General features: G+C 71.1%; 50 protein-coding genes, 1 tRNA gene, 1 other RNA gene and 1 pseudogene (1 of these 53 only partly in view). 25 read left to right on the forward strand and 28 right to left on the reverse strand.

What is annotated here, in order from left to right; genetic code table 11:
• Window positions 1-1,488 precede the first annotated feature (1,488 nt).
• From LPA41_RS18690 to LPA41_RS18705, 4 genes and pseudogenes are all read right to left on the reverse strand, one after another.
• Window positions 1,489-2,685 (reverse strand): annotated as a pseudogene (locus LPA41_RS18690) (MFS transporter); the annotation flags it as partial.
• Between the two features lie 131 nt (window positions 2,686-2,816).
• Window positions 2,817-4,562: a cytochrome c oxidase subunit I gene (gene ctaD, locus LPA41_RS18695; protein WP_229071924.1), complete on the reverse strand. Its 1,746-nt coding sequence runs from the start codon at window positions 4,560-4,562 to the stop codon at window positions 2,817-2,819.
• A gap of 172 nt (window positions 4,563-4,734) precedes the next feature.
• Entirely contained in the window at window positions 4,735-5,841 is a 1,107-nt protein-coding gene (locus LPA41_RS18700) for an FAD-dependent monooxygenase (protein WP_229071925.1), read from the reverse strand.
• Window positions 5,842-5,976: 135 nt separating this feature from the next.
• On the reverse strand, window positions 5,977-6,162 hold the full coding sequence (locus LPA41_RS18705) for a hypothetical protein (RefSeq protein ID WP_229071926.1): 186 nt from the start codon (window positions 6,160-6,162) through the stop codon (window positions 5,977-5,979).
• An 88-nt stretch (window positions 6,163-6,250) separates the two neighbouring features.
• On the opposite strand from LPA41_RS18705, the gene LPA41_RS18710 reads away from it, so the two are divergent.
• Both LPA41_RS18710 and LPA41_RS18715 read left to right on the forward strand, forming a co-directional pair.
• Window positions 6,251-7,324, forward strand: a complete 1,074-nt coding sequence (locus tag LPA41_RS18710) for a DNA polymerase ligase N-terminal domain-containing protein (protein ID WP_229071927.1) — start codon at window positions 6,251-6,253, stop codon at window positions 7,322-7,324.
• A gap of 150 nt (window positions 7,325-7,474) precedes the next feature.
• The gene (locus LPA41_RS18715) at window positions 7,475-8,455 is read left to right on the forward strand and encodes a hypothetical protein (RefSeq protein WP_229071928.1); all 981 of its coding nucleotides are present in this window, start codon (window positions 7,475-7,477) and stop codon (window positions 8,453-8,455) included.
• A gap of 16 nt (window positions 8,456-8,471) precedes the next feature.
• On the opposite strand, the gene LPA41_RS18720 is transcribed toward LPA41_RS18715, so the two are convergent.
• The 4 genes from LPA41_RS18720 to LPA41_RS42465 form a co-directional block, all read right to left on the reverse strand.
• The gene (locus tag LPA41_RS18720) at window positions 8,472-8,957 is read right to left on the reverse strand and encodes a MarR family winged helix-turn-helix transcriptional regulator (protein WP_229071929.1); all 486 of its coding nucleotides are present in this window, start codon (window positions 8,955-8,957) and stop codon (window positions 8,472-8,474) included.
• 213 nt (window positions 8,958-9,170) lie between these two features.
• Window positions 9,171-9,560, reverse strand: a complete 390-nt coding sequence (locus LPA41_RS18725; RefSeq protein WP_229071930.1) for a cupin domain-containing protein — start codon at window positions 9,558-9,560, stop codon at window positions 9,171-9,173.
• Window positions 9,561-9,578: 18 nt separating this feature from the next.
• Window positions 9,579-11,282, reverse strand: coding sequence for an EAL domain-containing protein (locus tag LPA41_RS18730; protein WP_229071931.1), 1,704 nt, complete (start codon window positions 11,280-11,282; stop codon window positions 9,579-9,581).
• A 337-nt stretch (window positions 11,283-11,619) separates the two neighbouring features.
• Complete coding sequence (locus LPA41_RS42465; RefSeq protein WP_304523780.1) at window positions 11,620-16,023, reverse strand: AAA domain-containing protein; 4,404 nt, start codon at window positions 16,021-16,023, stop codon at window positions 11,620-11,622.
• Between the two features lie 109 nt (window positions 16,024-16,132).
• Between LPA41_RS42465 and LPA41_RS18745 the strand changes: the two genes are divergently transcribed.
• On the forward strand, window positions 16,133-17,017 hold the full coding sequence (locus LPA41_RS18745; RefSeq protein ID WP_229071932.1) for a hypothetical protein: 885 nt from the start codon (window positions 16,133-16,135) through the stop codon (window positions 17,015-17,017).
• Between the two features lie 619 nt (window positions 17,018-17,636).
• Here the strand turns inward: LPA41_RS18745 and LPA41_RS18750 are convergent.
• The 3 genes from LPA41_RS18750 to LPA41_RS18760 form a co-directional block, all read right to left on the reverse strand.
• Window positions 17,637-18,404 carry an SDR family NAD(P)-dependent oxidoreductase gene (locus LPA41_RS18750; RefSeq protein ID WP_229071933.1) on the reverse strand — a complete coding sequence of 256 codons (768 nt, stop codon included), beginning with the start codon at window positions 18,402-18,404 and terminating at the stop codon, window positions 17,637-17,639.
• A gap of 264 nt (window positions 18,405-18,668) precedes the next feature.
• Window positions 18,669-19,337, reverse strand: a complete 669-nt coding sequence (locus tag LPA41_RS18755) for a hypothetical protein (protein ID WP_229071934.1) — start codon at window positions 19,335-19,337, stop codon at window positions 18,669-18,671.
• A gap of 861 nt (window positions 19,338-20,198) precedes the next feature.
• Complete coding sequence (locus LPA41_RS18760; RefSeq protein ID WP_229071935.1) at window positions 20,199-20,588, reverse strand: hypothetical protein; 390 nt, start codon at window positions 20,586-20,588, stop codon at window positions 20,199-20,201.
• 72 nt (window positions 20,589-20,660) lie between these two features.
• Here LPA41_RS18760 and LPA41_RS18765 point away from each other — a divergent pair, with 72 nt between their 5' ends.
• The 3 genes from LPA41_RS18765 to LPA41_RS18775 all read left to right on the forward strand — a co-directional run bounded on the left by LPA41_RS18765 (window position 20,661) and on the right by LPA41_RS18775 (window position 24,888).
• Window positions 20,661-21,962, forward strand: coding sequence for an AAA family ATPase (locus LPA41_RS18765; protein ID WP_229071936.1), 1,302 nt, complete (start codon window positions 20,661-20,663; stop codon window positions 21,960-21,962).
• A 30-nt stretch (window positions 21,963-21,992) separates the two neighbouring features.
• The gene (locus LPA41_RS18770) at window positions 21,993-22,844 is read left to right on the forward strand and encodes a bifunctional DNA primase/polymerase (RefSeq protein WP_229071937.1); all 852 of its coding nucleotides are present in this window, start codon (window positions 21,993-21,995) and stop codon (window positions 22,842-22,844) included.
• A 238-nt stretch (window positions 22,845-23,082) separates the two neighbouring features.
• Complete coding sequence (locus LPA41_RS18775; RefSeq protein ID WP_229071938.1) at window positions 23,083-24,888, forward strand: GAF domain-containing SpoIIE family protein phosphatase; 1,806 nt, start codon at window positions 23,083-23,085, stop codon at window positions 24,886-24,888.
• 70 nt (window positions 24,889-24,958) lie between these two features.
• Here LPA41_RS18775 and LPA41_RS18780 read toward each other — a convergent pair whose 3' ends face one another.
• Both LPA41_RS18780 and LPA41_RS18785 read right to left on the reverse strand, forming a co-directional pair.
• Window positions 24,959-26,401, reverse strand: a complete 1,443-nt coding sequence (locus LPA41_RS18780; RefSeq protein ID WP_229071939.1) for a hypothetical protein — start codon at window positions 26,399-26,401, stop codon at window positions 24,959-24,961.
• The gene (locus LPA41_RS18785) at window positions 26,398-27,450 is read right to left on the reverse strand and encodes a hypothetical protein (RefSeq protein WP_229071940.1); all 1,053 of its coding nucleotides are present in this window, start codon (window positions 27,448-27,450) and stop codon (window positions 26,398-26,400) included. Before LPA41_RS18785 ends, LPA41_RS18780 begins: the two co-directional genes overlap by 4 nt.
• Window positions 27,451-27,628: 178 nt before the next feature.
• On the opposite strand from LPA41_RS18785, the gene LPA41_RS18790 reads away from it, so the two are divergent.
• The gene (locus tag LPA41_RS18790; RefSeq protein WP_229071941.1) at window positions 27,629-27,913 is read left to right on the forward strand and encodes a DUF427 domain-containing protein; all 285 of its coding nucleotides are present in this window, start codon (window positions 27,629-27,631) and stop codon (window positions 27,911-27,913) included.
• A 22-nt stretch (window positions 27,914-27,935) separates the two neighbouring features.
• Here LPA41_RS18790 and LPA41_RS18795 read toward each other — a convergent pair whose 3' ends face one another.
• The gene (locus LPA41_RS18795; protein ID WP_229071942.1) at window positions 27,936-28,337 is read right to left on the reverse strand and encodes a hypothetical protein; all 402 of its coding nucleotides are present in this window, start codon (window positions 28,335-28,337) and stop codon (window positions 27,936-27,938) included.
• Window positions 28,318-28,782 carry a YbaB/EbfC family nucleoid-associated protein gene (locus LPA41_RS18800; RefSeq protein WP_229071943.1) on the reverse strand — a complete coding sequence of 155 codons (465 nt, stop codon included), beginning with the start codon at window positions 28,780-28,782 and terminating at the stop codon, window positions 28,318-28,320. Before LPA41_RS18800 ends, LPA41_RS18795 begins: the two co-directional genes overlap by 20 nt.
• 171 nt (window positions 28,783-28,953) lie before the next feature.
• Between LPA41_RS18800 and fxsA the strand changes: the two genes are divergently transcribed.
• The 3 genes from fxsA to LPA41_RS18815 are packed head-to-tail and all read left to right on the forward strand — an operon-like array spanning window position 28,954 to window position 32,306.
• Window positions 28,954-29,157: an FxSxx-COOH cyclophane-containing RiPP peptide gene (fxsA, locus tag LPA41_RS18805; protein ID WP_229071944.1), complete on the forward strand. Its 204-nt coding sequence runs from the start codon at window positions 28,954-28,956 to the stop codon at window positions 29,155-29,157.
• On the forward strand, window positions 29,158-30,585 hold the full coding sequence (locus LPA41_RS18810) for an HEXXH motif-containing putative peptide modification protein (protein ID WP_229071945.1): 1,428 nt from the start codon (window positions 29,158-29,160) through the stop codon (window positions 30,583-30,585).
• Between the two features lie 47 nt (window positions 30,586-30,632).
• Complete coding sequence (locus LPA41_RS18815) at window positions 30,633-32,306, forward strand: bifunctional diguanylate cyclase/phosphodiesterase (protein ID WP_229071946.1); 1,674 nt, start codon at window positions 30,633-30,635, stop codon at window positions 32,304-32,306.
• A 60-nt stretch (window positions 32,307-32,366) separates the two neighbouring features.
• Here the strand turns inward: LPA41_RS18815 and fxsT are convergent, their stop codons facing one another.
• Complete coding sequence (fxsT, locus tag LPA41_RS18820; RefSeq protein ID WP_229071947.1) at window positions 32,367-34,790, reverse strand: FxSxx-COOH system tetratricopeptide repeat protein; 2,424 nt, start codon at window positions 34,788-34,790, stop codon at window positions 32,367-32,369.
• Window positions 34,791-34,882: 92 nt separating this feature from the next.
• Between fxsT and LPA41_RS18825 the strand changes: the two genes are divergently transcribed.
• A complete protein-coding gene (locus LPA41_RS18825; RefSeq protein ID WP_229071948.1) occupies window positions 34,883-35,200 on the forward strand; it encodes an STAS domain-containing protein in 318 nt (105 codons plus the stop codon).
• A 4-nt stretch (window positions 35,201-35,204) separates the two neighbouring features.
• On the opposite strand, the gene LPA41_RS18830 is transcribed toward LPA41_RS18825, so the two are convergent.
• Window positions 35,205-36,518 (reverse strand): MFS transporter, encoded by a 1,314-nt coding sequence (locus LPA41_RS18830; protein ID WP_229071949.1) that lies wholly within the window; start codon window positions 36,516-36,518, stop codon window positions 35,205-35,207.
• 54 nt (window positions 36,519-36,572) lie between these two features.
• On the opposite strand from LPA41_RS18830, the gene LPA41_RS18835 reads away from it, so the two are divergent.
• The 10 genes from LPA41_RS18835 to LPA41_RS18880 all read left to right on the forward strand — a co-directional run bounded on the left by LPA41_RS18835 (window position 36,573) and on the right by LPA41_RS18880 (window position 45,927).
• Window positions 36,573-37,562, forward strand: a complete 990-nt coding sequence (locus LPA41_RS18835) for a GlxA family transcriptional regulator (protein ID WP_229071950.1) — start codon at window positions 36,573-36,575, stop codon at window positions 37,560-37,562.
• Window positions 37,563-37,640: 78 nt separating this feature from the next.
• Window positions 37,641-39,308, forward strand: a complete 1,668-nt coding sequence (locus LPA41_RS18840) for a GspE/PulE family protein (RefSeq protein WP_229071951.1) — start codon at window positions 37,641-37,643, stop codon at window positions 39,306-39,308.
• 79 nt (window positions 39,309-39,387) lie between these two features.
• A complete protein-coding gene (locus LPA41_RS18845; protein ID WP_229071952.1) occupies window positions 39,388-40,506 on the forward strand; it encodes a type IV pilus twitching motility protein PilT in 1,119 nt (372 codons plus the stop codon).
• Window positions 40,507-40,510: 4 nt separating this feature from the next.
• Window positions 40,511-41,743, forward strand: a complete 1,233-nt coding sequence (locus LPA41_RS18850; RefSeq protein WP_229071953.1) for a type II secretion system F family protein — start codon at window positions 40,511-40,513, stop codon at window positions 41,741-41,743.
• Between the two features lie 101 nt (window positions 41,744-41,844).
• Complete coding sequence (locus LPA41_RS18855) at window positions 41,845-42,342, forward strand: prepilin-type N-terminal cleavage/methylation domain-containing protein (RefSeq protein ID WP_229071954.1); 498 nt, start codon at window positions 41,845-41,847, stop codon at window positions 42,340-42,342.
• A 75-nt stretch (window positions 42,343-42,417) separates the two neighbouring features.
• Window positions 42,418-43,209 carry an A24 family peptidase gene (locus tag LPA41_RS18860; RefSeq protein WP_229071955.1) on the forward strand — a complete coding sequence of 264 codons (792 nt, stop codon included), beginning with the start codon at window positions 42,418-42,420 and terminating at the stop codon, window positions 43,207-43,209.
• Between the two features lie 25 nt (window positions 43,210-43,234).
• A complete protein-coding gene (gene pilM, locus LPA41_RS18865) occupies window positions 43,235-44,260 on the forward strand; it encodes a type IV pilus assembly protein PilM (protein ID WP_229071956.1) in 1,026 nt (341 codons plus the stop codon).
• Window positions 44,257-44,949, forward strand: a complete 693-nt coding sequence (locus LPA41_RS18870) for a PilN domain-containing protein (protein ID WP_229071957.1) — start codon at window positions 44,257-44,259, stop codon at window positions 44,947-44,949. Before pilM ends, LPA41_RS18870 begins: the two co-directional genes overlap by 4 nt.
• Window positions 44,949-45,557, forward strand: a complete 609-nt coding sequence (locus tag LPA41_RS18875; RefSeq protein ID WP_229071958.1) for a type 4a pilus biogenesis protein PilO — start codon at window positions 44,949-44,951, stop codon at window positions 45,555-45,557. The genes LPA41_RS18870 and LPA41_RS18875 overlap by 1 nt, the downstream gene beginning before the upstream one ends.
• Window positions 45,558-45,618: 61 nt before the next feature.
• Complete coding sequence (locus LPA41_RS18880) at window positions 45,619-45,927, forward strand: hypothetical protein (RefSeq protein ID WP_229071959.1); 309 nt, start codon at window positions 45,619-45,621, stop codon at window positions 45,925-45,927.
• Between the two features lie 53 nt (window positions 45,928-45,980).
• Here the strand turns inward: LPA41_RS18880 and LPA41_RS18885 are convergent, their stop codons facing one another.
• From LPA41_RS18885 to LPA41_RS18895, 3 genes are all read right to left on the reverse strand, one after another.
• The gene (locus tag LPA41_RS18885) at window positions 45,981-46,343 is read right to left on the reverse strand and encodes a hypothetical protein (protein ID WP_229071960.1); all 363 of its coding nucleotides are present in this window, start codon (window positions 46,341-46,343) and stop codon (window positions 45,981-45,983) included.
• Window positions 46,344-46,589: 246 nt separating this feature from the next.
• A tRNA-Ala gene (locus tag LPA41_RS18890) sits at window positions 46,590-46,662 on the reverse strand.
• Between the two features lie 255 nt (window positions 46,663-46,917).
• Entirely contained in the window at window positions 46,918-47,466 is a 549-nt protein-coding gene (locus LPA41_RS18895) for a YqgE/AlgH family protein (protein WP_229071961.1), read from the reverse strand.
• 122 nt (window positions 47,467-47,588) lie between these two features.
• Here LPA41_RS18895 and LPA41_RS18900 point away from each other — a divergent pair, with 122 nt between their 5' ends.
• Together LPA41_RS18900 and LPA41_RS18905 are read left to right on the forward strand one after the other, a co-directional pair.
• Window positions 47,589-48,395, forward strand: a complete 807-nt coding sequence (locus tag LPA41_RS18900; RefSeq protein WP_229071962.1) for an S-methyl-5'-thioadenosine phosphorylase — start codon at window positions 47,589-47,591, stop codon at window positions 48,393-48,395.
• Window positions 48,396-48,515: 120 nt separating this feature from the next.
• Complete coding sequence (locus LPA41_RS18905; protein ID WP_229071963.1) at window positions 48,516-49,007, forward strand: CAP domain-containing protein; 492 nt, start codon at window positions 48,516-48,518, stop codon at window positions 49,005-49,007.
• Between the two features lie 479 nt (window positions 49,008-49,486).
• Here LPA41_RS18905 and ssrA read toward each other — a convergent pair.
• Window positions 49,487-49,864: a transfer-messenger RNA gene (gene ssrA, locus LPA41_RS18910) on the reverse strand.
• A gap of 27 nt (window positions 49,865-49,891) precedes the next feature.
• Window positions 49,892-50,143 carry a hypothetical protein gene (locus tag LPA41_RS43010; RefSeq protein ID WP_229071964.1) on the reverse strand — a complete coding sequence of 84 codons (252 nt, stop codon included), beginning with the start codon at window positions 50,141-50,143 and terminating at the stop codon, window positions 49,892-49,894.
• A gap of 43 nt (window positions 50,144-50,186) precedes the next feature.
• Between LPA41_RS43010 and LPA41_RS43015 the strand changes: the two genes are divergently transcribed.
• Window positions 50,187-50,684: an MSCRAMM family adhesin SdrC gene (locus LPA41_RS43015; RefSeq protein ID WP_229071965.1), complete on the forward strand. Its 498-nt coding sequence runs from the start codon at window positions 50,187-50,189 to the stop codon at window positions 50,682-50,684.
• 31 nt (window positions 50,685-50,715) lie between these two features.
• On the opposite strand, the gene smpB is transcribed toward LPA41_RS43015, so the two are convergent.
• The 6 genes from smpB to LPA41_RS18950 all read right to left on the reverse strand — a co-directional run bounded on the left by smpB (window position 50,716) and on the right by LPA41_RS18950 (window position 56,085).
• A complete protein-coding gene (gene smpB, locus LPA41_RS18925; RefSeq protein WP_229071966.1) occupies window positions 50,716-51,192 on the reverse strand; it encodes an SsrA-binding protein SmpB in 477 nt (158 codons plus the stop codon).
• 55 nt (window positions 51,193-51,247) lie between these two features.
• Window positions 51,248-52,522 carry a M23 family metallopeptidase gene (locus tag LPA41_RS18930; protein WP_229071967.1) on the reverse strand — a complete coding sequence of 425 codons (1,275 nt, stop codon included), beginning with the start codon at window positions 52,520-52,522 and terminating at the stop codon, window positions 51,248-51,250.
• A 118-nt stretch (window positions 52,523-52,640) separates the two neighbouring features.
• Window positions 52,641-53,516, reverse strand: coding sequence for a permease-like cell division protein FtsX (ftsX, locus tag LPA41_RS18935; RefSeq protein WP_229071968.1), 876 nt, complete (start codon window positions 53,514-53,516; stop codon window positions 52,641-52,643).
• Between the two features lie 66 nt (window positions 53,517-53,582).
• Complete coding sequence (ftsE, locus tag LPA41_RS18940) at window positions 53,583-54,263, reverse strand: cell division ATP-binding protein FtsE (protein ID WP_111648294.1); 681 nt, start codon at window positions 54,261-54,263, stop codon at window positions 53,583-53,585.
• Between the two features lie 141 nt (window positions 54,264-54,404).
• Window positions 54,405-55,517: a peptide chain release factor 2 gene (prfB, locus tag LPA41_RS18945; protein ID WP_229071969.1), complete on the reverse strand. Its 1,113-nt coding sequence runs from the start codon at window positions 55,515-55,517 to the stop codon at window positions 54,405-54,407.
• 52 nt (window positions 55,518-55,569) lie between these two features.
• Window positions 55,570-56,085 carry a PadR family transcriptional regulator gene (locus LPA41_RS18950; protein ID WP_229071970.1) on the reverse strand — a complete coding sequence of 172 codons (516 nt, stop codon included), beginning with the start codon at window positions 56,083-56,085 and terminating at the stop codon, window positions 55,570-55,572.
• Window positions 56,086-56,482: 397 nt separating this feature from the next.
• On the opposite strand from LPA41_RS18950, the gene LPA41_RS18955 reads away from it, so the two are divergent.
• Window positions 56,483-57,054 carry the 5' portion of a hypothetical protein gene (locus LPA41_RS18955; RefSeq protein ID WP_229071971.1) on the forward strand. 421 nt of this gene lie beyond the right edge of the window, so only the first 572 of its 993 coding nucleotides appear in the window; the start codon lies at window positions 56,483-56,485; the stop codon falls past the right edge of the window.

The raw sequence follows: 57,054 nt of genomic DNA on the forward strand, positions 1-57,054 counted from the left end.
CGCCGCGGCCAGGCCCGCAGCCCCGCTTCTCCCCCAACCAGGCACCACGCCAAGTTCGTCACGGAATGACCGATGTCCGCCCCCGACCGCCGCAGCCCGGACGCCGACCAGCCGATACCACCCGCGCATCATCCGTGCCCTCACTGCCCCCCGGTGACGCCGGCCGCGCCGCCCAGGCGAGATGTTGATCTGCTAGCGCTACGAAATCGCTGTGATCATGGGCCTGAAACCGCGATTTCGCATCGCTAGCAGATCAACAACGCCAGTCGGGGCAAACGCAGCGGACAGCGGCTACTCCATTCGGTGATCGCGAGGCAACCGAGGGCAGGAAACACCACGCCGCGTCGGATCTGCTGGGCCCGCCGCTGCCGCGCCGACATCCTCCACCAGCTCCGCATCCGAACCGCTACCAGCGCAAACGGGCGAATGAAGCTGCGCGCGCCGCGCGACGAAACCGTAGGTCGAGGCGACGCCGGCTCAGAACCGGTCATGGCACTGCCGACGCCGGGTGCAATGACACGGCCTCGCCGAAAAGGACCGCTCGAAGGGACGACCAGAGCCACGACGACGCGCCGCTCGTGCGACTTTTCAGCCGCTCGGAAAAGGAGCGCGTAAAGGTGATCGAAACGGGACGGATAGCCGCTCGTATCAAGGCAGGAAGAGAGATGGATCGGAGCGAAGGCACTGCCGGCGTGAGTTGACTCTGCGGCCAGACGGCCAGACGGCCAGACGGCCAGACGGCCAGACGGCCAGACGGCCAGACGGCCAGACGGCCAGACGGCCAGACGGCCAGACGGCCAGACGGCCAGACGGCCAGACGTGAGCCGGCCAGACGTGAGCCGGCCAGACGTGAGCCGGCCAGACGTGAGCCGGCCAGACGTGAAGGCGGCCAGACGTGAAGGCGGCCAGGCGTGAAGGCGCCGCCGCAACGCCAGTGACGGCGAGCGGCCCCCGGGTCGAGCAGCTGAAGTCGGCTGCGGCCGGCTGCCAAGGCTGCGAAGCGCACGAGAATACGACTCGGACCGTCCGGTCTTCGGCCGCGGCGCCGGACACGCACGCCGCCAGGAGGGCGACCGATGGGGTTCAGCTGGGACGGCTGGGATCGTGGGCAGCGCCGGGTTCGGTGATGTCGGGGGCTCGGTCGCCGGTGGGCACGGAGTAAGGGGCGGGTACGGCGCCGGGCGCGGACTCCGCCGACCCGGACGCGCCGGTTTTGCGGGCAGGCTCGCCCGCATCAGGCCCCGCGCCTCTGAGGGCCGCAAGCTCGAGGTCCGCCCTGGTCGCGGCGTTGGTGACGGGTTCGACATCGACGGCGAGGCCAGGGGCGGCCCCGGAACCGGAGGTGGCAAAGGAGCCGGAGGTGGCAGCGGAGCCCGAGGCGGCCCCGGAACCGGAGGTGGCGGCGAGGCTAGGGGCGGCCCCGGAACCGGAGGTGGCAGAGGGGCCGGAGGTGGCAGCGGAGCCCGAGGTGGCTGTGAGGCCCGAGTTGGGGGCGGCAAGGCCCGAGGCCGGGGTGAGCCGGCGGTGGCGGAACTCGGCGGGGAGGACGGCGAGGGCTACGAGGACGCCGACGGCGCCGACGGCTGCGAAGCCCCAGGGGGCGCCCTTCGAGTCGATGGCCAGGCCGGCGAGGGGGCCGCCGAGGGCGACGCCGACGGTGAGGGCCGAGTTGTGCAGGCCCATGGCCTCGCCGCGGGCGGCGGCCGGGATCATGCGGCTGATGGCGTCGGAGCTGGCGGTGATGGTGGGGGCGCAGAGGGCGCCTGCGGGGGTGAGGAGGAGGGCCAGCAGCCACCAGTGGTCGCCGCCGAGGCCGACGGGGATGGTGAGCAGGGCCATCGGGGCGAAGAGGGCGAGGGCGGGGACGCCGCGGCGGATGGTGCCGTAGACGAAGCCTCCGACGAGGGAGCCCAGGGCCCAGAGGGAGAGGACGAGGCCGGTCCACTGGAGTTCGCCGGACTCGCGCAGCACCGCGACGACGGCGACGTCGGTGCCGGAGAGCACCAGCGTGGCGGCCATCGTGACGGCCAGGATCGCGACGAAGCGCGGCTTGAGCCAGCTGCGCCGGGGGACCCGCTCGCCGCTGGCGACCGGCGCCTCGTGCGCGGCCCGGATCGGTGGGTTGAGCAGCCAGAGACCGAGGCCGGAGAGGAGGATGCCGCCGGCCAGGGCGAGCATCGCGGCGCGCGGGCCGGCGGTGGTGGCGATCAGGACGCCGAGCGCGGGGCCGGCCATGAACGACATCTCGGTGGTGATCGAGTCGAGGGCGAAGGCGGGCAGCCGATGCGACTCGGGTGTCAGGGCGGCGATCGACTGCCGCGCCACCGAGAACGCCGGCAGGGCCAGGAAGCCACCGACGACGGCGACCGGGAGCAGCGCCCAGTAGGGCAGGGACTGCGCGATCAGCCAGTAGATCACCTCGGCCACGGTGGTCAGCACCAGGACGGGCCGCAGCCCACGCCTGTCGATCAGCCGGCCCATCACCGGCGCGCCGACCGAGCCGCCGATCGTGGCGGCCGCGCCGATCAGGCCCGCCGCGCCGTAACCCCGGCCGAGGTCGGTGACGACGTGCAGGGTGAGCACCACGGTCGCGGCCGCGATCGGGATGCGGGCGAGCGTGGCGACCACCAGCAACGACCGGATCTTCGGCAGTGCGAGGGTTTCCCGGTAAGGCGTGAGCAACATGACGATCCTGACCTCCGCCGCCGATCCTCTCGCAGGGGTACGACAGAAACCATCGGGTTTGAGCAGCGTCACGTAACGCGACGGAAACGGGCCGGCCCGAATGGGCCGGCCCGTTTCTCACGAGAGGTGTGTCAGCGGTCGCTGCGGTCTTCCGGGTAGGTCGCGCCACCGTCGGACTCCGCGGAGAGCGGCCGGGCGCCACCCTCCGGCGGGCCGGCCAGCGAGTGGCCGGCGGCCAGCTCCGGGAACTTCTCGTCGAACGCGGGGCGCTCGGAGCGGATCCGCGGCATCCGGTCGAAGTTGCGCAGCGGCGGCGGGGTGGTGGTGGCCCACTCGAGCGAGTTGCCGTGACCCCACGGGTCGTTCGCGGTGACCACCGTGCCGACCTTGTACGACTTCCAGACGTTGTAGATGAACGGCAGGGTCGACAGGCCGAGGACGAACGAGCCGACCGTCGAGAACGTGTTCAGGAAGGTGAAGTCGTCGCCCGGCAGGTAGTCGGCGTACCGCCGCGGCATGCCCTTGGTGCCCAGCCAGTGCTGCACCAGGAAGGTCGCGTGGAAGCCGAGGAACGTCAGCCAGAAGTGAATCTTGGCGAGCCGCTCGTCGAGCATCCGGCCGAACATCTTCGGGAACCAGAAGTAGATGCCGGCGAAGACCGCGAACACGATCGTGCCGAACAGCACGTAGTGGAAGTGCGCGATCACGAAGTACGAGTCGGAGACGTGGAAGTCGATCGGCGGGGCGGCGAGCAGTACGCCGGAGAGACCACCGAAGAGGAACGTCACCATGAAGCCGACCGCGAAGAGCATCGGCGACTCGAAACTGATCTGGCCGCGCCACATGGTGCCGATCCAGACGAAGAACTTCATGCCGGTCGGCACCGCGATCAGGAAGCTCAGGAAGCTGAAGAACGGCAGCAGCACCTGGCCGGTGGCGAACATGTGGTGCGCCCACACGCTCATCGACAGGGCGGCGATCAGCAGCGTCGCCGCGACCAGGCCCTTGTAGCCGAAGACCGGCTTGCGGCTGAACACCGGGATGACTTCGGTGATGATGCCGAAGAACGGCAGCGCGATGATGTACACCTCGGGGTGGCCGAAGAACCAGAAGAGGTGCTGCCAGAGCATCGGCCCGCCGGTCTCCACGTCGAAGACGTGGGCGCCGAGCACCCGGTCCGCGGCGAGCGCGAAGAGCGCGGCCGCCAGGAACGGGAAGACGAGGATCGCGAGCAGGGCCGTGACCAGCATGTTCCAGGTCATGATCGGCATCCGGAACATGGTCATGCCCGGTGCCCGCAGGGTGATGATCGTGGTGATCAGGTTGACCGAGCCGAGGATCGTGCCCAGACCCGACAGAGCCAGGCCGACGACCCACATGTTGCCGCCGACGCCCGGCGAGTGCAGCGAGTCACTCAGCGGGGTGTACGCGAACCAGCCGAAGTCAGCCGCGCCACCGGGGGTCAGGAAGCCACCGATGGTGATCAGGCCGCCGAACAGGTAGAGCCAGTAGGCGAACGCGTTCAGCCGGGGGAACGACACGTCGGGCGCGCCGATCTGGATCGGCACCACGTAGTTGCCGAACGCGAACACGATCGGTGTCGCGAAGAACAGCAGCATGATCGTGCCGTGCATGGTGAACAGCTGGTTGTACTGCTCGGGCGACAGCAGCTGCATGCCGGGCCGGGCCAGCTCGGCGCGCATCAGCAGCGCCATCAAACCACCCAGCATGAAGAACACGAAGGCCGTGATCATGTACATGATCCCGATCTGCTTCGCGTCCGTCGTGCGCAGGATCCGAGCAAGCGCCGAACCCTTGACCTGCCGTCGCACCGGATATGGTCGGGTCGCGATCGGCGACGGCGCAACGGTCGTCACGAAATGCCTCCGTTGTCTCGTTCGTGCCTCTCAGGATTCCCTGAAGATCGGGCGTATCCCGCTGGCAGAATAGTCCCCCTCCTGCCATCGGCTGGCGCGGGGTGACCCCACCGGCCCCGATGGACAGCGTCCACCCAGGTCCGCGAGCATCGATCGCGGTGGCGGCGCGGTTCTAAACGGGAGACACCAGGTCGCGGTAGTGGTCGGTGAAGATGCGGAGGCCGCGGCGGCGCAGCATCGGGTCGCGCAGCGTGGGCGGCACGTCCCTGGTGCGGTCCCGTTCCCGGGTCCGCTCGCGCACCTCGGCACAGCGGGGCCGGCGGCGCTCCTCGTAGGCCCGCAGAGCCGTGCGGATGTCACCGGCAGCGCCGCGCAACTCCTGGCCGAGCACCCAACCGTCCTCGAACGACATCGCGGCACCCTGTGCCAGGGTCGGCGCGGTGGCGTGCGCCGCGTCGCCGACCAGCACGACCGGCCCGGTGGACCAGCTCGGCAGCACGACCTCGTCGGTGCGCGCGACCTGCACCTTCTCCACCTTGTCGAGGATCGCCGGCACCGGGCCGCCGAACGAGCCGAAGAGCTCGATCAGCCGTTTCCGCGGATCCTCCGGGTTCGGGCTGTCGGGTGCGGTCTCGTCGGCGTAGCAGTAGATCCGGCGGCCACCCATCGGCATCGCGACGAACGACGCGCGCCGGCCGAGCAGCGCGGTCCAGTCGGTGAGCGGCGGCCCGCCGCTGACCACGGACCGGTAGACGATCTGACCCGTCGGCACGGCCGGCCCACCCAGGCCCGCCTTCTCCCGGATCGTGGAGCGGCGCCCGTCGGCGCCGACGACCAGGTCGTATTCCGCGACGGTGCCGGTGGAGAACTCCACCTTGGCGGCACCGTCCACGATCTCCAGGCCGGTGACCTCGGTCTCGTAGCGGACGTCGCCGCCCACCGCGGTGAGCAGCACCTGCTGGAGGTCACCCCGGCCCAGCGCCCGGGACTCGCCGACGCCGGCCCAGAGGGCGGCCACGTCCATCTCGAAGAGCTCGCGGCCCCGCGTGTCCAGGAAGACCTGCCGGAAGATCAGATCGCCGAGCGGGCGCAACGGGACGTCGAGACCCAGGAGCCGCAGCGCCCGGGAGGCGTTGCCCGGAAGGTAGATGCCCGCGCCGGGGACGACCGTGGCGGGCAGGGCCTCGACCACATCCGGACGGAAGCCGGCGACGCGCAACCCTCGCGCCGCAGCCAGGCCGGCAATGCCGGCACCCACCACGAGGATGCGCAAGGTCATCGCACCAACGCTTTCTTGTCGATGGATACGCGTCGGAGCCAAGACACTACCCCCAGCCACCATCGCGGGGGAACACCCGCGATCAACATCTAGTCCGATTTGTTCGCGGACCACCCCCTTGGCGGTGACTCGGTCTCATGTGGTGGAACTGCCCTGAACGTCGATTTCGCCGAAGGCGCGGCCGGCCCGGGCGAGCGCGACGGCCCGGCGCATCCGCAGGATCCGGCGGGCCGCACGCGGCGATCCCTCCGCCAGCGGCCGGGCAACCCAGGAACCCGCTGTCGCACTGCTCCGGGCGGCGAACGCCGTCGAGGAAGTCATGTGGACACTCAACCACCGGGGTACGACAGTTTTCCCCGTCGAGTTACACCGGTGTATTTCTGCCGGAACGCGGGCAGACAATCGTCCCATGACGGATCGCCTCGACGAGTACCGCAGCAAACGGGACGCCCGTCGCACCCCCGAACCGATTCCCGCCGCGCCGCCCGATCCGGCGGCGCCGAAGTGCCGGTTCGTCATCCAGCAGCACCACGCCCGCAGCCTGCACTGGGACGTCCGCCTGGAGCGCGACGGCGTGCTGGTCTCGTTCGCGGTGCCCCGCGGCCTCCCCCGCGACCAGGCCCGCAACCACCTGGCCAAACACACCGAGGATCACCCGCTGGAATACCTCGGCTTCACCGGCGAGATCCCGGCCGGCGAGTACGGGGGCGGCCGGATGACCATTCACGACCGGGGCACCTACGAGACCGACAAGTGGCGGGACGACGAGATCGGCGTGACGTTCCACGGCGAGCGCACGAACGGGCGTTACGTCTTCTTCCAGACCGGCGGCCGGGACTGGATGGTGCGCCGGATGGACCCGGCCGAGCCGGGCTGGGAGCCGATGCCCGAGACCGTCCCGCCGATGCTGGCGACCCGGGTGGCGGGACTGCCGCCGGACGACGCCGACTGGGGTTACGAGATGGCGTGGGGCGGGCGCCGCGTCACGGCGTACATCTCCGGTGGAAGAACTCGCCTCGCCGATGCCGACGGCGCCGATGTGACCTCGTGGTACCCGGAGATCCGCCTGATCGGTCCGGCGCTCGCGCCGATCGAGGCGGTGCTCGACGGTGAGATCCTCGCGTTCGACGGCGCCCGGCCCGCGCCTGAGCTGCTGACCCGGCGCAAGGCGCCGAAGGACTCCGCCGCGGCACGGCGGGCTGCGGAACGCACGCCGGTGCATCTGATGGTGTACGACCTGCTCTGGCTCGAAGGCCACTCCACGACGGAACTGGTCCGCTACGCCGAGCGCCGTGAGCTCCTGGACGGGCTGGGTCTGACCGGCGAGCACTGGCAGACACCGCCGTTCTTCGCCGGTGGCGGCGAGTTCGCCCTGGAGGCCGCCCGCGCGCAGGGTCTGCCCGGCGTGGTGGCGAAGCGACTGGACTCGCCCTACCTGCCCGGCCGGCGCAGCCGCCTCTGGCTGAGCATCGCCGCGGACTGACGGCGCGCGGCCCGATGCCGGGCCGGGATCCCGGCCCGGCGGTTCACTCCCGACGGACACCGTTGACCGTCCCGTTTTCCGCAGGTGCCGCCCCTGGCCGCCGATCAGGAGGTTTTCCACCGGACGCCACCGGGAAGGGTCGTCATCACGATGCACGCCGACGTCTCCGCCGAACTCTGGAAGTCCGCGACCTGGGTGCTCGACACCGGCCGCGCGGACCAGCACACCCGGACCAGCTGGGATGCGGCGATCACGTCGATCGGGTTCGCCTACACCGACCCGGCGCGCGCCTGGCACGCGCTGCGGGCACTCTTCGAGGCGCAGCGACCGGACGGCCAGGTGCCGCACCAGAGCTTCGCACCGGGGTATGCGCGAAGCCCGTACCGCCGAGTTGTGCCCGCCCCGCACGCGGTGGCGGCCTGGGAGGTGTACCGGCACTCGGCCGGGCACGGTGCCGCCCGGATCCGGCAGGCCCAGGACGAGCTGGCCTGGCTCTATCCCCGCCTCTCCGCGCTGCAGGAGTTCCTGACCGACGAGGTGACGCATCCGGGACTGGACGCGCTGCTCGGCGCCGCCGACCTGGCCCTGTCCCAGATCGCCGGCGCGCTCGGCCGACCCGCCGACGCGGACCGTCACCGGGACCGGGCGCAGGCCGTCGCGGCCACGATGACGCGCCGGTTGTGGGATCCGTCGACCGGCACGTTCCGGGCCCGCGACCCGCGCACCGGCGAGGCCGGTCCGGCACACACCGCCGGTGGCCTGCTCCCGTTGCTGCTGCCGGACCTGCCGGCCGAGCACGCCGAGGCGATCCTGGCGGAGGTGGCGTCGGAGCGGTTCGGCATGCCGTTCCGAACCGGCCTGCCGGTGCCGATCGCCGGCGCCTCGGCCCGCGGTCCGATCCGCCCCGACCTGAACTGGCTGCTCCGCCGCGGCATGCTGGTGCACGGCCGGCGCCGGGAGGCGGAGGAACTGCGGGTCGCGGTGACCGGGTTGGTGCATGCGAACGGCCACTACGCGGAGTACGACCCGCACACCGGCGAGGGCCTCGGCGCGAGCTGCGACGAGCGGACCGCCGCACTCTGCCTGGACCTGCTGGCCGACCGATCGGTCCGCGCCTACGCCCGCGCGTGACCCGCGATCCTGACGCTCACGCCTGCGCCTGACCTCCCGGCCGGCGCACCTCGACCGGCTCCTTCAGCAGCGCCTCGGAGAGCCGGCCCAGCTGGCGCCCCTGCGCCGCGGTGAGCCGGTCGAAGACCAGCTGATGCACCGCCTCGGCGTGCCCCGGAGCCGTCTCGATCACCTTGGCCAGCCCGTCGTCGGTGAGCACCGCGATCTGGACCCGGCCGTCGGCGGCGTCACGCTCCCGGCGGACCCAGCCCTTCTCCTCGAGTCGCGCCACCACGTGGGAGAGCCGGGAGAGGGAGGCGGAGGCCTGTTTCGCGAGCCGGCTCATGCCGAGCCGGCGATCCGGACGCTCGGAGAGGGTGACCAGGACCAGATAGCCCATGTGGGTCAGCCCGGCGTCCCGCTGGAGTTGAGCCTCCAGCGCTGCCGGCATCTTGACGAGCACCTCGACGAGCAGCCGCCAGGTGCGCTGCTGCTCCTGGGTCAACCAGCGAGCCTCGTCCATGGTGGAAGGTTAGTGCCGGACGGACGCCCGGCCGGCGGCCGGGCGTCAGAGATCCGTCAAGATCCATATATCGGTGCTGGATTCGATCGACTTACGTGAACTTCGGCGGGTAGTCTGTGCGGGGACTTTCACCCCGACACGACGCCGGAACCGGCTGGCTGGGGGGCCTCGGCCGGTTCCGGCGTCGTTCACCTCCGCGCCGCAGACCGGCCGTCACGCCGACGGCGGCTCATCCTTGCCGGCCTCCTCGAGCGCGTCCGCCTCTTCCTTGGTCTTGTGCACCGCGCCGTCCGCGTGCTCCGGCGGGCCGTAGACGGTGTAGAGGACCAGCGGGTTCGGCCCGTCGTTGAGGAAGTTGTGCTTGCGCCCGGCCGGCACGACGACCAGGTCACCCTGAGCGACCTTGCGGGTCTGCCCGGAGATGATCGCCTTGCCGACACCGCTGACGAAGGTCAGGATCTGGTCCACCTCGTGGACCTCCTCGCCGATCTCGCCGTCCGGCGGGATCGTCATGACCACGAGCTGGGTGTGCTTGCCGGTCCACAGGACGCGGCGGAAGTCGGGACTCTGCTCTGCGACGGTGGCAATCGTGAAGTGCTCCATGCACGCACGTTACCCGCGTCAGGCGTTGCGCAATCGGCCCGGCGGAACCGGCGACGGCCGGCCGATCAAATAGCCCTGGACGTAGTCGACGCCCAGCTCACGCAGCATCCGCAGGGTCGGCTCGTCCTGCACGAACTCGGCGACGGTGTGAATGCCGTACGCCTGGCAGACCTGCACCAGCGCCCGCACCAGGACCTGGTCCTGCGGGTTGTCGACGAGATCCACCACGTACTCCCCGTCGATCTTGACGAGGTCGATCGGGAAGAGTCGCAGGTAGCGGAACGACGCGTAGCCGGAGCCGAAGTCGTCGAGCGCCAGACCACAGCCGAGGTCGCGGACCCGGTCGGCGAAGCGGCGCGCCTCGCTCAGGTTGCCGATCAGAGCGGTCTCGGTGATCTCGAAGGTCAGCTGCGCCGGGTCGACCTGGTAGCGGCCCAGCAGCTTCTCCACCTCGGCGGTGAGCCGCGGGTCGCCGACCGAGCGGCCGGAGAGGTTGACCTGGAGGCAGAGGCCGGGCTCCTCGGCGGCCAGGCGCATCGCCCGCTCCACCACCCAGAGGTCGATGTCGAAGATCGCGTCGAGTCGCTCGGCGGTGTCCAGCACCTGGATCGGCGACTGCGGGCCGTCCGCCTCGTCAAGCACCCGCAGCAGCAGCTCGTGGCGGGTCACCCGGTTGCTCTGCAACTCCAGGATCGGCTGCGAGTAAAGGGTGAACCGGTCGGTGCCGAGCGCGTCGGCGACCCGGCTGCGGTAGGAGCCCTGCCGGTCGCGCACCGGCACCGGATGGGCGACAAGGGTGAGGGGCCGGCCCACCTCGCGGGACTGGCGCCAGGCCTGTTCGGCGTCGATGAGCAGGCCGTGACTGCCCGCCTCGGCGTCCCGCTCGAACCGGACCAGGCCACCCCAGGCGCGCACCCGCAGACACTCCTCGGGTGTGAAAACCTGCTCGCACAGCGTGTCGACGAGCCGCCGGGCGTGCTCGTGCGCCGCGTTCCACCCGGACGTGGTGAGCAGCACGCCGATCTCGTTCGGCCCGACCCGGCCCAGCAGGTGCTCCGGGCGGACCCGCTCCTCGAGCAGTTTGGCGGCGCGGCGCAGCAGCTCGGCGTTGTGCTCCGGCCGGACACCGTCGTCGCCGTCGGCGTCCAGCTGGACCCGTACCACCAGCACCGCGCCCGCCGCGCCGCGCAGCGCCCGGTCGATCTCGTCGGCGAAACGGGCCCGGGTGAGCAGGCCGGTCGCCGGGTCCGGCTCGATCAGGGAGGCCTGCACGGTCTCGCCCCGGCGGGTGAGCCGGGCGTTCTCCCGGCGGGCCCGCTCGCGGACCGAGACGTCCTGCACCGTGCCACGCAGGCCGCGAACCGTGCCGTCCGGGCTCATCATCGGCTCGAGCCGGCAGTCCACGTCGAACCAGCCGCCGTCGGCGCGCATCAGCCGCAGGGTGATGTGCACCGTGGTCCGGCTGGTCCAGGCCTCGGTGATCGACCCGAGGGCTTTCGCCAGGTCGTCGCGGTGCACGTAGCGGGCGAGGATCTGGCGGGTCTGCTCGCGCTCCGCCGGTGGGCGGCCCAGCATCGCGGAGAGCGCGGCGGACCAGACGATCTGGTCACCGGCCGCGGAGTAGGTGAACCAGGCGACCCGGTCCTCGGCGGGCTGCCGCGGCTCGGGCAGGGAGGCGGCAGGCGCCGGCGACCAGCGTTCCCGTTCTTCGGGCACGGTCATCCGACGTCACCTCCCCCCTTGTGCAACTGCTCCCCAGGCAACCCCAGAACCCCTCACCTATTACGACCCGTCACCGGGCCGCAGTAACAGTGGGCGCACGCGTCAAAGTTTCTGACGTTCCCGCAGGCAAGGCCAGGAGCAGGGAATTATCGCCCATCCAGAGCAACGAAACAACCGAACGGACGACCTCGCCGCCGCACAATTACGTCGAAATGCCACTGCGTCTCCATGACGGAAAGTCACTGCGAGTATCGGCTATGGAACCTTACGCAGTTTCCTACCCACAGGTAGCCGTCCACATGCACCCATTGGAGTCGGTAGTGCGCACCGCGTGACGTCAGTCCCCGTCAACGGTCGGGATCTCCAGCTCGGCGATCCGCTGCCAGAGCGGACGCATCGCCGCCTCCGGCTCCCGGGCGAAGACACTGCCACGAATGCGTACGAACACGCAGTTGCCCACCCGCTCCAGCACCGACTGCCGGCGCATGTCGCTCTCCCAGCGCTCCGGCCCGTGGTACGCGTCCCCGTCGCACTCGATCGCGAGCCGCCGCCCGTCCGGGGCGTTGAGCACGAAGTCGATCCGGTAGCCGCCGATCCGGAACTGCGGGATCGGCCGGTAGCCCCGGGCCACCAGCAGCTTGAGCACGTCCCGCTCGAAGTCGCTCTCGCAGCGGTTCGCCAGGTCGGCGGCGGCGGCCTCGGTCGGCAGGTTCAGCGCGTACGACAGGAGCAGCCCGCGCGCGTCGTCGGCGGGCAGGGCGGCCGGCCGCACCGAATGGAAGATCCAGAGCTGGTCACGCGCCCGGGAGGCAGCCACGTTGATCCGCCGGTGGTAGTCGCGCTTGGTGAACGCCGCCACCCGCGAATCGTTTTCGGACACCACCATCGAGATCAGCATGACGTCGCGCTCGTCGCCCTGGAACGTGTACGCATCGCCGACCCGCAACCGCCGAGCCTCGATCTCGTCCTCGCCGATCGCCTCCCGCAGCTGCGTCAGCAGGTATCCGGCCTGGCCACTACTGCTCAGCAGGCTAATCACGCCGAGCGTCTTCCGGTCGTACCGCGGATCCGCCACGATCTTGGTGACCCGCTCGACCAGAGCCGCCGCCTCCTCCAGGTTGACATCGCCGAAACCGGCCAGCGACTGACGCACCCCGGTCTCGCAGAAGACCGTCTGGATCGACGGCAGCGCCGGCCGGTCCGCCCGCAACGGCATGATCTTGTGGTCGTAGTAGTGCCGCGACGAGAACTCGATGATCTGCGGCACGCACCGGAAGTGCTCGGTCAGCAGGATCCGCTCCGGCGAGCGGCGCACCGCGTGGTCGTAGAGCGATGACTCCGGGTCGAAGTGCTCGGCCGACGGCACATCACCCAGATGCCGCTGGATCAGGCCGGAGACCGCCCCGACGAACCCGAGCTGCGGGCCGATCTGCTGGTCGTCGCCGACCACCACGGCCCGCTCGGCGAGCGAGAGCACCGGCAGTGCGAACAGGTCGGCCTGCGACGCCTCGTCGACGATCACCACGTCGAACTTCGCGCCACCGGCGAACTGCTCGATCGCCCGGTCCACCGACATCACCCAGACCGGCACCGCGCTCACCGCCGACTCCATGGCCCGCTGCGCGTGCGCCTGCCAGGCCGCCGCGCCGCGTCCGGTGCCCTTACCGATCTTGCGGAGTGCGGTGGTCCAGTCCGCGAGGGCGGCCCGGCGGCGGTCGTCGAGCGCCCGCGCCACCTCCAGCCACGCCGACGCCACCACCAGCTCACCGGTCAGCCGCCGGATCCGGGCCCGGGCCCGCTCCACCCGGCGGGCCAGCACCGCCGGATCCACCTCACCGACCACCTCGTCGAACCACGTCTGCGCCCGCCGCCACTCCCAGGCCTCCAGGCAGGCCTGGCCGGACACCACCTGATGCTCGCCGCTCGCGATCCGGGCCGCCCACTCCGGCGCCGCCGACGTGAGCCGGTCATGTGCCGCGTGGAACCGCAACACGTCCGGCTGCAACAGCACCAGCCGGCGCACCCCGGCGATCGCGTCGTCCCAGCCCTCCAAGGTCTTCCACGCCTCGGCCAGCTCCGGCCACGGCGCCACCCGCTCGGCCACCGCACGCGTCTGCGCCCGCACCCGCTCCAGGGCGAACAAATCGGCTGCGCCCTCCGCCAGGACGGCCACCTCGGCCAGGCACGCGGCGTCGATCTCCAGGTCCTTCTGCGGTACGAGCTGAGCCAGCCGCCGTGCCAGCGGCGGCCACCTGTTCAGATCGAAGTCGAGCGACTGTTTCGCCTCGGCCAGCAGCGCGCCGGCCCAGACCTCCGGATCACCCCAGCCGGTCGGCGGCTCCGGCACGGACAGCCGTTCCACCCACTCCTGCCAGGAGTCACCGAGCCGCCGGCGGGCCTGCGACCGGCGCACCCCGGCGACCACCAGATCCACGTCGGCCGCCGTGCGCAGCGGTTCGCCGTCCACCCGGATCTCGTCGGCCAGCCGGTACAGCCCCGGTTGCAGCAACCGGCTCAGGCCGCGGCCGGCCGCGAACCGCTGCCGCATCTCCGCCAGCCTGGTGAGCAGCAGTTTCGGCTCGGCGAGGGTCGGCTCCGGCACCGCGATCCGGTGGCCGGTCACCTCGCGGGCCAGCGTGGCCAGCTCGGCGAACAGTTTCTCGGTGGCGACCACCTGGTCGTTCCAGAGGGTGCGCCAATGCTGGTCGTCGAGCAGCCGGCCCAACCGGTCCGTCCAGGTGCCCTCCCGCCGGCGCAGCCAGGCCACCGCCTCCCGCAGCTCCGCCAGCAGCTCGGTCAGGCCGGTGCGGCCCTCCGCCCGTACACCTGCCAGGTCGAGGCCCCGCTCCGCCAAGCCGGACAGCGCCGCCTCGATCTCCGCGCACCTGGCCCGCGCCGCCGCGGCCGCCGCGGCGTCCGGCAGATCCTGGATCTCCGGCAGCGGCCGCATCGCCGCCGCACGATCCTCCGGGGTGAGGCGGGCGGCGAGCTTGAGCAGCGTCGCGAAGTCCTCGATGGTCAGCGGTGGCGGCCCGCTCACCGGGTCCGGAATGCCGCCGTGCGCGGCCGCGCGCTCCCGCAACCAGGCGCCCACCTCGGCGGGCAGAAGATCAACGCCCCCGATCGGGTACGTGGCCGCCTCGCTCTCGGCGATCAGTCGCAGTCCCGCCGTCGCCGCGGCCAGCTCCCGTTCCGCCTCCTCCAGCGACCCGGTGAGCCGTTCCACCCGGCGCGTCTCGGCCTCCGCATCCAGCGTCGCCGCCCGGTCCGAGAGCTCCCGCGCCGCGATCTGCAACTGCACCAGCTGATCGGTGGTCCGCCCCAGGACGGCGAGGCAGAGCGCCTGCACCTCCGCCGGCAGGCCGTCGCGGAGCACCCGCAGCGGCTCCTCCTTCTGCGCCACCACGAGGACCCGCTTGCCGTTCGCCATCAGATGACAGATCAGGTTGCGGATGGTGTGCGTCTTGCCGGTCCCGGGCGGACCCTGCACGGCAACGTTGCGGTGATGGGCGAGCCGGCGGGCGATCGACTCCTGCGCCTCGTTCGTGGGCAGCGGCATCAGCAGCCGCTCGCCCACCCGGTTCCAGCTCTCCGGCTGGTCACCGGGCATCCGCAGGCGGCTCGGCTCGTGCGCCACCACCGCCGCCAGCGAACCCACCGCGTCGAAGTCGCCACCGGTCAGGCGGTCGCGCATGCCCTCAAGGAAGGCGCGCAGGTGGCGCTGCCGGGGCCGGGCGAAGAGGACCGCGACATCCCGGACGGCGGCGCCGCTACCGTCCGCCTCGTCGGCCCGCTTCCCGGCCTGCTTCTCCCCGGCCTGCTTCTCCCCGGCCTGCTTCTCCCCGGCCTGCTTCTCCCCGGCTTGCAGGATCACCCGGTCGTAGCCGAGCCGGGTCAGCGCCCGCTCGAAGAACTCCCGCCTCTCGACGTCGTTCCACAGGTCCACCTCGACCGCGCCACCCGGGCCGGCCAGGTCGCTGAGCTGGTTGAGGTACCGCTCGTCGAGCCCCGCCAGGGCCTCCACCTGAAGCCGGGACGGACCCGCCGGGGAGACGCTGACCAGGGCGCGGTCCGCGTCGTACTCGATCAGGACGGGCGTGGCGATCAACGGGTACCGCACCCGGCTGCCGTCGATCGTGGTCTCCAGGACGCCATGGCCCCAGACCAGCTCGGTGGTGGCGGTCGCCATGTCCAACTGGTGCATCCGGTCGAAGAGCCTGCGGTGCAGCTCCCGGGTCTGCTCGGCGGCCGAGGTGGCGAACGACCAGGGGCGCCAGACCTCGTCACGCCAGCGTTCGAACTCCCGCGCGCTGCTGTCCCACTCGGCGCTGTGCCGCTCTCGCTCGCTGCTGTCCCGCTCGCTGCTGTCCCACTCGCTGTTCTTCCCCTGGCCGCTCTCCTGCGTTGCGGCCGATTTGCCGGGTATCTTCCTGCCTGTTGCCTCTTCGGCAGGGGCCGGCTCCTCCGTGGCGGTCACCTCGCCGCGCAGCCGCCGGCGCAGCGCGGCCGGCACCGGAACCGGCGGCGGCAGCTCGGGGCGGCCCACCCGCAGCCAGGAGGTGCCGTCGGCACCCGGGCCGGTCCGGCAGTCGGCGTGCGCGGGCAGGTCGTCGAGCCACAGCGCGTCCGGTGGCAGGGTGCGGGACGGGCGCTCCATCTGAGCCCGGACAGCGAGCAGGTAGTCGGCGACGGCCACGGCCCGATCCCGGATCGTCGTGGGCGACTCCCGCTGCTCGGCCATCCCTGGGAGTCTAGAGCCTGGGCGGTCGATCCTCGCGGGGCCGCACACGGCCGCCGGGAACAGCTATGGTGTCGCCCACTGATCTTGCGTGACGCTTTGCGGAACCCCCGTGACGAAGGGCTGGGAGAACTTGGACGGCAACGGGCACTACTGGTCGGGTCAACCCGGGCAGATGCCGCCGGGATACGGCCCCTCCCCCACGGACCCGCTGGTCAGCGTCGACTTCAGCGGCTGGTTCGGCCGGGGCACCGCCCTGGTCCGGCAGGTGTGGAAACCGGCGCTGCTGCTGCACGCCGCGGTGGCCGTGCCGATCTTCGCGCTGAGCGTGCCCGCGCAGAGCAACCTGATGCGCGAACAGGAAGCCGTCATGGAGACCCAGCGGCTGCTGCCCGACCGCACTCCGCCCCTCGGCGACCTGATGCTCGCCGTCGGGCTCGTGTTCGCCGTCGCCCTGGCGGTCTGCGTTCTCTATCTGGTCGCCACGTCGGCGACCGTGCAGCTGACCGTCCAGGCCGCCACCGGCCGCCCGATCAGCCTCGGCGCCGCCGTGCGCACCGGCCTGCGACGGGCGCCGGCCCTGCTCGGCTGGGCCCTGCTGTCCGTGCCGATCGCCCTGGTCGCGGCCCTGCTGTGCGTGCTACCGATCTTCTACGTCATAGCCGTCCTGGCGGTCCTGCCCGTGGTCGTCACCGTCGAACGAGGCGAAGGCATCGCCCGCTGCTTCCAGCTCTTCCACACCGACCTCGGCGTCTCGGTCTCCCGGATCGCCACCGTCTACGGCATCACGATCGGCGCCGGCCTGTCCCTCGGCGTGCTCAGCATCGCCATCTCGGCGCTGACCGGGCCCACCGTGGGCGCGATCGTCGACGCCGTGCTGAACGCACTGGTCACGGTGGCGTTCGGGGTAGCCGGCACGGTCTTCCTGGTCACCGCGTATGCGGACATGCGGGCCCGGCGCGAGCCGTTCTCCACAGCACACCTGACGAACGTCTGACTTCCGGCACGTGCGGACCGGGCGATCCCGGACCGGCCATTCCCTGACCGGGCCGCTCCCCGACTCGGCTGCTCCCGAACCGGCCACTCCCGGACCGGCCACTCCCAGGGCGGCTGCTCCCAGGGCGGCTGCTCCCAGGGCGGCTGCTCCCTGACCCGGCCGCCCGGCGTGTCCGGCCTCCCCGCGCGCGTCCAGGCGCCGTCCGGTGCCTTTCGGATCATCCCCAGCCGGAGAGTGCGCGGCCGGCTCGGTCCGGAGTGGCTCACTGCGCTTGGGCGTCGGCAAGACCGACCCACCACGTGGCCGCGCGGAGTCCAGCGGACACACGCGCTTGCATGACGAAACATCGAGGCGGGGCCGATACCGCCCTCGCACCAACCGCGTGTCCCGCTTTCCGGCCCCATGGTGCCGGACGCGCCATCCTGTGGAGATGTTGATCTGCTAGCGATGCGAAATCGCGGTCATAGCCCCATGATCACAGCGATTTCGTAGCGCTAGCAGATCAACACCGCCACGCGGCCGCAATGCAGCGCGATCGGGCACCCCGCGCAACCGAGCACCCCGCGCAACCGAACACCCCGCGCGACCGGACGCCCCGCGCGACCGAGCGCCCCGGCGGTCACTTCTCCTCGGGGTCGCGGCCCTGCGCGGAGCGGCCCCCGTCCAGCGGGATGATCGCGCCGTTGAGGAAGGACGCGGCGGGCGAGAGCAGGAACGCGACCACCTCGGCCGCCTCCGCCGGGCGGCCCATCCGGCCGAGTGGCTGCAGCAGGCCGATCTCGCGGAGGAAGTGCTCGCGGCCGGGTTCGGGGAGGGACGCGAGGTGGGCCTCGGAGCGTTCGGTGGTGATCGAGCCGAGGGCGAGAGCGTTGGAGCGTACGCCCGAAGGTCCGTAATCGACGGCCAGCGCACGCGTCAGTCCTTCGATGGCCGCTTTCGCCGTCGCGTAGGGGAGCGCGCCGCGTACCGCACGGCTCGCCTGGTGCGAGGAGATGTTCACGACGGCGCCAGGTGTCCCGGCGTCGAGGAAGTGGCGGACGGCGGCCGAGCTGCCGGCGACCGCGGGGTCCAGGTTGCGGCGGATCAGTTCGGCGACCTCGGCCGGCGACTCGTGCAGGTGGGCGTCCCGGAAGATCGCCGCGTTGTTGACCCAGCCGCGCAGGGTGCCCGCACCGGCGGCTGTCGTTGCGGCCCGCCGGGCGACCGCCGGGTCGGCGGCGTCACCGGTCACCGGGATGATGTGGCGGCCGTCTGCCCAGGTCAGTGCGTCTGGATCGGCTTCCAGGACGACGACGGCGCCCTCGGTGGCGAGGCGTTCGGCGATGGCGCGCCCGACACCCCGGCCGCCGCCGGTGACCACGAAAGAAGCGCTCTTCTCGATCCCCACCGGGCCATCCTCGCGCACTCGACCGGACCGCGCCGGGCGCGGCTGACCCGAGACCGAGACCGAGACCGAGCCGGACGCGGGAGGGATGGGCCCGGGACCCGGGCCGGACGCTGAGGCGCGGGAAGGATGGACCGAGGGCCGCCGGGCGCTGAGGCGCGGGAAGGATGGACCCGGGGCCCGGGCCGGACGCCGAGGGAAGGAAGGCCGGGCCGGCAGCGGAACGGCCACCTCGCTGAGGTGGCCGTTCGCTGGTTGCGGGGAGACCTACGGGAACTCCATCCGCCTCGGGCGCGGGATCACCGGGGGCGGAAGCGGGAGGTCGTCGAGGTGACCCCAGTTGAGGGTGCCGTTGTCGGTCGATTTGACCTCGCCGAGGCAGGCTCGGAGCAGGCCCAGGTTGGGTGCGCCGGCGAAACCGGCGATGACCACCTCGGGTTTCGGTACGAGCTGTGCGATGGCCGCACAGATCTTGGACACTTCGCGCTCGTCGACCGCGTCCAGCGGGAGCGGGGCCTCGACCGGTGAGCGGCGCCACGGTGGGCCGAACCGGCGCAGCAGTTCGCGGGCGAGCCGGCCGAAGGAGCGGCCGACCTCCGCGTCCCGCATCGAGACCCGCGCCGACTGGCCGTAGCACCACGGCACGACTATGTGCCCGTTGATCAGCACCAGTTGGTACACCGAGCGCGGGACCGCGATGATCTCTGCCCCCGGCAGGGTGCCGAGGAAGAGGACCAGTTCCTCATAGGGCAGAGGCCAGCGCGGGTTCGCGAGCACACGTTCCATCGTCTGAGTCATCGCTGGATGAGCGTGTACCTCGCGGTCGATCGCGGTGCTCAGGGCCTCGGGGACCCGGGTCCACAACTCGTCGGCAACCTCGTCACCGAACTGTTCGATGAGCCAATCACTCGGACCGACGAGAACGTCTGGGCGCATTCCCCACCACCACCGTCCGTGTTCCTGACGTCACTGCTGGCTAGAAGAGTTGCACTTCCGATGATCGACTGGAAGGGGTCACGGCGAGATCACAAAAACAATCGTGAATGAAATGCCGCATGTCGATCAACGGTGGGCCACGACGCTGGAGCAACGGGTCACGAAGCGCCGGAATCTGCAACTTGCGCATATGGACCGAGAGCGCAACTTGCAGGGCGCTTTCGCTATTCACCCGTACCGAATATTGAAGCCGAGAGTTATTTCGGATACATGACAGTGAGGCGAACATCACCTCACACAGCGTGATCAAATGCCGGTTAACCTGGACCGGAGAGAGGCTTTGGATCACCTGTACGGCCACCCGCGGCGCCGGCCGGGCACTCTCAGCGGGTGCTGCAAGTCCGCGTGCTCCGCTTGCATCTCGATCCGCCCGGCGCTGGCCCTCGGGGGCCATGAGATCGCCGGGACAGTCGCGATCAAGCAAGTGTCGGATTCCCGTCAGATCATCCACGGTGTGGGACGGCAGGCATCGGGGCCGGCTCGTCCGCGTCCGAAACGTGGGCCGACCGCCATTCCGGCCGCAGATGCCATTCCGAAGAAGTGCGGCGCGAACCATTCTCGGCGTCCTTGCTGAAACGAATAAGTGGGCTTCACGAAATGCCGTACCGGTGCTGCACAAATTGCCCCGAAGACACCTCGACCTCATCACTCGTCGCGGACGGTGACGACGGACGTGGTGGCAGGGGGGTCCGGGCGGGCCCCTCAGGTGCACCGGGAATGCCGAGCGTGACTCACGTAAGAACGTGAACCAGTCACCCTTCTCGGCTCACGAACCGGAATTGGCGGGGCGGTCACCGGAACTCAGCCGTACGGGGCTTGTTCAGCAGCGTCTACGGTGTCCCAGGAGTGCTCGAAATCCATCGGTCGCAGCCGCCATTCGCGCAGCACCACGAGCAGTTCCGCCTCGTCGGCCGCTTCGGCGTGCCGGAGACGGACGCCGCCGAGGCCCTGGTCGTACCCCTCCAGGCGGTCCGCCTCGAACTCCCAGTGGACGACCCGGAAGCTGCGGGCCGGATCGCTGCGCGGCCGGCCCGCCCGCAGCGCGGCCGCGTCCGCCGGCCCGGAGCTGGGAACGATGTGCACCAGCGACCAGCGGTGCGGTTGCGAAGCCGGCACGAGCACGCCCAGCCGGCGCCCCAGCCGGAGCGCCGCCAGCTTGCCGGCCGGCCAATCCCATCCACCCGCGTCCATGATGGCGGGCAGCCTACCCATCTCGGGCGCCGCATTCCCGGGTTTTCCCCGTACGGGCGCTACCGTGCCCGGGTGAGTGCGAACCCGACGACCACCCCGGCCGAGGAGGCCGCCACCGTCATCACGGCGGTGCTCGACGATCTGCGATCCGGTGACCGGCGCGGGGTGGTGGTCGACTCGCCGCCCGGCGCCGGCAAGTCGACACTCGTGGTGCGCGCGGCCGGCGAGGTGGCCGCGACAGGTGCTCCGCTGATGATCGTCGCGCAGACCAACGAGCAGGTCGACGACCTGATCGAGCGGCTCGGCGCCCGATCACCGGAGATACCGGTGGGCCGGCTCTCCGCGGTGGACTACGAGCCGTCGGCCCGGGTCCGGGCGCATCCGGCCTGCCGGGTGGCGGCAAAGGCGGGCGACCTGGGCTCACCGGCGGTCACCATCGGCACGGCGGCGAAGTGGGCCACGGTGACGGAGGGGACCTGGCCGCAGGCGATCGTCGATGAGGCGTACCAGATGCGGTCCGATGCCCTGCTCCGCGTCGCGCCCCGTTTCGAGCGCGCCCTCTTCGTCGGCGACCCCGGGCAGCTCGACCCGTTCTCCACCGTCGAGGTGGACCGCTGGGTGGGCCTCTCCTGGGACCCGATGCAGAGCGCCGTCGCCGTGCTGCTGCGCCACAACCCCGACCTGCCGGTGCACCGCCTGCCGGTCTCGTGGCGGCTGCCCGCCTCGGCCGCTCCGGTGGTGGCGGAGGCGTTCTACCCGTTCACCGGCTTCCGCTCCGGCACCGGTCCGGGCGACCGCACGCTCACCTTCACCCGGCCCGCCGCGAGCCCGCTGGACGAGGTGCTCGACACCGCGGCCGCGACCGGCTGGGGCCTGCACGAGTTGCCCGCCAGGTTCACCGTGCGGACCGACGCGGAGGCCGCCGCCGCCTGCGCGGCCCTCGCCACCCGCGCCCTGGACCGGGACGGGGTGGCCACCTCGGAGTCGGGCACCGGCCCGCTCACCGCCGACCGGATCGCCATCGGCGCCGCCCACCGGGACCAGGTCGCGGTGATCCGCTCGCTGCTGCCGCCGGAGGCCGCCGAGGTCACCGTGGACACGGCGAACCGTCTCCAGGGCCGGGAGTACGACCTGACCGTCGTCCTGCACCCGCTCTCCGGCCGGCGTGACGCCACCGCGTTCCACCTGGAGTCGGGGCGGCTCTGCGTGCTGACCTCGCGGCACCGGCACGCCTGCGTCGTGGTGGCCCGGGCCGGCATCGCCGAACTGCTGGACGCCCACCCGTCGACCGAGCCGGTGCACCTGGGAGTGCCGGTGAAGTTCCCGGACGGCTGGGAGGCCAACCAGTCGATGCTTGCGCATCTGCACCGGTGAGGAGCGGCATTCTGTCGTACGCTTGTTCTAATGTCGCTCACGGCCGCTCTGTCGTTCGCCCGGCACGGCATCCCCGTCCTGCCGGTGCACACGCCTGACCGCGGCGGCTCATGCTCCTGCGACAGGGGTGCCCGCTGTGACCGGCCCGGCAAGCATCCCCGGCTGCGCCACGGCGTGCGCGAGGCCTCCACCGACCCGGAGCAGATCACGCTCTGGTGGTCGCTCTGGCCGCGGGCCAACATCGGCCTGCGCACCGGCGTGCGGATGGACGTGGCCGACGTCGACTCGCCGGCGGGCTGGCACGGGCTCCGCCACCTGCTGGGCGACGACGTGCCGGCCGGTCCGCAGGTGCGCACCGGCCGGGGCGGCCGGCACCTCTGGTTCCGCCCGACCGGCTTCGGCAACCGGGTCGGCCTGCTGCCCGGGCTCGACTGGCGGGGCGCGGGCGGTTACGTGCTGGCACCGCCGTCGCGGCATGCCAGCGGCGTCGCCTACAGCTGGATCCGGCGGCCCACGGCGGGCCTGCCGCCCGGCCCGGCTCCGCTGCTCGCACTCGTCGAGGGCCCGGTGCCGGCGCCGGCACCGGCACCGCACCCGGTCGCCCACCCCGGCCGCTATGCGGAGGCCGCCCTCGATGCGGAGGCCGACCGGGTGGCCCGCGCACCGGTCGGCACACGGAACGACACGCTGAACCGGGCCGCGTTCGCGCTCGGCCGGTTCGTCGGCGCCGGCCTGCTCGATGCCGCGGCGGTCCGGCATGAGCTCACCGCGGCGGCACGGCACGCCGGGCTGGGGCACGCCGAGATCCGGGGCACGCTGCGGTCGGGGCTGACGGCCGGGCAGCGGCAACCCTTCGACAATCTCGGTCACCACGCGGCCTGAGGTTCGGCTCATACGCAGTCCGCCGAACGGCCCGGCATCGTACGCAAGGCTCCGCCGAGCGGCCCGGCCCCCACGCAAGCCGCCGCCACGCGGCCTGAGGTCCGGCTCGCACGGGTGAGGGTGGCCTCGTTTGGGGGTCCGGGTAGCCGTTCGGATCGGGTGAAACGGATGATCGGGTCGGCTCGGAACGGTTTCCGCGTGACCGCCGCCGGTAGCCTGGCGAGCGGACCGGGGGGCGATGGTGCTGCAGTGGGACGTGATCGGCGACGCCGGGCGCAGTGTACTCGCCGACCCGCCACGCCTGCGTTCGGTGCGGCGGATCATCGCGGGTCCCCGGCCGGACGAGGCGTTCGACCGGCTCGCCATGCTCGTCAACAAGCTGGTCGACGCGCCGATGGGCGTGGTCAGCCTGGTCGACGTGGACCGGCAGCATCTGGCCGGGCACGTCGGTGTCCCGGACCCGCTGGGCACGGTCCGCGAGATGCCGCTCACCCACTCCTTCAGCCGGCACGTGGTCGTCGCCGGCGAGATGCTGGCGATCTCCGACGTGCGTGCCGACCCGCGCACGCGGGACAACCCGTCGATCCAGGAGCTGGGCGCGCTGGCCTACGCCGGAGCGCCGATCACCGACCCGGACGGGCTGATCGTGGGCGCGCTCTGTGCGATCGACCGGGAGCCGAGGGTCTGGACGCCGAGTGAGATCACCCTGATCCGGGAGCTGGCCGAGGTCTGCTCGTCGGAGGTCTGCCTGCGGATCGCCCGCGCCGCGGCCGACGAGGCACGCCAGGGCGCGGAGTCGGCGCACCAGCAGTTGGAGGTGCTGGCCGAGCTGACCGAGTCGCTGGCCGCGACGATGGACGTCGAGGAGGCGATGCGGCGGCTCGGCGACGTCGTCACGACCCGGCTTGCCGACTGGTGCGTGGTCACGGTCACGGACGGGCCACGCGGCCCGGCACACGTCTCGGCCACCCATCGGGACCCGGCCCGCGCCGCCGACATGGCCCGCCTCGCCGAGCTGGGCGTCCGCTCCCGGGCCGACCTGCGCGCGATGGTCCGTGCCGTCCGCCGGACCCGGGCGCTGCGCACCACGGACGGCGCCGCCGACCTGCAGAGCCGGCTTCACGACGCGGAGCTGGCCGAGATCACCGCGCGGGCCGGGTTCGGCGCCTCCCTGCTGGTGCCGATCACGTCGCCGGTGCGGCAGCCGGCGTTCGGCGCGGTGCTGCTGGTGAAGGAGCCGGAGCGGGCGGCGTTCACCGCGGCTGAGGAGCGCACCGCCGCGGAGATCGGCCGCCGGGCCGGGCTCGCCGTGGAGAACAGCCGGCTCTACCGCGAGCAGCGGCACGTCGCCGAGGTTCTTCAGCGCAGTCTGCTCACCGAGTTGCCGGTCATCCCCGGTGTCGGCCTGCACGCGCGGTACGTCCCGGCGCAGGACGGCACGGCGGTCGGCGGTGACTGGTACGACGCTTTCGCCCAGCCGGACGGCAGCGTCGTCGTGGCGGTGGGCGACGTGGCCGGGCACGACATCGAGGCGGCGGCCACGATGGGGCAGATGCGCAATCTGGTGCGCGGGAACGCGTACGGGCGTCTCGACGACCCGGGTGTGCTGCTCTCCGACCTCGATCAGGCGTTGCAGGGTCTGCGGGTGCCGGGTGCCGCGACCGCCGTGCTGGCCCGGGTGTGCCGTTCGTGGTCGGGGTGGTCGGTGAGCTTCGCCAGCGCCGGGCATCCGCCGCCGTTGCTCCTGCTGCCGGACGGCACGGTGCAGACATGGTGGGTGCCGCCGGAGCCGCTGCTCGGCCTGCCGCCCCGGGAGCCGCGCAGCACGAGCCACCGGTTCGTGCCGCCCGGGTCGACGCTGGTGCTCTACACCGACGGCCTGGTGGAGGACCGGGAGCGCCTGCTCGACGAGGGCGTCGCGGCCATCGCCGAGGTGTTGCGGGCCGGTGCCGGGCTGCCTCCGGACGAGCTGTGCGAGCGGCTGCTGGCCGCGGCGACATCCGGCAACGACGACATCGCGCTGCTGCTGGTCGGGCTGGACTGAGCGTCGCCGCCCCGCAGACGCCGAGCGCCGACGCCCGCAGACGTCGGCCCAGCGCCGCCGCCGCGCGCCATCAGTCCGCGGCGGCGGACAGGTCGGTGGCGTCGGACGGGTCGGTGGCCGGCTCCGGTGGGCCGCCGTGCGTCCACGGGGTGTCGGACGGGTCGGGCAGGGAACCCCCGGGCCGGTACGCCTCGCTCAGCGTCGTCAGCACCAGCCGTTCGCCCACCTCGGGCACGCTCCCCGGCTCGGCGACCAGTTTGCGCCCCATCCCGCCGGAGAGTTCGAGCAGCACGTCGAAGCCGTCCCCGGCCGGTGCCACCGAGACCACTCGCGCCTTCTGCGCGGTCCGGGCCGGCGAGGTGAGGGAGGTACCGGGTTCCATGCGGACCGGCTCGGTGGTGTGCACCATGATCCGCGGACGGAGCACCGGCCGTTTGCCGCGGTCGTCCACCCGGTTCGGGTTGGCCAGGGTCACCACGCCCGCGAAGGCGGCGCCGGAGAGCCGGTACTCGGCGAGCACCAGCGGGTCGTCGAAGGCACGTTGCACCGCGTACCGGGCGGCCGCGCTCTCCAGCCGCTGCAGCCGGGCGGCGGCCGCGACCGCGCCGTCCCGCCGGGGCTGCGGTGCGCCGCCCTCGGCGACGTACTCCGCGAACGCCGTGTAGGCGTCCCGGTCGGAGTCCCAGCGCAGCCGCACCCGCTCCCCCGCCGGCAGCCGGCGCAGCAGGTTCAGGGTCCGCCACATCCGGTCCCAGGTGGGCAGCAGCAGTTCCCGCAGCACCTCGGGAAGTTCCGGCGCGGACCGTTCGATCAGTGGCGCCAGCACCCGGTTGTCGAAGTCGGGGTCGGTGGCCGGGCCGGCGACCGGCCCGTTCTCCGCCTCGCGGGCGGCGGCCGCACCGGACTCGATCCAGGCCAGCAGCGCGCCGAGTTGCGCGTCCTCGGCGCTGCTCTGCCCGGTGGCCCAGTGCAGGGTGAGCGCTTGGACGGCGGTGAGCAGCAGGGACGAGCCGGGCACTTCGGCGCTGCCGGCCAGATAGGTGAGCCAGCGGCCGAGCAGTGGCACGCCGGCGGGCACCGGGTGTTCGCCGTCGACGGTCCGGAACCGGGTGGAGCGCCCGAGCAGCCGCAGGAAGTCGACGCCGGCGGGGTTGGGCAGCCAGATCTGCGGCGCGTCCAGGTAGCGCAGCCGGACGTCCTTGCCCCGGTCGACCGGGACCTCCTCGGTCTCGGTCGCGAACGACTCCAGGTACGGCAGGAGTTCCTCAGCCAGGTCGGCGAAGAAGGCGAACCGGTCGTCCCGGTTGCGCGGCTGCCGCACCACGAGGAGCCGGGGTGACGCCGGTTCGGTGCCGATCATGGCGGCGAGCGGCGCGTTCGCCTCGCCCGCCATGGCGATCGGGATGAGCACCAGCGGGTGGTCGTGCACGTGCAGATGGCGCACGGTGGCGATGGGCTGTGCCCGGCCGGCCGCGACCGCCTGCGCCCGGGCCAGCGCGGTGAGGGTGCTCAAGAAGTGGCCGCCAGCGCCTCGGTGCGCAGCCGCAGGGCGGCCCGCAGCAGCGCCGCCGCCTCGGTCTGTTCCTCGCTGGGCTCGCGGCGGCCGGCCGCCAGGTCCAGCACCTCGGTGACCGTCTCGATGCCGCCGAGCGCCTCGCGGACGGTCCGGCCCAGCGCCGCGGTGCCGCCGGTCGCCTCGTGCCGGCAGTAGACGGAGAGTTCGCAGGCGGAGAGGCACTCCGGCGCGTACCGCGGCTCGATGTGCCGCAGAGCCGTGATCAGCTGCTCGGGGTCCAGCGCGAGGTCGAAGCTGACGCCCTCGGGGAGCGCCTCGATCAGCGCCGTGACCGAGGAGAGCCGGGACAGTTGCCGGCGCAGGGTGGAGAGTTGTTTGCGGACGTCGAGCACGACGGCCTTCGGGTTCAGCGAGAAGTTCTCCGGGCAGACCAGCACCACCTCGTGGCTGACCAGCGCCGGGTCCTGACCGAGGCGTTCGAGGAGTTCGCGCAGGGCGAGCACGTAGACGGCGGCCTGCACCGCGGCCGCCGAAACCTTGGCGCTCTCCGCCTGGTCGTCGACGATCGCGAACGACTTGATCTCGACGACCTGGAGGCGGCCGTGGTGGGCGTAGGCGACCAGGTCCGGTTCGAGGTAGACCGTCTGTCCCGCCACGTCGAGGGTGAGCAGCGGGTGGTCGATAAGCGCGGCCTGCGCGTCGGTGAGCACCCGGACGGTCCGCGCGTGCCGGTCGCCGAGCGAGTCCGCGTTGAGGTCCTGGTAGCCGACGGCGTCGTCGGCACCGAGCACCGACCGCAGCAGGGCGCAGTCGTCGGCCTTGAGCATCGCCTCGAAGGCGTTGCCGCGGGAGAGCGCGAAACGGGACTGGCCGAAGCTGCCCGGGAAGCCGAGCCGGTCGGCGAGGCCGAGTTTGTCGACCCCGGCGGCGTCGAGCACGGCCCGCCGGGAGCAGCCCGGGTTGCCGGTGAGCGCGGCGATGGTCCGCGCGTTGTGCCGTTTGGCTTTCGCGGCGCCGCGAAGCTGATCGAGCCGGTCGTTCGTCAAGGCCGCACTCCAAGGGAAGTCAAGGCCGCACTCCAGGGGAAAGTCAAGGCCGCGCTCCAGGGGGAAGCTGGGGACCAACTGTAGATCTTCACACAGGCGCTTCCCCACGTTTCACCCTCGAGAGGTGAAGGAAACGCACGTATCGGACATGAACGCCGGAGCGCGCTACGTTCGAGGCATGCCGAAGGCCATCTGGAACGACGAAGTGATCGCGGAAAGCGACGACACCGTGGTTGTCGAGGGCAATACGTACTTCCCCCTCACCAGCGTGCGGGAGGACGTGCTCGTCCCCTCCGAGACGCACACCGTCTGCCTGTGGAAGGGCAAGGCGTCCTACTACTCCCTGCGCGCCGACGGGCACACCGCGCCGGATGCCGCCTGGTATTACCCCGACCCCAAGCCGGACGCCTCCGCGGTGCGCGACCGTGTCGCGTTCCGCAAAGACGTCCGCGTGGAAGCCTGACCGGATCCTGACGGAGGCCCGCTCACGTGATGCGGGGGTGGGCCTCCTCGATCGCACCGACCTCCAGATAGTCCAGCATGTCCTGCTGCTCGGCCGCGTCGAGCGCACCGAACGCCGCGTAGGCCTCGTTCCGCGCGTGCCCGGTCTCCGCCGCCAGCAGCGCGATGATCGCCGACCAGGCCAGCGACACCCGGTCGAAGAGCCGCGCCCGGCGCAGCGACGTCAGCCGCGACAGCATCCCGACCCGGGTGGCCGCGTCGTCGTCGGTCGGCACCCGGTCGCAGAGCTCGAAGAGCGCCTTCCCCCGGTACGGATGTTCGGCCTCGACCATCCGGGCCAGCTCGGTGTTGCTCATCCGGTCCACGGGCGGCGCCGGGCCGCGCCGCGGCAGCGACGGGGTGGGTTCACCTGGCACGACTGTCACGTCCACTCTCATATCCGTTGCCCGGCGGCTGATGCGGCAACGTCGGGGTGTTCTGGAACGACGGGAACGGCGGTGGCGCCGGCATCACCGGCTCCTCCGGCACGGTCCGGAAGCGCTGGGTGAAGCTGTCCAGCACCGCCTTGCCGGTCTCGGTCTCCGCGCCCACCGTGTCGGCTATCGCGGCCTCCACCTGATCGGCCAGCCCGGACTGCGCCCGCCGGATGGTTCGCAGGATCTCGACGGCCAGCCCGGCGCCGCCCAGGGCGAGCGCCTCGTCGGTCACTTCCAGCCCGGTGACGTTCCCGGAACTCGACACGGTTACCGCGACGGCGCCCCCGGCACCATTGGCCGACGCACTCAGCGTCGCGACCCGGTCTGCCAGCGCGGCGGCCGCACCCCGGGCCCGGGGCACGCCGCTGTCGGCGCCTGGCTCTGCACCCAGCACGATTTCGCCCTCCGTTACCGCTTGCGGTGGTGATGTCCCATGAGATCACGGCACCGCAAGCCCTCGCGAGCACCCACGGTAGTGACTCCCGCCCGTCACCCGACCCGGCGACCGCCGTAACCTTGCGGCAACGCATCGATCGAGACCGAGCCAGCACCGGAGGGAACGCTCGTGGACGCAGGCCAGGACGGCGGGGGGACGCCGGCCGAGTGGCGATCCGTGATGATCGACCTGTCCGGTTCCGCGCTGGCAGATCTCGTCGCGACGGACGTGGCCGAGGACGACGACTCGGCTCTCGCGCACGCGCTGCGCCGCGTCACCGCCGAGTTGGAGCGGCCCGGTGAACCGATCGCCGGTTTCAACTCCGCGATCTGAATGAGCCCGCGTCACTTCACCCTGACCGACGCCGCGTTCGCCTCGCTGGGCGCCGGTCGCCCGGACCCCGGCACCCTCGGCACCCTGCTGCGCGCGCAGCTCAGCCGCAACCTTCTCCTGCTGCGCGAGGTCCGCCGCCGGCAGATCGCCCCGGCCTGGTTCGACCGGCTCGGCGCGACCGGCCCGGACGACGCGAAACACCTGATCACGGATCCGATGACCGGGCTCTGGGCGGCCCGGGCCCTGCGCGCCGGCGACGCGGCGGATCATCCGCGTCCGGGCGGGCATCGGCTCACGGCCGTCCATCACGGCCTGACCCTGGGCGTACGGGTGGAGGACGCCGACCCGCTCCGCGAAGGCTTCGGTCTCCCGCCCGCCGAGGACCACGGAACCGCCGCCCTGTCCCGGTGGCAGACCCTGCTGGACGAGGCCTGGCTGACCCTGACATCCCGGCACCGGCCGGCCGCCGAGGTGCTCGCCGCGGTGCTCCGGGTGATCGTCCCGGTCCGGCCCGACCCGGCCGCCGAGGGGATCAGCGCGACCTCGTCGGAGGCGTTCGGCGCGGTCGCCCTCTCCGCGCCCGCGGACGCCGCGGCCCTCGCCGTGGGCCTGCTGCACGAGACCCAGCACAGCGTGCTCAACGCCGTGAACCTGCTGTTCGAACTGGTTCACCCGGGTGGCCCGGCCGGTTACTCGCCGTGGCGGGACGACCCCCGGCCGGCCGCGGGTGTGTTGCACGGCGCCTACGCCTATCTGGCGGTGACCCGGTTCTGGCGTGCCGAGCTGGCGCACTCCGGTGACCGGGGTGCGGCGTTCGAGTTCGCGCGGTGGCGGGTCGCCGTGGCCGACGCGGCCGGGCGGCTGCTCGACGGCGGCGAGCTGACCGCGGCGGGCACCCGGTTCGTGACCGCGCTGCGCGCCGAGGTGCGGCCGTGGCTGGACGAGCCGGTCGACGGCGAGGCGGTCCGTCTCGCCGACCTGGCCCGCACCGACCACCACCTGCGCTGGCGGCTGCGGAACCTGACGGTGCCCCCGGAGCACACCGCCGAACTGGCGCGCGCGTGGCGGGCCGGGCGGCCGGCGCCCGCGGTGCCGTCGGTTCCGGCGCGGGGCACCGGCCGGGCGCTGGAGAACAGCCCCCGGCTGCGTCTGATCCGGTCGCATCTGCGGAACCCCGGCACGGCGGCCGTGCCGGACGCACGGGACACGGCGGGGGACGTCGCGTGTGTGCGCGGGGACCGGGTGACCGCGCTTCACGCGTACCACCGGGATCTGCGAGAGGAGAGGGACCGGGATCCGGCCTGGTCGGGCCTCGCCCTGGTCTCCCCGCACCGGGGCCTGCGCTGTCGCCCGGAGGTGGTGAAGGCGGCCGCGCTGGCCGTGCCGGAGGCGGACGTCGACGCGCTCGCCGATTGGCTGTCCGGATAACTCATCTGCACCGCCTCCGGACCGATGTGACTCGCCGGAGGTGGATCGTGGGTCGTAATGCTCTGCTGGAACGGGCGCGTCACGGTGTCGACGACATCGTGCTCGTCGCCTCGCTGGTGCTTCTGGCCTGGCCGCCCGCCGGTGCTCAGCACCCGGCCGGCCCGGTTGCCGGTGTCGTGCCGCTGCTCGCCGCGGTCTGCCTCGGCCTGGCCGTCCTGCTGCTCGACCGCGGCCGCCGGGTGCTGCGTCACGTGGTGACCGGAGCCGCACTTGTCACGGCCGGTCTGCGTCAGACGCACGACGGCCTCACGCCGGCTGCGATCTCCCTGGTGCTGCTGGTGGCGATCGGTGTGCTGGTCCGCGAGTTCCTCGGCAGCCGGGTCGAGTCCGACCTGAGCCGGCAGCAGATCCTGCTGTCGCAGCACGAGTACCGCGACCCGCTGACCGGGCTCGGCAACCGGCGGATGTTCGTCGAGTACGCCGACGGCGTGCTCACCGAACCGGCCCGCAACCGGGCCGCCGTGATCATCGTGGACCTGGACGGCTTCAAGGGCGTCAACGACTTCCACGGGCACGCCACCGGTGACGAACTGCTGCGCGCCGCCGCCGAACGGCTCGCCACGAACGTCCGCGCCGGCGACACGGTGGCCCGCCTCGACGGTGACGGGTTCGCGGTGCTGCTGCCCGGCGTCGAGGACGAGCACGCGGCGCTCGCGGTGGCCGAGCGGGTGCTGGTCGAGCTGCACCGCCCGCTGGTCGTGGCCGGCGTGCCGATGAGTGTGCGGGTCAGCGCCGGCGTCGCGATCTCCGGCGGCGACGACGACCTGGACGCGGTGCTGCGCCGCGCCGACCAGGCCCTGTTCCGGGCCAAGCAGGAGGGCGGCGGGATCGCCCGGCGGTTCGACCCGGTGCTCTTCGCCGCCGCCGAGGCCCGCCGCCTCGCCGAGGCCGACCTGATGCGCGGGCTGGAAGCCGGCGAGTTCGAGGTCTACTACCAGCCGATCGTCGACCTCGACGGCGGTGAGCAGACGGTCGGTGTGGAGGCCCTGATCCGCTGGCGGCACCCGGACCGCGGCCTGATCGCGCCGGCCGGTTTCCTGGACCTCGCCGAATCCCTGGGCCTGCTGCCCCGGATCGGGGGCTGGGTTCTGGAGGAGTCGTGCCGGCAGGCGATCGGTTGGCAGCACCGGTTCCCCGGCTTCGAGCTCAACGTCAACCTGTCCGCGTCGCAGCTGGGCAACCCCCGGCTGATCGACGAGGTCCGGGCGATCCTGGACCGTACCGGCCTGCCGCCGCAGGACCTGGTGCTCGAGCTCACCGAGTCGGTGGCGCTCACCGACCTGGAGGAGTCGGCCCGGGTGCTGGGCGCGCTGAAGGCGCTCGGCGTCCGGCTCGCCCTCGACGACTTCGGCACCGGCTTCTCGTCACTGAGCCACCTCAGCACCCTGCCGGTCGACGTCGTCAAGATCGACCGCTCGTTCGTGCAGGCCATGCCGGCCAGCGGCGGCGCCTCGGTGGCCGAGGCGGTGCTGCACATCGCCCGCACCTTCAACCTGGCGCCGGTCGCCGAAGGGGTCGAGGACGCCGCGCAGGCGTCCTGGCTGCGGGAACTCGGCGCCGGCCGGGCACAGGGCTACCACTTCGCCCGGCCGATGCCGGCGGGCGAGGTGACCGAGCTGCTGGACAAGCAGGCCGCCATCGAGATCAAGATGACGGCCTGACCCCGTCCCCCGTTTCGGCAGCTCCAGCCTGTCTCGGCAGGCTGGAGCGTGTTCGGCAGGCTAGAGCGGCGGCAGGTCGATGTCGGTCTCCAGCCGCTCACCGGCGGCGGTCCTGCGGAACACCGGATGGCCGTCGCCGAACGCTTTCGCCAGCTCGTCGAGGGCCTGCCGCTGGGCGGCCTCGTCGCCGTCGCCGAGCGCCAGGTTCCACGCGCAGGCCACGGTGTCCGGGTGGTCCGGGCCGCGCACCGACCGGGACCGGCGCAGGGTGTCCGCGGCCAGCTCCCGGGCCGGTTGTGCCTCACCGGCCGCGGCGAGGTCGGCGGCGAACCCGTTCGCGCAGCTGAGCGTGAACGGGTGGTCGGGGCCGACGCTGCGGCGCAGACCGCTGAGCACCTCGTTGTCGATGGTGCGCGCCTCGGCGTACCGCCCGGCGGCCCGCACCACGGCGGCCAGCCCGGCCGAGGCCGCCAGGGTGAACGGGTGCTCGTCGCCGAGCACCGCGTGGTACCGGATCACGGCTCGTTCCAGCAGCTCGTGAGCGCCGTCCAGGTCGCCGTCGGCGCGGGCGCAGTGTGCCAGCGAGACGGCGGCCGCGAGCGTGTCGACGCTCAGGTCACCGAACTTCTGCCGGCAGGCCGCGAAGTTCGCCGCGGCCAGGTCCCGGGCCCGTGGCTCGCCGCGGCGGCGGGCGGCCATCGCGGCGAACCGGCCGGCCCAGAGCGCGAACGGGTGATCCGCCGGGACACGACCGGTCGGGCCGCCCTCGAGCAGGGCTGCGGCGCCGGCGTAGTCGCCCAGCCCGTACAGGTCGAAGGCGAGACCGGTGCGTGAGGACAACGTCTCCGGGTGACCCTCCACGAAGATCGCCTGCCGGTGCCGGAGCGTCTGCTCGTCGAGCGACCGCGCGCCCCGGAAGTCGCCGAGCAGCCGCAGGTCGGCCGCGAGATTGTTGGCGCAGCGCAGCGCGGTCGGGAAGCTCTCGCCGAACAGGCGCCTGTACCGCACCAGGTTGTCCGCGTCCAGCTGCCGCGCCTGCCCGAAGTGGCCCTGCATCCGCAGGTCGCCGCCGACACTGTTGGCGGTGGCCAGGGTCGCCTCGTCGTCGGCGCCGAACACCTCCCGCTGGGTGCGCAGCGTCTGCAGGTTGAGGTTGCGGGCGTCGGCCGTGCGGCCCACCGCCCGCAACGCGTTCGCCAGGTGGAACGCGGCCAGCAAAGTCTGCTCGGCGGTCTCGCCGAGCGCGTCGCGCCAGCGGGCCACGGCCGAGGACGCCAGATCCCGGCTGGAGTCGTAGTCACCGCGGGCGAAGTGGAACCGCACGCAGTTGACGACCAGCTGCCGGACCTCCTCCGCGTCGCCGCCGAGCAGGTCGGAGTGGATCAGGTGCGGGGCGAGCTCGGCGTACCTGTACCAGCCGGCCGGGTTGTCCGGGTCGCCCGGGTCGGCGGCCGCCAGCATCCCGCGGACGGTCCGCAGCAGCGTGGCGTGCCGCTCCGAACTGAGTTCCTGCCCGAACATGCCCCGGACCAGCGGGTGCACGGTGAGGCTCTCGCCGGCCGGGTCGAGGTCGGCCAGACCATACCGGCTGATCCGGCGCATCGCGGCACGCAGCCGGCGCTCCACCCGCACGGTCCGGCCCAGCTCGCCCTCCAGCGGCAGGGTGCGAGCCGCCCAGAGCAGCCGCCACGAGATCGGCGCGCTGGCCAGGAAGGTGCAGAGCTCGAGCAGCGCCCGGTCGGCCGGCGCGTTCTCGCCGAGCGCTTCGGCGGCCAGGCCCCAGGCGACCCGGATCGGGGTGGGGAAGGCCAGCTCGGCGGCGCGCACCTCGTAACGGCGCAGGTAGTCGGCGAGCGGCCAGCCGGCCGCCTCGCGGACCGCGGCGGCGAGGTCGAGGGCCATCGGCACGTCGTCCAGCCGGGACGCCAGCAACTCGGCGTCGGTCGTGGACAGCTCCGGCGCCCGGCTCCGCAACAGGTCCACACTGTCCGCCCGGTCGAAGACCGGCACCGGCATCGCCTGCGCCACCTCGGCCGTCCAGCGCGGGTTGCGGCTGGTCACCAACACGTGCCCGGCGCCGCTCGGCAGGTACGGCATGATGTCCTCGGGCCGGTTCGCGTTCTCGAACACGACGAGCCAGTTGCGGAACGGCTCGCCGCGGCTCAGCGCGTCACGCACCGCGCCGAGGGTCCGGTTGAGATCCCGGGCCTCGGGCACGCCGAGCTGCTGGGCCAGCCCGGCAAGAGCGGCGCGCATCCCGGCGTTCTGCTCGGCCGGGATCCACCAGACCAGGTCGTAGGAGTCGGCATGGCGGTACGCATATTCCACCGCCAGCTGGGTACGCCCAGTGCCGCCGAGTTGGTGCTCCGGGCTCGGCAGCAACACCACCGGACCATTGCCGAGCAGGCCACGCACCCGGGTCAGCAGCTCTTCGCGGCCCACGAAGCGGGGGTTGCGCGGCGGCAGGCCGCCACGGATCGGCACACTGTGCTCCTCACGTGTTGGTGATGCCGATTACCGTACGTGGAAGCCCCGCCAACGCAAAGCGGGCACGCGACCGAGACGGAAGGCCCACCGTGACCGACGAGATCGTGACGAGTCTGGATGTGGCCGACGGCACGGCCACCGTGTCGCTGCACGGTGAGATAGACATCCTCACGGTGGAGCGGCTGCGGATGGTTCTGGGTGACGCGGTGGCACGCCGGCCGGAGCGGATCGTGGTGGACATGGCCGGGGTCGCGTTCATCGACTCGACCGGGCTGGGCGCGCTGATCTCCGGTTTCCAGCGCGCCCGGGACGCCGGGATCCGCTTCTGCCTGACCCGGCCCGGTGACAACGTGCGGCAGATCCTGGTGCTCAGTGGACTGCTCGAGGTCGTCGAACTGATCCCGTGACCGGTCAGCCCTGCGCGGGGAGGCTGTGCGCGGGCAGGCTCTGCGCGGGGACGGCCAGCCCGATTCCTGGGGCGATCGGCCGGAGGCGCTTGCCGGCGAAGAGCATCAGGCTCAGGATCGACGCGAGGATCGCCAGCGCCCCGGCGCCGTACCACGCGGCGGTGTAGGTGCCCAGCTGGTCCCGGACCAGCCCGGCCGCGGTCGCGGCCGCCGCCGCGCCGAACTGGTGCGAGGCGAAGACCCAGCCGAAGACGATCGGACCGGCGGCTCCGAAGTACTCCCGGCACAACGTCACGGTCGGCGGCACGGTGGCCACCCAGTCCAGGCCGTAGAAGAGGATGAAGACCAGCATGCCCGGGTGCGCGGTGGCGGCCAGGATGGACGGCAGCACCAGCAGCGACAGGCCACGCAGGAAGTAGTAGCCGCCGAGCAGGATCCGGCTGTCCACCCGGTCGGTCAGCCAGCCGGAGGCGATGGTGCCGGCGATGTCGAAGAGACCGACGAGCGCGAGCAGCCCCGCCGCGGTGGTCTGCGGCATCCCGTGGTCGTGTGCGGCCGGGATGAAGTGGGTGCCGACCAGCCCGTTCGTGGTCGCCCCGCAGATCGCGAACCCGCCGGCGAGCAGCCAGAAGGCCCGGGTCCGCGCGGCGTCACGCAACCCGCGCAGGGCGTTGCGCGCGGCGCCGCCGACCGGCTTCGCCGGACGCGCGATCTCTTCGGTGCTGCCGAGGGCGGTCACCCCCAGGTCGGCCGGGTGGTCGCGGAGGCGCCAGGCGATGAGCGGTACGACCAGGAGCGCCGCCACCGAGACGGTCAGCGCGGCCGTCCGCCAGCCGTCCGACACCGCGATCCGGGAGAGCACCGGCAGGAAGATCAGGTTGCCGGTGGCGCCGCCCGCGGTGAGCACCCCGGTGACCAGGCCCCGGTGCTTGACGAACCACCGCCCGGTGATGGTGGCGACGAATCCCAGCGCCAGCGACCCGGTGCCGAGCCCGACCAGGACACCCCAGCAGAGGATGAGCTGCCAGCTGTGCTCCATCCACAGGGTCAGGAAGGAGCCGGCCGAGACGAGCAGCAGCGCCGCCATGGCGACCCGGCGGATGCCGAACCTGTCCATCAGCGCGGCGGCGAACGGCGCGGTCAGGCCGTAGAGCAGCAGGTTCACCGAGACCGCGGCCGAGATGGTGCCCAGCGACCAGCCGAACTCGTCGTGCAGCGGCTGGAGCAGGACGGACGGGGTGGCCCGGAAACCCGCGGCACCGATCAGCGCGATGAAGGTCACCGCGGCCACGATCCAGGCGGGATGGATTCGTCTCACGGCACAGATTCTGCGCAACCCGGGTACGCCCGGACGAGTGGCCGGGAGGCCATGATGCGCAAAAATCGAGCCATGATTCCCCGGGCGCCCCACCTCATCGGCATTCTCGTCCTCGACGGCGTCGTCCCGTTCGACCTGGGCGTGGTCCCGCAGGTCTTCGGTGCCGCCCGGGACGCCGCCGGCAACCGGCTCTACGAGGTCGTCGTCTGCGGTGCCGGCCCGTCGCTGACCGAGGCCGGCTTCACCATCGTCCCCGCGTTCGGGCTGGCCGAGCTGGCCCGGGCCGACACGGTGGTGGTGCCCGGCATCCACAGCGGCGGCCCGGTCATCGACGGCACGCTGCCGCCGGACGTCCGGGCGGCGCTGCTGGCCGCCGCCGGCCGGGGCGCCCGGATCGTCTCCATCTGCACCGCCGCCTCGGTGCTCGCCGCGGCCGGGCTGCTGGACGGGCGCCCGGCCGCCACGCACTGGGCCTGGGCGCAGCGGATCGGCGGGCTCTATCCGCAGGTCGACTGGGATTTCGACGTGCTCTTCGTCGACGACGGCGACGTGCTGACCTCGGCCGGCGTCGGCGCCGGGGTGGACCTCTGCCTGCACATCGTGCGCAGCGACCACGGCGCCGAGGTGGCCAACCGGGTGGCCCGCCGCTGCGTGGTGCCGCCGTGGCGGGACGGCGGGCAGGCCCAGTTCATCGAGCGGCCGGTGCCCGCGACCACCGGCAGCGGCACCGAGGCAACCCGGGCCTGGGTCCTCGACCGGCTGGCCGAACCGGTGAGCCTGGAGGAGATGGCCGGGCACGCCCGGATGAGCGTGCGCACCTTCACCCGCCGGTTCCGCGACGAGACCGGGCTCAGCCCGCGGCAGTGGCTGCTGCGGCAGCGCGTGGAGCACGCCCGGATCCTGCTGGAGTCGACCGACCTGGCCGTCGAGGCGGTGGCCCGCCGTGCCGGGCTCGGCAGCGCGACCGCACTCCGGCAGCATCTGCACGCCACGATCGGAGTGGCGCCTTCGGCGTACCGCAGGACGTTCCGGCACGCCGGGTGACACGGCACACGCTCAGATGCCCGGCGGAGTGTCCGATGGGGTTCTTGTAACGCCTCGTTCCGCCCGGCTGAGGAATCCATGGATCAAACCTTCCGCCCGCTCCTCGAAGCCCTCAAGCAGATCGGCGTCGACCCGCAAGCGGTCGATGCGGCTGCCGAGGAGGCGCAGCGCAGCGGACGGCCGGTGCGAGCCGTACTGATCAACGATCAGGTGGTCACCGAGGAGCAGCTGACCCAGGCGGCCGCCGCCGCGTTCGGCATCAACACCCTCGACCTGGTCGGTTTCACCCCGGACCCGGCCGCGCTCAAACGCATCCCGCTGCCGGTGGTGCTCCGGCACCGGGTGCTGGGTCTCGCCATCAGCAACGGCGAACTGGTCGTCGGCGTGACCGACCCGGCCGACGTGGTGGCGCTCGACGACGTCCGCGCCGCGACCGGCATGACGATCCGCCCGGTGGTGGTGGCCCGCAGCGAGGTCCGCCGGATCATCGAACGCCTCCAGCGGGAGGGCGCCGACCTCGGCGACCTGGCCGACGACGCGCTCGACGACCAGGCCGTGATGTCGGCGCAGGCCACCAGCGCCGACGACGCGCCGATCGTCCGCTACGTGAACAGCCTGATCGAGCAGGCCATCACGAACCGCGCCTCCGACCTGCATCTGGAGCCGACCGAGGACGACATGCGGGTGCGATACCGGATCGACGGCGTCCTGCACGAGCTGGACATCGTGCCGCGCGGCGTGATGGCCGCGCTGACCTCGCGCATCAAGATCATGTCGGGCGTCGACATCACCGAGAAGCGGTTGCCGCAGAACGGCCGGATCAGCGCGCAGATCCGGGACCGCACGGTCGACCTGCGGACGGCGACGCTGCCCACGGTCTGGGGCGAGAAGATCGTGCTCCGCGTCCTGGACACCGGCGGCATCGACCTGGACCTGGCCAAGCTCGGTTTCACCCAGCACAACCTGGAACGCTTCAGCGCCTCCTTCAGCAAGCCGCACGGCATGGTGCTGGTCACCGGACCGACCGGTTCCGGCAAGTCCACCACGCTCTACGCCACTCTCGGCAAGATCAGCCGGCCCGAGATCAACGTGATCACCGTCGAGGATCCGGTCGAGTACCGGCTGCGCGGCATCAACCAGGTGCAGGTCAACGCGAAGGCCGGCCTCACCTTCGCGGCGGTGCTTCCGGCGATCCTGCGTACCGACCCGGACGTGGTCCTGATCGGTGAGATCCGGGACGGCAACACCGCGCAGATCGCCGTCGAGGCCGCGCTCACCGGTCACCTGCTGCTCTCCACGCTGCACACCAACGACGCGCCCGGCGCGGTAACCCGGCTCACCGAGATGGGCATCGAGCCGTTCCTGGTCGGTTCGTCGCTGGACTGCGTGCTGGCCCAGCGCCTGGCCCGGCGGATCTGCGACTGGTGCAAGGAGGCGTACGCGCCGACCGAGGAGGAGGTCCTGGCCGCGAACTGGCCGCTCGAGGACCTGGCCTTCCCGCAGGTGCTCTACCGGCCGGTCGGCTGCCGCAACTGTGCGAACACCGGATACAAGGGCCGGATCGCGCTGCACGAGGTGATGCCGATCAGCCCGGAGATCGAGTCCCTGACCATCAAACGGGCCTCGGCCGGCGAGATCCGCGAGGTCGCGCTGGCCCAGGGGATGTACGAGCTGCGCGCCGACGGCCTGGCCAAGGCCGCCGGCGGGCTGACCTCGTTGCGGGAGGTCTCCCGGGTAGCCGTTTAGCACCTATATGGCTACTAAAGGTCGTCCTGACGATGCCGATTCAACTGGCGTCGGGACGAAGAGAGGACTGGAGCGGGAAATGGACACGATCGAGCAGGTTCGGCAGCCGGGAACGGCCGCCACCTCGGACGATCTGGACGTGCTCGACCAGTTGCTCGTCACCCTGGTGGAGTCGCGCGGTTCCGACCTGCACCTGACGGTCGGCTCACCGCCGATGATGCGGGTGGACGGCGCACTGCGGCCGGTACCCGGCTACGGCAAGCTGAACGCCGCCGACACCGAGTTGCTGGCCCGCGCCGCGGTCAGCCCGGAACAGTGGGAGACCTTCCAGCGCGAGCAGGAGATGGACTTCGCGCACAGCATCGTGGGCGTCTCCCGGTTCCGCGGCAACCTCTACCGGCAGCGAGCCTCCTGCGGCGCGGTCTTCCGGGCCATCCCGCACAAGATCAAGCCGCTGGACGAGCTCGGCATGCCGGAGTCGGTGGCGCGGTTCGCGCACCTTCCCCGCGGCCTGGTGCTGGTCACCGGCCCGACCGGGTCCGGCAAGACCACCACTCTGGCCTCACTGCTCGACCTGGCGAACCGCAGCCGCGCCGACCACATCATCACCATCGAGGACCCGATCGAGTTCCTGCACCCGCACAAGCGCAGCGTGGTCAACCAGCGCGAGGTGGGGGCGGACACCGAGAACTTCGCCAGCGCGCTCAAGCACGCGCTGCGGCAGGACCCGGACATCATCCTCGTCGGCGAGCTGCGTGACCTGGAGACGACCGCGACGGCGCTGACCGCCGCGGAGACCGGCCACCTGGTGCTGGCCACGCTGCACACGCAGAGCGCCACCCAGACCATCGACCGGGTCATCGACATCTTCCCGCCGCACCAGCAGCTCCAGATCCGCGCCCAGCTGGCCGCCAGCCTGCAGGGCGTGATCACCCAGGCCCTGGCGCCGCGGGCGGACGGCAAGGGCCGCGTCGTGATCGCCGAGATCCTGACCGCCACCCCGGCCATCCGCAGCCTGATCCGCGAGGGCAAGTCGCACCAGATCCCGTCCTTCATGCAGTCCGGCAGCAGCGAGGGCATGCTCGCCTTCGACCAGCACCTGGCCGAGAAGGTCCGGGACGGCTCGATAAGCATGCAGACCGCGCTGGAGATCAGCCACTCACCGGACGAACTCAAGCGGCTCGTGGGACGGGCGTGATCCGATGCCGGCAACCAAGACCTTCAACTACAACGCGATCGACGCGCACGGCAAGCAGTCCAAGGGCACCATCGAGGCACCCAACGAGGCCGCTGCCACACACATGCTGCGCCAGCGTGGTGAGGTCCCGCTCGGGCTGACCGAGGCCGGGCAGGGCCTGCAACGCGAGCTCAAGATCCCTGGGCTGGGCAACCGGGTCAAGCTCAAGGACCTCGCGGTCTTCGCGCGGCAGTTCGCCACCATGACGGCGTCCGGCATGTCGCTGCTGCGTTCGCTGTCGATCCTCGAGGAGCAGACCTCGGCACCGCCGCTGAAACGTGCGATCGCCGAGGTGCGCACCGACGTGGCCGGCGGCGCGGGGCTCTCCGCGTCGATGGCCAAACACGAACGGGTCTTCCCGCGCCTGATGATCGCCATGATCCGGGCCGGTGAGACCGGCGGCATGATCGACCAGGCGCTGGAACAGATCGCCCAGAGCCTGGAGAAGGACACCGCGCTCCGCGGCAAGATCAAGGGCGCGCTGACCTACCCCGCGATCGTGCTGGGCTTCACGTTCGTACTCATCGCGGCTGTTCTGATCTTCATCGTCCCGATCTTCGAGGCGATGTTCAAGAACCTCGGCGGCGAGCTGCCGGCGATCACCCAGTTCCTCGTCACGGCGAGCCACAACATGACGTGGATCGGTCCGCTGATCCTCGGCGTGGGCGCCGGCACGAGCTTCGCCTACAAGCGGCAGATGCGGTCCAGCGCCGACTTCCGGCTCAAGGTCGACCGGATCAAACTGCGCATGCCGGTCTTCGGGCCGCTGCTGCGCAAGCTGGCGATGAGCCGGTTCTCCCGCAACCTGGGCCTGCTGCTCAACGTGGGCGTACCGGTCATGCAGGCGCTGTCGGTGGTCGGCGAGACCACCGGCAACGAGGTCATCAACGTTGCCATGAAGGACGTGCAGGCCACCGTGCGCAACGGGCAGCCGATGTCCACGGCCCTGCGCAACCACAAGATCTTCCCCGAGATGGTCACCCAGATGATCGAGGTCGGTGAGGAAAGCGGCCAGATCAGTCAGATGCTGGAGAAGGTTGCCGACTTCTACGACAGAGAGGTCGACGAGGCTGCCGAGAGCCTGACCGCGTCGATCGAACCGATCATGGTGCTCGTGATGGGCGCCGTGGTCGGCGGCATGGTCGTCTGCCTCTACCTGCCGATGTTCACGATCTACCAGAACATCCAGACGAGCTGAACCGGCGCGCAGCGCAGCGTACGCCGCACCCGACCGCTCCCGACGGTCGTTCGCACCACCCCATCCCCACCCCACCCTCATTGCCCCTGGAGGCACCCCGAATGCAGGACGTCATCGCCAAGCTTCGCGCCAAGAAGAACGACGAAGGCTTCACGCTCATCGAGCTCCTCGTGGTCGTGGTCATCATCGGTGTCCTGGTCGCCATCGCGGTCCCGGTCTACCTGAACTACCGCCAGGGCGCGGCCGACAAGTCGGCCCAGTCCGACGTGCGCGGCGCGATCAGCGCGGTGGAGCAGTTCTACACCAACAACGGCAACGCCTACCCCGCCACCAAGGCCGAGGTCTCCGGCACCGCCACCACCCTGACGCTGACCGGGGCGTCCGGTGGCGCCGCCGGCGCCGCGACCGGCACCGACGCCACCATCACGCTCTCCGACAAGACCAAGCTCGGCTACGTGAACTCCGGCGACGGCACCTACAAGATCTGCGCCCTGAACGACGGCGGCAGCCCCAAGAAGTACTACCTGTACGACAGCAAGACCGGTGGCTCGGTGAAGACGATGACCGGCACGGTCAAGTTCGAAACCTGCACCGTCTGATCCCCGCTTCGGTCCCGGGCGTCCCCGCCCGGGACCGAAGTCCGCACGTTAACCCCGCGAACCGATAGGAACGACATGACGGAGACGCTGCTGCTGCTCTGGCTGGTCGGGGTGCTCGGGCTCGCGGTCGGCTCGTTCCTCAACGTGGTGATCTACCGGGTGCCACGCGGTGAGTCATTGATCCGGCCCGGCTCGCACTGCCCGCACTGCGGCACCGCGGTCCGGCCCCGGCACAACGTCCCGGTGCTCGGCTGGCTGCTGCTGCGCGGCCGGTGCGCCGACTGCGCGGCTCCGATAAGCGTCCGCTACCCACTCGTCGAGGCGGGGACGGCCGCCCTGTTCGTAGCGATCGGCGCCCGGTTCGGCTGGTCCTGGGAACTGCCGGCCTACCTCTACCTCGCGGCCGTCGCGATCGCCCTGGCTCTCATCGACCTGGACGTGATGCGGCTGCCCGACCGGATCGTCCTCCCGTCGTACGGTGTGGCAGTCGCCCTGCTGGTGCCGGCCTCCCTCGCCGCCGGTGAGATGGGCGCGGTGGTCCGCGGCCTGGTCGCGGCCGTCCTGCTCTACGCCTTCTACCTGGTCATCTCCTTCTGGGGGATGGGCGGCGGCGACGTGAAACTCGCCCCGCTGCTCGGCTTCTACCTCGGCTGGCTCGGCTGGGACGCCGTCGCGATCGGCGCGTTCGCCGGTTTCCTGATCGGCGGCCTGGTCGGTGCGGTGCTGCTCGCCCTCAAGCTGGCCGGTCGCAAGAGCCGGATCCCGTTCGGCCCGTACATGCTGGCCGGCGCCTTCCTCGCGGTCTTCGCGGGGGCGCCGCTCGGCGACTGGTACAGCAACCTGCTCCTCGCACCCACCCCGCTCTAACCCTCGTTCCGGAAGGAGAAAGCCGATGGCTGGCGCACCACCGATCGGGCTCGACATCGGCTCGTCCTCCATCCGGGCCGTCGAGGTCCGGCGCTCCAAGGACGACTACACGCTCACCAACTTCGGCCAGTACCCACTGCCCCCCGGCACCGTCTCCGGCGGCGTCATCCAGGACCCGGTCGCCGTCACCTCGGCACTCAAGCAGCTCTGGGCGGCCTGCCGCTTCGGCACCAAGAAGGTCAGCCTCGGCGTCACCAACCCGCAGCTCGTGGTCCGGGAGATGTCGATCGCGAACCTGCCGGCGAACCAGATGAAGCAGGCCCTGCCGTTCCAGGTGAAGGAGGCGCTGCCGCTGGCCGTCGAGCGCTCGCTGCTGGACTTCTACCCCCTCGAAGAGCCTGGCGACAACCCGACCGTACGCGGCCTGCTGATCGCCATGCCGAAGGAGGCGGTGCTGACCCTGGTGCAGTCCGTCGAGAAGGCCGGCCTCACCGTGACCGGCGTCGACCTGGCGTCGTTCGCGCTGCTGCGGGCCGCCTCCCGCCTGGACGCGCAGGTCGAGGCGATCGTCGACATCGGCGCCAACATCACCAGTGTCGTGGTGCACGCGGACGGCGAGCCGATCTTCGTGCGTACCCTGCCGCGCGGCGGCGCCGAGATCACCGAGAGCGTGGCGACCCGGCTCGGCGTCGACACGACCGAGGCCGAGGCGATCAAGTGCCGGCACGGGCTGCACGGCGACGGCAACCCGGACACCGTGGCGGCGCTCACCGACGCGGTCCGGCCCCTCTCCAGCGAGTTGCGCAGCTCCTTCACCTACCTGGCCTCCGGCGAACGGCAGAAGCAGGTCACCCGGGTGTCGCTCTGCGGCGGCAGCGCGCTGATGCCCGGCCTCGCCGAGCACCTCCAGGAGCAGCTCGGCGTCGCGGTGGTGTACGCGGACAGCACCGCCCGCCTGCGCGACACCCGAAAAGCCCGGGAGCGCGGTTTCGACAGTTTCGTGCCATCGGCCGCCGTGTCGATCGGCCTCACCCTGGGAGCGGCCCGATGACCACGGTCCTGATGCCCCTGGATCCCTCGGTCTCACCGCAGCAGGCGGCCCGGGTGCTCAGCATCCGCGCCGACCTGCTGCCGCCGGAGATCCGGGACGGCCGCCGGGCCCGGCGGACCCGCGGCCTCATCCTCGTCTCGCTGACCCTGGTGCTGGCCCTGCTCGGCAGCTGGTACTGGGTCGCCATCCAGGACCTGAACGACGCCCGCGCCGAGAACAACGACGCCTTCGTGCAGCTCACCGACGTGCAACGGGCGCAGCAGCGGGACCCCGAGGTGCAGACCCTGATCAAGTCGGAGAACGGCACGGCGCTGCTCACCAAGGAGCTCAAGGCGGTCCTCGTGAGCGACCTCTCCTGGGCCAACCTGCTCGACCTGATCCGCGACAGGGCCGTCGGCGAAAAGGTCACCGTCCGGGAGATCTCGGCCTCGCTCGACGACGACGTCGCGGCCGGCGCCACCTCCGTCGGCACCCTCACCGTCACCGGCAGGGCGGCGAACAAGAAGGTGGTCGCCGGTTACGTGGACGCGCTGAGCACCGACATCGAGGACGTCTCCAACCCGTTCGTCAGCAGCATCTCGAACACCGACGACGGGGTGTCCTTCAGCATCACCGTCACGATCACCAAGGAAGCCCTCTGCGGCCGCCTCGTCGACGAGGACCACGCCTGCCCGAGCGAAGGTAAATGATGACCGCGCGCCGTATCGACAGCATCTGGCTCATCGGTGGCCTCTCGCTGATCATCGTCTTCGTGGCCGCCGGCTGGTTCTTCCTGATCAAGCCGAAGTACGCCGAGGCGGACACCGAGCGGGAGCAGGCCGGCACCATCACGGCCCAGGTGAGCACCCTGAAGAGCAAGTACTCGCAGCAGCTGGCACGCGCCGAGGACCTGGACGAGTACCTGGCGAAGCTCGCCACCTACCAGGCCGCGCTCCCGAAGGGCAGCAAGAACAACGGCATCCCGGCGTTCCTGCGGGAGCTGCAGACCCTCGGCACCAAGCTCGACGTCGACGTCAGCGGCTACAGCGCGGCCGAGCCGCAGGACTCCGACGCGGCGGGCACCGTGCAGGAACTGCCGATCTCACTCAACGCGTCCGGCAAGGTCACGGACCTCAGCACGTTCCTGCGGCAGCTCCAGAACATCCAGCCGCGCGCCGTGCTGATCAAGAACGCGGCGCTGACGATCGGCGAAGACGGTAAGGGAGCGGTGTCGCTGTCCCTGAACGCCTTCATCACGTCCTCCGAGACGCAGAGCGTGGCCTCCCTCAAGAAAGAACTGGCGGAGGCCGGATCCTGATTGGCCCGCCCTCCCGCGGGGCATTGATCGATCTATGGCTCCGGTGCGAAAGGGTTCTCGGGTGATCACGGTGGACGGCACCGTGTACCGCTGGCGCGTCCGCAAACGCCCGTCCCGGCCGGCCCCGCTCTCCTTCGCGGTGCAGCAGGCCGACCGGCACGGCGCCGTGCTGATCGCCACCCTGCCGACGAGCGACGTCACCGAGTGGGTGGGCCCACCCGCTGCCCACGTGGTCCCGTCCATGGTCGCGGAGATGGTGCGGCGGGGGCGCGCCGAGGGCTGGCAGCCGGACCAGCCCGGCCCCACCGTCACCCTGCACATGAGCCAGGAGATCTGGGCCCAGTCCCCCACCCCCACCGCGACGCGCTGACCCGCACCCGCGCTCAATCCGTGCACGGGCGGCTCAATCCGTGCGGGGGCCGCTCAATCCGTGCAGGGGCGCTTGAACGCGGTGGCTTGCGGCCGGACGCGGAACAGCACGACGTGGCCGGCCGCATCGCGGAACTCCGCCTCGGTGGGCGAGATGATCTGCATGGTCCCGCTCTGTTCCGGGTTGTCCCACCCGGGTGGCGGATTCTCCTGGCCGTCGGAGAGCGGCGGGACAGCCTCGTAGTAGCGGCCGTCGAATTTCGTCTCCACGATGCCGCAGTGTGTACGCAGCACGAACGGCACCGCCTCGGACAGCGCGGTTGCTGTCGGCGCCACCTCCGGCGGCTCGGACCGCCCGCATCCGGCCGTGATCGCCACCATCACCACGACTGCCACCCACCCGCTGTGCCGTCTCATCCCACTCCCCCATCACCCCGGCCGCTTGCCGGGCACCCGATGGGACGTACGCCGCCCGCCGTCGGTTCCTGCCTCCCGATCACGCCGGTCAGTTGGCTCGTGGCCGTGGACACGTTGATCGTTGAGGTCTCGGGAGCAGGCCGAGCGATGATCTGACGACGCTGCTGGCGCGGGTTCGGCGCGAGTTCGGTGCGCGTTTCGTGCAAACAAAAAACGCCCGGACTAAGTCCGGGCGTTTCGCAAGGGTGGAGCTGAGGGGACTCGAACCCCTGACCCCCACACTGCCAGTGTGGTGCGCTACCAGCTGCGCCACAGCCCCTTGCCTGTGCCCCGCACTCCCTGGGCACAGCGGTAATAGTACACACCCCCGCCCCCGCCCTACGGAGGGGGTGTCAGGGCGCCGGGCCTGCAGGTCGACATGATCGTTCCGCCCCTGACGGGCGGGGGTGCGGATGCCTGGGCTGCGATACGGGTCGACGCCGGGGCGGCGAGCGGTTCGCGCCGTGTAGGTGAGGAGCCCGCCCATGAACGCACAGACGACAGCGACGAAGCAAGCGAAGAGCACGGCGGGTGCTCAGTTCAGGGACGGGTCCGGCGGGAAGTGGGCCACCGCGGCGAGGATGTCGCCCTGGCGACGCAGCACCATGGCCCACAGGTCGTCGGGGCGTTCGACGAAGGGGTCGCCGGGCAGGGCGTCGAAGACGAACCACGAGCCGGCGGCGATCTCCTCCTCCAGCTGACCGGCGGACCACCCGGAGTAGCCGGCGAAAACGCGGATGCCGGCGACGTCCTCCCGCATGCGGTCCGGGTCGGCGGAGAGGTCGAGGGTGCCGAGGGAGCCACTGACCGTGTGAAAACCGGTCACGCGCTTCTTCACCTCGGGTCGGGTGCGCGCCAGGCAGATGGCGGACTCGGGCTGCACCGGGCCGCCCTCGAACAGCACTGCCGGGTCGCCCGCCAGGTCACCCCAGTTGCCGAGGACCTCGGCGACCGGCACCTCGGTGGCCCGGTTCAGAACCACGCCGAGGGCGCCGCCGGTCTCGTGGGCGACCAGCAGCACGACCGTACGGTCGAAGTTCGGGTCCTTCAGCGTGGGTGTCGCGACGAGCAGCTGTCCGGTCATCGACTCCACCGACCGGCCTCCCACCCGCTGCCCCTCACCGAACACGTGCACACCGCCGTCCACTCGACGTAGCCATGCCTCGCACATTAGCCTGCGTTTCCGGCCATGGATAAGGTCTGGACATGAACCCGCCACCTACGGCAGCAGAGATCGGCGTCATCGGCGGATCAGGGCTGTACGCGCTTCTCGACAACGCCACGGAGCATGAGGTCATGACGCCGTACGGCGCGCCCTCGGACCGGATCACCGTGGCCGAGGTGGGTGGGCGCCGGGTGGCGTTCCTGCCCCGGCACGGGCGTGACCACCGCTTCCCGCCGCACCGGATCCCTTACCGTGCCAACATGTGGGCGCTGCGCTCGCTCGGGGTGCGGCAGATCGTCGCGCCGTGCGCGGTCGGCGGCCTGCGGCCGGAGCTGGGCCCCGGCACGTTCGTGGTGCCGGACCAGTTGATCGACCGGACGAGTGGCCGCGAGCAGACGTTCTACGACTCGGGCGCGGTGCACGTGTCGTTCGCCGACCCGTACTGTCCGGCGGGTCGTTCCGTGGTCCTGGATTCCGCCGAGCGGGTGAACGCGGTCGACGGCGGCACCATGGTCGTCGTCGAGGGTCCGCGTTTCTCCACCCGCGCCGAGTCACGCTGGTTCACCGCGATCGGCGGCACGATCGTGAACATGACCGGTCACCCGGAAGCGGTCCTGGCCCGCGAACTCGAGCTCTGCTACACCGCGATCGCGCTGGTGACCGACCTGGACGCGGGCGTCGAGGGAGACCACGGCGTCACCCACGAGGAGGTGTTCCGCGTCTTCGGCGAGAACACGGCGCGTCTGCGCGAGGTCCTCCTGGACGCGGTGGCGAAGCTGCCTGCCGAGCGTTCCTGCCCGTGCAAGGACGCCCTGGCGGGCATCAAACTGCCGATCCAACTGCCCTGAGGCGTACGGGGTCCCCCGCAACCGGACGGCGACGATCGCGCACCAAGCTCGTGATCCACGCCGTCCGGACCCGGCCGAACAGAACAGCGCAACCGCGAATGTCTACGAAAGGGACCGCTCTTGCGCAACGTTCTTCGCCGCTTCGCCCTGGCCGTCGTCCTCACCCCGGCCGCCATCAGCGCCGCCCTGCTGACCACGACCCCCGCCCAGGCCGCCCCCGCGAAGGCCAGCGAGACCGCCCTGCAGAACCAGATCAACCAGCTCATCAACACCGAACGCACCCAGCGCGGCTGCTCGGCGCTGAAGGTCAACGCGGCGCTCACCGCCGCCGCCCGCGGCCACTCCGCGTGGATGGCCCAGACCGGCAAGTTCTCCCACACCGGCCGCTCGAACTCCAACTTCGTGGCCCGGTCCAAGGCCGCCGGCTACACCAAGCCGTCCGCGGAGAACATCGCCTGGGGCTACCGCAGCGCCGCGCAGGTCGTCAACGGCTGGATGAAGAGCCCGGGTCACCGCACCAACATCCTCAACTGCAAGTCCAAGACCGTCGGCGTCGGCGTCGTCTTCAGCGCCAACGGCGCCCCGTACTACACCCAGGACTTCGGCTACTGAGCCCGTTATCCCTCCGATGGTCCCCAGCCAGGGGACTGCTCGCTCGATGCCGGGATGTTGATCTGCTGGCGCTACGAAATCGCTGTGATCATGGACCTGAAACCGCGATTTCGCATCGCTAGCAGATCAACAACGCCCCGCGGACCCACCGCAGCGAGGTCACGCCCGCCGCTTGACCACACCATCGGGACACCCGAGCAAGCGATGCCCCAGCCGATCCCCCTGCGGCTGGGGCATCGCCGTATGTCCGTACACCCGTCCGGGCCGGAGATCGCGCGGCACGACGGCGCCGGGCTGACCTTCTGGCTGGACGAGTCGACCGCACGGGTTTCAGCCTCACATGAGCCTGCTTCTCGCTCGACAAACCGGCCGATCGGCGGCCGAGGCTCGGGAACGACAACGGCGGCGCGGCCCTTGTGGGCCGTGCCGCCGTTCCAGGTGAACTCTTGCCGCTCTCGCGGCTTCGAGTGACCCCCACTGGGTGGAGGTGCCGGGAATCGAACCCGGGTCCTTCGTTGCTTTGTCAGGGCTTCTCCGAGCGCAGCTCACTGTGCCTCTACTCGGCCCTCCGGTTCACGTGAGCGAGACCGGATGACAGGCCCAGCCGTGTTTGATCTCGCCGCACGGTCCTCACGACTAGGACCGCTTGGCCAGCCTTCTAGCTGATGCCGACAGACCGGGTCGAAGGCGACCCCGGGTCGACAGACTTGCTACTTACCTCAGGCGGCAAGAGCGAAGTCAGCGCGGGAGTTATCCTTGGCGCTTATAAGTTTCCGACGACCGATTCTCGAGACGACGTCGGCTTCCTCGGCTCGCTTCCCCTGTCTCCACGTACGAAGTCGAAACCAGTCACCCCCTGGTATGTGTTGCACAGCTCGTCAATCTTAGCTCACCCGGCAGGTTCCGCCACCAACGGAGCAGCTTGCCGACCGTACGCTGTCGCCGCTGTCCTTGCCCGCCTGGAATCCGGCGATCAGGGACTTGCCGCCGCCGACGCTGCCGCTCATCGTGATGTAGTTGTCGTCGCCGTCGAACGAGGCGTTCCAGGCGCCCTGGACCCAGACGTCGTTGGCCGACGGGTAGCTGATCGTCACGGTGAAGTTCCTGGCGGCGGACCCGGAGTTGACCACTCGCACCGAGCCGATGAAGCCGTCCCGCCAGCTCGCCGTGGTGCTGTAGGTGACGGCCAGGTCGTTCGCGGGCTGCGGTGCGGCGGTCGTCCTCGTCGGCTTCGGCGCGGCGGGCGCCGGTGTCGTCCTGGCCGGCGCCGGTGACGCGGGCCGGCTCGACGCGGACGGCACCGCCGAGCCCGGGACGGACGGCGACGCGGACGCCGGTGCGGAGGGCGACGCCGAGAGCGAAGCCGAGACCGAGGGTGACGGCGAGGCCGACGCGGAAGCCGAGGGCGACGCCGACGCGGAAGCCGAGGGCGACGGGGAGAGCGAGCCCGACACCCAGGCCGGTTCGGATGGGATCAGCAGGTTCTCCACCTGCTGGACGGGCTGGACGAGCTGCGGGTCACCGTCCTCCGCGGCGGCCGGGCCACCGGCGCGGACGGCGATCCAGCCGACCAGGAGTACGAGGACGACAGCGGCTGACCCGAGGATGAGTCGTGCCGGAGTGAACCTGCGTTCGGCATGCTTGGGCAACGGCCGGCTCTCCTCGACAGCGGGGTGATCAACAAAACCGGGCGGGGCAGAATACCCCGTCAGTCCATGCCCTTGGCACGGCGGCCCATCGCCCGGTTGATCTCCCGCTGCGCGTCACGCGCGGCCAGGTCGTTGCGCTTGTCGTAGCTCTTCTTACCCTTGGCGACGCCGATCTCGACCTTGGCGTAGCCGTTCTGGAAGTAGACCGAGAGCGGCACCAGCGTGACACCGTCGTCGCGCAGCTTGCCGAGCACCTTGTGGATCTCCTCGCGGTGCAGCAGCAGCTTGCGGACCCGGCGCGGCTCGTGGTTGGTCCAGGTGCCCTGCGTGTACTCCGGGATGTGCAGCCCGTGCAGGAACAGCTCGCCGTTCTTCTCGTGGCCGAACGCGTCGACAAGCGACGCACGCCCGGCGCGCAACGACTTCACCTCGGTGCCGGTGAGGACCATCCCGGCCTCGTACGTGTCCAGGATGGTGTAGTCGTGGTACGCCTTGCGGTTGGAGGCAACCGGCTTACGCCCCTGTTCGCGCGGCATGACCGTCGACCTCCTCTATCAATGATGGTGGAACCGATCAATCGTACCCGGGCGCTCAGCAAAGGCATCCGGGCAGGTAGTTGAGCGGGTTGCGGGGCACGCCGCCGAACCGGGTCTCGAAGTGCAGGTGCGCTCCGGTGGACGCGCCGGTGGACCCGACTTTGCCGATCACCTGGCCGCGGCGGACGGCGGAGCCGGGGCGGACGTACATCCGGGACTGGTGGGCGTAACAGGTGGTGAAGCCGTACCCGCCGAGTTTGCCGTGGTTGATGCAGGTGTAGTTGCCGTAGCCGCCGTACCACCCGGCCCGGATGACCCGCCCGGAGGCGGCCGCCCGGATCGCGGAGCCGGAGCCCGCCGCGAAGTCGGTGCCGGCGTGCAGTTGCCAGACCCGGTAGTAGGGGTCGTACCGGTTGCCGTAGTCGCTGCTCTTCCAGCCGCGCACCGGCATGGTGAGCCGGCCGCCGCCGTACCGTCCGGTGAACCGGCCGCCGCGGGCCTCCCAGCCACGCAGCGACGCCTGCACCCGGCGTTCGGCGGCGAGGGCGGCCCGGTACTGCGCGAGGACTGTGGCGCGCTGGGACTGCGCCGCACTGAGGGCGGTCTTGCGCGCCAGGACCAGGTGGTACATCGCCCGGCGGGCCCGCTCGGCGGCGGCCTGCGCGGTCTGCGCGGCGCGCAGCTTGTCGAGCGCGATCCGTTCGAAGTTCTCCGCGGCGCGCTTCGCGGCTCCGGCGCGGTCCTGGGCGGCGCGAGCTTCCCGGCGAGCACCGACGAGGGTACGGACCTCCGCCTGCTCATGATCCATCAGCTGCTCGACGAGTCCCATCCGGTCGAGCATGTCCTGCGGGCCGGCCGCGGTGACGAGCACGTTGAGCCGTGCGAACGTGCTGCCCATGTAGCTGGTGGCGGCGATTCGGTCGACCCGGTCCCGCGCCTCGCGCACCCGCTGCGCGGCGGTGGCGTAGTAGTCGGCGACCCGCTTGTACTCGGCGCGGGCGCGGTCGGCCTGCCTGCGGGTGGTGTTCGCCTCGACCTTCGTCGCGACGACGGCGCCGCGGGTGGTGGCGACCCGGCGCTGCGCGACGGGCATGGCCGCGGTGGCGGCGGCGAGCCGGCGGGCCGCCGCCTGTGCGGTGGCGCTCGCGTGTTCCAGGAGCGCCTCGGCGCGGCGGACCGCCCGGGCGGCGTCGTCACTCCGGTCCGCGGCGGCTCCCCGCTTCGCCGGAGCGGCCGCCACCATGGGCCGGCCGGCCTGCGCCGGTGCCTCGGCGAAGGTGACCAGACACAGGCAAACGGCCAGCAGGGCAGTGGAACGGCGATTCCTCACGGGGAGTCACCGTACCCCCACTAATCGCCCCAGAAGCCGCAAAACGCGCGACGGCCGCGACCCCGTGCGGGGGTCGCGGCCGTCGGGTCGCGTGCGTCCTTCGATGCGCGTGAAGGCGTCAGACCTTGAGGTAGAACCGCAGCGTGACCCACGCGGTAACCGCGCTGACCAGGGCGCCGACACCGGCGAGCAACGGCAGCATGAGCCAGACGTTGCTGTTCGGGATGGGCGTCAGGATCGTGGTCAGGGCCTGGAGCTTGTTGTCGAGCAGAACCACCTTGCCGATGAACAGCGCGACGAAGCCCAGGACCGCACCGACCAAGCCGGCGACCACCGCCTCCAGCACGAACGGTGCTTGGATGAACCAGTTCGATGCACCGACAAGCTTCATCACCGCGACCTCGCGGCGTTTGCTGTAGGCGGCGACCTGGATGGTGTTGCCGACCAGCAGCAACGCGGCGAAGGCCATCACCGCCGCGACCACCAGGGACATCACCTGGATCGAGTTGAAGATCTTGAAGACCTTCTCGAGCAGGGTACGTTGATCGATGATCTGCCGGACGCCGGACAGACTCTCGATCTCCTTGGCGAAGTCGTCGTACTTCTCCGGGTCCGTCAGCTTCACCCGGTACGACTCCGGAAGGCTGCTCGAACTGATCGAGTTGACGAAGTCGGGCGAGTCCTCCCAGAGCACCTTGAAGCGCTCGAAGGCCTGCTCTTTGCTCTCGTACGTCTTCTGGCGAACCAGCGGGTTGCTGTCGATCGCCTGATCGATCGCTGCCTTCTGGGCCTCGTCGACGTCGTCGTTCAGGAAGATCGAGACTTCGATCTCGCCGTAGTAGAAGGTCTTCATGCGGTCGACCTGCATGTACATGAGCACGCTTGCGCCCAGCATGGTCAACGAGACCGACATGGTGATGATCATGGCGACCGTCATGGTGACGTTTCGCCACAGGCCCACCAAGACCTCGTTGAGGACGTACTTCACGCGCATCGGGGGGATCCTTCCAGGACTCCGCGCTTTCCTGCGTCAGCTTTCGGTACGTGCACGGAGCCGGGCCTAGCCGTAGACACCGCGGGCCTGGTCACGGACGATCCGTCCGCTTTCGATCTCGATGACCCGCCGGCGCATCTGGTTGACGATGTTGGAGTCGTGCGTGACCATCACGACGGTCGTGCCGGTCCGGTTGATGCGGTCGAGCAGTCGCATGATCTCGATCGACGTGTCCGGGTCGAGGTTACCGGTGGGCTCGTCCGCCAGGAGGATCAGCGGACGGTTCACGAACGCCCGCGCCACCGCGACACGCTGCTGCTCACCACCGGAGAGCTCGTGCGGGTAACGGTGCTCCTTGCCGCCGAGGCCGACCAGCTCGAGCACCTCGGGCACGACGCGCCGGGCGACGGCCTTCGTCTTGCCGATCACCTCGAGGGCGAACGCGACGTTCTCGTACGCCGTGCGGTTGGGCAGCAGCCTGAAGTCCTGGAAGACGCACCCGATCGAGCGGCGGAAGTGCGGGATCTTCCAGGAGCGGAGCGAGGTCACGTCCTTGGCGTTCACCACCACCTTGCCGCTGGTCGGAGCGACCTCTTTCAGCAGCAGCTTGATGATCGTCGACTTACCGGAACCGGAGGGGCCGATGAAGAAGACGAACTCGCCCTTCTCGATGCCGACGCTGACATTGTCCAACGACGGCCGAGACGCCTTCGGATACGTCTTCGTCACGTTCTCGAGCTGAATCACGGGACAGGAGTCTACGCGGTGTAACGAAATCGCCAAGCCTGCCGGGGGCCGGAATATTTACCACCTGCAGTAACGGCAAACCTGGGCACTCCTCGCCTGACCCAGCGTTCAGGCGAGGTAGCGCTCAGTCACCGAGTCGGGTCAGGCGCTCATCTGGTTCTGCTTGCGCCACCGGATGCCCGCCTCGATGAAGCCGTCCAGATCGCCGTCGAAGACCGACGTCGGGTTACCGACCTCGAACTCGGTGCGCAGGTCCTTCACCATCTGGTAGGGGTGCAGGACGTACGAACGCATCTGGTCGCCCCACGATCCGGTGGTGTCCTGCTTCAGGCCGGCCATCTTGGCCTCCTCCTCCTGGCGCTTGCGCTCCAGCAGACGGGCCTGAAGAACACGCATCGCGGACGCCTTGTTCTGCAGCTGGGACTTCTCGTTCTGACACGTCACCACGATGTTGGTCGGAATATGCGTCAGGCGCACGGCCGAGTCGGTCGTGTTCACGCTCTGCCCACCGGGGCCGGACGAGCGGTAGACGTCGACGCGGATCTCGTTCTCCGGGATGTCGATGTGGTCGGTCTGCTCCACCACCGGCATCACCTCGACACCGGCGAAGCTGGTCTGGCGGCGGCCCTGGTTGTCGAACGGGCTGATCCGGACCAGGCGGTGGGTGCCCGACTCCACGCTGAGGGTGCCGAACGCGTACGGCACCTTGACCGTGAAGGTGGCGGATTTGAGGCCGGCCTCCTCCGCGTACGACGTCTCGTAGACCTCGGTCGGGTAGCCGTGCCGCTCCGCCCACCGCAGGTACATCCGCATGAGCATCTCGGCGAAGTCGGCGGCGTCCACGCCACCGGCGCCGGCCCGGATGGCCACCAGTGCCTCCCGGGAGTCGTACTCACCGGAGAGGAGGGTGCGGACCTCCATCTCCTCGATCGACTTCGTCAGGGTGGTGATCTCGTCACCCACCTCGGCGATCGAGCCGGCGTCCCCCTCCGCCTCGGCCATCTCCAGGAGCAGCGCCGCGTCGTCGAGACGCGACCGCAGGCGCTCCAGCTTGGAGATCTCTCCCGAGACATAGGAGAGGCGGCTGTTGACCTCCTGCGCGCGCGCCTGGTCGTCCCAGAGGTCCGGGGCGGAGGCCTGCTCCTCCAGCTCCGCCTTGTCGCGGCGCAGCCGGTCCACGTCGATGACGGTCTCGATGTTGCGGAGGGTGGCGTCGAGGACTTTGAGTTGCTCAGGGAAGTCGGCAGCGGTCACGACACCCAAGACTACGCCGCCCGGCCAGAAAGCTGGCCGGGCAGGTCGTATATCAGCTCGTCGGCACGGCCTTGAGCCACGTGAGCGCGGCCTTGTGGTAGGCCACGGCGAACTCGAGGGCCGCCGCACCGTACGGGTCGCCGTTCTTCTTCGCCTCCTTGGCCTGCTCCTTCGCCATGGCGAGAGCCTCCGAGTGGTACTGGTTGGCGTTGCTGTAGAGAGCCTCCAGCTGGTCGCCGCTGTGCTGCTGCCCGAAGGCGACCCGGAGCGCCACCGGGTTGCGCAGCGCGTCACGGCCCGGCGTCTCGGCGAGCCAGCGGCCGAAGGCGCGCTTGCCGGACGCCGTGATGGCGTAGGGCTGGCTGGACCGAGGGCCCGGCTTACCGAGGCGGACATAACCCATTTCGGCCAGTACGGGTAATTCGCGGTAGACCTGGCTCCGCGTCATCGACCAGTAGGGCCCGAGGCGGCGTTCGGCAGCCGCCATCAGCTGACCGCCGGTCATCGGACCCTCGTGGAGGAGTCCGAGGAGGGCAGCCGCCGTCGGATTGATTTGGAAGTCGGGCATGCCTAATAAGCTGCCACTTTGTCGCGCCGACGTCCAGGATTTCGCCTGATCCGTCCAGTTTGCGCCTCCACTTGCGACTGTCCCGGACAGACAGTCCGACAACGAGCGTGCAGACACCGCGTTTTGCCGTTCGGAGCGTGATTGACCAGGTAAAATGGTCCAGCGAATCGGTCAGACGACGCGTGCGAGGCAGGAAGTACCACAAAACGGGCAAGGCGCGCATGCAAGAAGCGACAATCCAGCCGCGCGCCGCCCTAACGGGGACTAATGGCTCACCCACCCCGGTGAAGTCCCGCCGGGACCACCGGGGTGTCGTCCCGCGACCGCCGAACCACCCCTGCCGGACCCATCGGCGGCCGCTCCGGGCACCGCAGGTTCGCCGGTTACCCTGACCTCCATGACCGACCGTCACACCGCCCCGGAGAGCGTCGAGGAGTCGCGGCTCACCGTGGCACTGATCTCCGCCGCCGCCCTCGCCTGGACGGCCGCGATGATCTGGTCCGCCCGGGTCACCATCACCGGCCGCGCGAGCGCCGAGATGGAGGTGACCTCGACGGCGTATGCGCTGCCCGGCGCCGTCTCCGCCGCGCTCGTCGCCGGCGCCGCCGTGGCCCTGCTCGTGCTGACGACGATCGGTCTCCGCCGTCCGCTCGGCGCCAGCGTCCGGTTCGCCGTCGCGACCGGCGCCGGCCTGCTCGTCGGCGTGCTCAGCGCCATCCCGATCATCACGATCAACACGCTGGGCACGATCTACGCCGTGGTCGGTGGCACCGTCGCGGCCGCCGCCACCATCGGCGGCGCGCTGGCCGGGTTCCGGATCCCGCCGGTCATCGCGGCCGCCGCTGCCGCCTCGGTCGGCGTGTTCGTGATCGGCTTCGCGCTCAACCTGTTCCAGGCTCCGGTGCTCGAACTGCTCGGTGCCGGCGACACCGAGTCGTCGGCGAACGCGGCACAGTGGTTCTCCTACGG

Origin of the sequence: Actinoplanes sp. DH11 (genome assembly GCF_020873875.1) — a bacterium.
Taxonomy (GTDB): Bacteria; Actinomycetota; Actinomycetes; order Mycobacteriales; family Micromonosporaceae; genus Actinoplanes.

What these genes read in the sequence shown, in the direction of transcription:
- LPA41_RS18700 (WP_229071925.1), bottom strand. Translation starts at nt 5,841, where the DNA reads ATGACCTTGCGCATCCTCGTGGTGGGTGCCGGCATTGCCGGCCTGGCT.
- LPA41_RS18705 (WP_229071926.1), bottom strand. Translation starts at nt 6,162, where the DNA reads ATGACTTCCTCGACGGCGTTCGCCGCCCGGAGCAGTGCGACAGCGGGT.
- LPA41_RS18710 (WP_229071927.1), top strand. Translation starts at nt 6,251, where the DNA reads ATGACGGATCGCCTCGACGAGTACCGCAGCAAACGGGACGCCCGTCGC.
- LPA41_RS18715 (WP_229071928.1), top strand. Translation starts at nt 7,475, where the DNA reads ATGCACGCCGACGTCTCCGCCGAACTCTGGAAGTCCGCGACCTGGGTG.
- LPA41_RS18720 (WP_229071929.1), bottom strand. Translation starts at nt 8,957, where the DNA reads ATGGACGAGGCTCGCTGGTTGACCCAGGAGCAGCAGCGCACCTGGCGG.
- LPA41_RS18725 (WP_229071930.1), bottom strand. Translation starts at nt 9,560, where the DNA reads ATGGAGCACTTCACGATTGCCACCGTCGCAGAGCAGAGTCCCGACTTC.
- LPA41_RS18730 (WP_229071931.1), bottom strand. Translation starts at nt 11,282, where the DNA reads ATGACCGTGCCCGAAGAACGGGAACGCTGGTCGCCGGCGCCTGCCGCC.
- LPA41_RS42465 (WP_304523780.1), bottom strand. Translation starts at nt 16,023, where the DNA reads ATGGCCGAGCAGCGGGAGTCGCCCACGACGATCCGGGATCGGGCCGTG.
- LPA41_RS18755 (WP_229071934.1), bottom strand. Translation starts at nt 19,337, where the DNA reads ATGCGCCCAGACGTTCTCGTCGGTCCGAGTGATTGGCTCATCGAACAG.
- LPA41_RS18760 (WP_229071935.1), bottom strand. Translation starts at nt 20,588, where the DNA reads ATGGACGCGGGTGGATGGGATTGGCCGGCCGGCAAGCTGGCGGCGCTC.
- LPA41_RS18770 (WP_229071937.1), top strand. Translation starts at nt 21,993, where the DNA reads ATGTCGCTCACGGCCGCTCTGTCGTTCGCCCGGCACGGCATCCCCGTC.
- LPA41_RS18775 (WP_229071938.1), top strand. Translation starts at nt 23,083, where the DNA reads ATGGTGCTGCAGTGGGACGTGATCGGCGACGCCGGGCGCAGTGTACTC.
- LPA41_RS18790 (WP_229071941.1), top strand. Translation starts at nt 27,629, where the DNA reads ATGCCGAAGGCCATCTGGAACGACGAAGTGATCGCGGAAAGCGACGAC.
- LPA41_RS18810 (WP_229071945.1), top strand. Translation starts at nt 29,158, where the DNA reads ATGAGCCCGCGTCACTTCACCCTGACCGACGCCGCGTTCGCCTCGCTG.
- LPA41_RS18835 (WP_229071950.1), top strand. Translation starts at nt 36,573, where the DNA reads ATGCGCAAAAATCGAGCCATGATTCCCCGGGCGCCCCACCTCATCGGC.
- LPA41_RS18840 (WP_229071951.1), top strand. Translation starts at nt 37,641, where the DNA reads ATGGATCAAACCTTCCGCCCGCTCCTCGAAGCCCTCAAGCAGATCGGC.
- LPA41_RS18845 (WP_229071952.1), top strand. Translation starts at nt 39,388, where the DNA reads ATGGACACGATCGAGCAGGTTCGGCAGCCGGGAACGGCCGCCACCTCG.
- LPA41_RS18850 (WP_229071953.1), top strand. Translation starts at nt 40,511, where the DNA reads ATGCCGGCAACCAAGACCTTCAACTACAACGCGATCGACGCGCACGGC.
- LPA41_RS18855 (WP_229071954.1), top strand. Translation starts at nt 41,845, where the DNA reads ATGCAGGACGTCATCGCCAAGCTTCGCGCCAAGAAGAACGACGAAGGC.
- LPA41_RS18860 (WP_229071955.1), top strand. Translation starts at nt 42,418, where the DNA reads ATGACGGAGACGCTGCTGCTGCTCTGGCTGGTCGGGGTGCTCGGGCTC.
- pilM (WP_229071956.1), top strand. Translation starts at nt 43,235, where the DNA reads ATGGCTGGCGCACCACCGATCGGGCTCGACATCGGCTCGTCCTCCATC.
- LPA41_RS18870 (WP_229071957.1), top strand. Translation starts at nt 44,257, where the DNA reads ATGACCACGGTCCTGATGCCCCTGGATCCCTCGGTCTCACCGCAGCAG.
- LPA41_RS18875 (WP_229071958.1), top strand. Translation starts at nt 44,949, where the DNA reads ATGACCGCGCGCCGTATCGACAGCATCTGGCTCATCGGTGGCCTCTCG.
- LPA41_RS18885 (WP_229071960.1), bottom strand. Translation starts at nt 46,343, where the DNA reads ATGAGACGGCACAGCGGGTGGGTGGCAGTCGTGGTGATGGTGGCGATC.
- LPA41_RS18895 (WP_229071961.1), bottom strand. Translation starts at nt 47,466, where the DNA reads ATGACCGGACAGCTGCTCGTCGCGACACCCACGCTGAAGGACCCGAAC.
- LPA41_RS18900 (WP_229071962.1), top strand. Translation starts at nt 47,589, where the DNA reads ATGAACCCGCCACCTACGGCAGCAGAGATCGGCGTCATCGGCGGATCA.
- smpB (WP_229071966.1), bottom strand. Translation starts at nt 51,192, where the DNA reads ATGCCGCGCGAACAGGGGCGTAAGCCGGTTGCCTCCAACCGCAAGGCG.
- ftsX (WP_229071968.1), bottom strand. Translation starts at nt 53,516, where the DNA reads ATGCGCGTGAAGTACGTCCTCAACGAGGTCTTGGTGGGCCTGTGGCGA.
- LPA41_RS18950 (WP_229071970.1), bottom strand. Translation starts at nt 56,085, where the DNA reads ATGCCCGACTTCCAAATCAATCCGACGGCGGCTGCCCTCCTCGGACTC.